Source organism: Streptomyces venezuelae, assembly GCF_008642375.1.
Lineage (GTDB): Bacteria > Actinomycetota > Actinomycetes > Streptomycetales > Streptomycetaceae > Streptomyces > Streptomyces venezuelae_G.
Genome location: NZ_CP029194.1, coordinates 7,034,867 through 7,089,275, shown reverse-complemented (window position 1 = coordinate 7,089,275; position 54,409 = coordinate 7,034,867). Strand labels below are relative to the sequence as shown.

52 protein-coding genes and 8 tRNA genes (2 of these 60 cut by a window edge) are annotated in these 54,409 nt (G+C 72.9%); 24 read left to right on the top strand and 36 right to left on the bottom strand.

The window, feature by feature from the left end; genetic code table 11:
- Window positions 1-4, bottom strand: the start of a protein-coding gene (pgsA, locus tag DEJ46_RS32435) for a phosphatidylinositol phosphate synthase (protein WP_150272062.1). The gene continues 656 nt to the left of window position 1, outside the view; 4 of the gene's 660 nt are visible here — the first part of the coding sequence; its start codon is at window positions 2-4; the stop codon falls past the left edge of the window.
- Between the two features lie 271 nt (window positions 5-275).
- Here pgsA and DEJ46_RS32430 point away from each other — a divergent pair, with 271 nt between their 5' ends.
- Both DEJ46_RS32430 and DEJ46_RS32425 read left to right on the top strand, forming a co-directional pair.
- Window positions 276-2,471, top strand: a complete 2,196-nt coding sequence (locus tag DEJ46_RS32430; RefSeq protein ID WP_150272060.1) for an elongation factor G-like protein EF-G2 — start codon at window positions 276-278, stop codon at window positions 2,469-2,471.
- A gap of 187 nt (window positions 2,472-2,658) precedes the next feature.
- Window positions 2,659-4,314 carry a hypothetical protein gene (locus DEJ46_RS32425; protein ID WP_190623007.1) on the top strand — a complete coding sequence of 552 codons (1,656 nt, stop codon included), beginning with the start codon at window positions 2,659-2,661 and terminating at the stop codon, window positions 4,312-4,314.
- 27 nt (window positions 4,315-4,341) lie between these two features.
- Here the strand turns inward: DEJ46_RS32425 and DEJ46_RS32420 are convergent, their stop codons facing one another.
- Entirely contained in the window at window positions 4,342-4,905 is a 564-nt protein-coding gene (locus DEJ46_RS32420) for an HIT family protein (protein ID WP_055644536.1), read from the bottom strand.
- A 65-nt stretch (window positions 4,906-4,970) separates the two neighbouring features.
- Here DEJ46_RS32420 and DEJ46_RS32415 point away from each other — a divergent pair, with 65 nt between their 5' ends.
- Window positions 4,971-5,684 carry a potassium channel family protein gene (locus tag DEJ46_RS32415; RefSeq protein ID WP_150272058.1) on the top strand — a complete coding sequence of 238 codons (714 nt, stop codon included), beginning with the start codon at window positions 4,971-4,973 and terminating at the stop codon, window positions 5,682-5,684.
- Between the two features lie 16 nt (window positions 5,685-5,700).
- Here the strand turns inward: DEJ46_RS32415 and thrS are convergent, their stop codons facing one another.
- The 3 genes from thrS to DEJ46_RS32400 all read right to left on the bottom strand — a co-directional run bounded on the left by thrS (window position 5,701) and on the right by DEJ46_RS32400 (window position 9,784).
- Window positions 5,701-7,677: a threonine--tRNA ligase gene (thrS, locus tag DEJ46_RS32410; RefSeq protein WP_150272056.1), complete on the bottom strand. Its 1,977-nt coding sequence runs from the start codon at window positions 7,675-7,677 to the stop codon at window positions 5,701-5,703.
- A 206-nt stretch (window positions 7,678-7,883) separates the two neighbouring features.
- Entirely contained in the window at window positions 7,884-9,218 is a 1,335-nt protein-coding gene (locus tag DEJ46_RS32405) for a hypothetical protein (RefSeq protein ID WP_150272054.1), read from the bottom strand.
- Entirely contained in the window at window positions 9,218-9,784 is a 567-nt protein-coding gene (locus DEJ46_RS32400; RefSeq protein WP_150272052.1) for a DUF4365 domain-containing protein, read from the bottom strand. The genes DEJ46_RS32405 and DEJ46_RS32400 overlap by 1 nt, the downstream gene beginning before the upstream one ends.
- A 122-nt stretch (window positions 9,785-9,906) precedes the next feature.
- Here DEJ46_RS32400 and DEJ46_RS32395 point away from each other — a divergent pair, with 122 nt between their 5' ends.
- Window positions 9,907-10,635, top strand: coding sequence for a 3'-5' exonuclease (locus DEJ46_RS32395; RefSeq protein ID WP_150272050.1), 729 nt, complete (start codon window positions 9,907-9,909; stop codon window positions 10,633-10,635).
- Window positions 10,636-10,711: 76 nt separating this feature from the next.
- Here the strand turns inward: DEJ46_RS32395 and DEJ46_RS32390 are convergent.
- Both DEJ46_RS32390 and DEJ46_RS32385 read right to left on the bottom strand, forming a co-directional pair.
- Window positions 10,712-10,783, bottom strand: a tRNA-Val gene (locus DEJ46_RS32390).
- A 39-nt stretch (window positions 10,784-10,822) separates the two neighbouring features.
- The gene (locus DEJ46_RS32385; protein WP_150272048.1) at window positions 10,823-11,269 is read right to left on the bottom strand and encodes an SRPBCC family protein; all 447 of its coding nucleotides are present in this window, start codon (window positions 11,267-11,269) and stop codon (window positions 10,823-10,825) included.
- Between the two features lie 82 nt (window positions 11,270-11,351).
- Here DEJ46_RS32385 and DEJ46_RS32380 point away from each other — a divergent pair, with 82 nt between their 5' ends.
- The gene (locus tag DEJ46_RS32380; RefSeq protein WP_150272046.1) at window positions 11,352-13,874 is read left to right on the top strand and encodes an SCO7613 C-terminal domain-containing membrane protein; all 2,523 of its coding nucleotides are present in this window, start codon (window positions 11,352-11,354) and stop codon (window positions 13,872-13,874) included.
- Window positions 13,875-13,924: 50 nt separating this feature from the next.
- Here DEJ46_RS32380 and DEJ46_RS32375 read toward each other — a convergent pair.
- Window positions 13,925-13,999 (bottom strand) — tRNA-Val (locus DEJ46_RS32375).
- A 54-nt stretch (window positions 14,000-14,053) separates the two neighbouring features.
- Window positions 14,054-14,476: a TIGR02611 family protein gene (locus tag DEJ46_RS32370; RefSeq protein ID WP_055644529.1), complete on the bottom strand. Its 423-nt coding sequence runs from the start codon at window positions 14,474-14,476 to the stop codon at window positions 14,054-14,056.
- Between the two features lie 190 nt (window positions 14,477-14,666).
- On the opposite strand from DEJ46_RS32370, the gene DEJ46_RS32365 reads away from it, so the two are divergent.
- Window positions 14,667-15,080 (top strand): SsgA family sporulation/cell division regulator, encoded by a 414-nt coding sequence (locus DEJ46_RS32365; protein WP_015032345.1) that lies wholly within the window; start codon window positions 14,667-14,669, stop codon window positions 15,078-15,080.
- A 191-nt stretch (window positions 15,081-15,271) separates the two neighbouring features.
- Window positions 15,272-15,829, top strand: a complete 558-nt coding sequence (locus DEJ46_RS32360) for a CGNR zinc finger domain-containing protein (protein WP_150272044.1) — start codon at window positions 15,272-15,274, stop codon at window positions 15,827-15,829.
- 43 nt (window positions 15,830-15,872) lie between these two features.
- On the opposite strand, the gene DEJ46_RS32355 is transcribed toward DEJ46_RS32360, so the two are convergent.
- Together DEJ46_RS32355 and DEJ46_RS32350 are read right to left on the bottom strand one after the other, a co-directional pair.
- Window positions 15,873-16,091: a hypothetical protein gene (locus tag DEJ46_RS32355; protein ID WP_150274966.1), complete on the bottom strand. Its 219-nt coding sequence runs from the start codon at window positions 16,089-16,091 to the stop codon at window positions 15,873-15,875.
- Window positions 16,092-16,202: 111 nt separating this feature from the next.
- Window positions 16,203-16,616: a hypothetical protein gene (locus DEJ46_RS32350; protein WP_150272043.1), complete on the bottom strand. Its 414-nt coding sequence runs from the start codon at window positions 16,614-16,616 to the stop codon at window positions 16,203-16,205.
- 147 nt (window positions 16,617-16,763) lie between these two features.
- On the opposite strand from DEJ46_RS32350, the gene DEJ46_RS32345 reads away from it, so the two are divergent.
- Window positions 16,764-17,279, top strand: coding sequence for a DsbA family protein (locus DEJ46_RS32345; RefSeq protein WP_150272041.1), 516 nt, complete (start codon window positions 16,764-16,766; stop codon window positions 17,277-17,279).
- A 19-nt stretch (window positions 17,280-17,298) separates the two neighbouring features.
- Here the strand turns inward: DEJ46_RS32345 and DEJ46_RS32340 are convergent, their stop codons facing one another.
- The 3 genes from DEJ46_RS32340 to DEJ46_RS32330 are packed head-to-tail and all read right to left on the bottom strand — an operon-like array spanning window position 17,299 to window position 20,089.
- Window positions 17,299-18,138 (bottom strand): GNAT family N-acetyltransferase, encoded by an 840-nt coding sequence (locus DEJ46_RS32340; RefSeq protein ID WP_150274964.1) that lies wholly within the window; start codon window positions 18,136-18,138, stop codon window positions 17,299-17,301.
- Window positions 18,139-18,194: 56 nt separating this feature from the next.
- A complete protein-coding gene (locus DEJ46_RS32335) occupies window positions 18,195-19,025 on the bottom strand; it encodes an aminotransferase class IV (RefSeq protein WP_150272039.1) in 831 nt (276 codons plus the stop codon).
- Entirely contained in the window at window positions 19,022-20,089 is a 1,068-nt protein-coding gene (locus DEJ46_RS32330) for a chorismate-binding protein (RefSeq protein ID WP_150272037.1), read from the bottom strand. Before DEJ46_RS32330 ends, DEJ46_RS32335 begins: the two co-directional genes overlap by 4 nt.
- A 255-nt stretch (window positions 20,090-20,344) precedes the next feature.
- Here DEJ46_RS32330 and DEJ46_RS32325 point away from each other — a divergent pair.
- The 6 genes from DEJ46_RS32325 (at window position 20,345) to DEJ46_RS32300 (ending at window position 20,939) form a co-directional block, all read left to right on the top strand.
- Window positions 20,345-20,417: transfer RNA gene (locus DEJ46_RS32325), tRNA-Gly, on the top strand.
- A gap of 39 nt (window positions 20,418-20,456) precedes the next feature.
- Window positions 20,457-20,530, top strand: a tRNA-Cys gene (locus DEJ46_RS32320).
- Window position 20,531: 1 nt separating this feature from the next.
- Window positions 20,532-20,603: transfer RNA gene (locus DEJ46_RS32315), tRNA-Val, on the top strand.
- Window positions 20,604-20,637: 34 nt separating this feature from the next.
- Window positions 20,638-20,709: transfer RNA gene (locus DEJ46_RS32310), tRNA-Val, on the top strand.
- Window positions 20,710-20,750: 41 nt separating this feature from the next.
- A tRNA-Val gene (locus DEJ46_RS32305) sits at window positions 20,751-20,822 on the top strand.
- Window positions 20,823-20,864: 42 nt separating this feature from the next.
- Window positions 20,865-20,939: transfer RNA gene (locus tag DEJ46_RS32300), tRNA-Val, on the top strand.
- A gap of 55 nt (window positions 20,940-20,994) precedes the next feature.
- On the opposite strand, the gene DEJ46_RS32295 is transcribed toward DEJ46_RS32300, so the two are convergent.
- From DEJ46_RS32295 to DEJ46_RS39355, 3 genes are all read right to left on the bottom strand, one after another.
- Window positions 20,995-21,273, bottom strand: a complete 279-nt coding sequence (locus DEJ46_RS32295; RefSeq protein ID WP_150272035.1) for a zf-TFIIB domain-containing protein — start codon at window positions 21,271-21,273, stop codon at window positions 20,995-20,997.
- Between the two features lie 46 nt (window positions 21,274-21,319).
- The gene (locus tag DEJ46_RS32290) at window positions 21,320-22,273 is read right to left on the bottom strand and encodes an aminoglycoside phosphotransferase family protein (protein WP_150274962.1); all 954 of its coding nucleotides are present in this window, start codon (window positions 22,271-22,273) and stop codon (window positions 21,320-21,322) included.
- 263 nt (window positions 22,274-22,536) lie between these two features.
- Entirely contained in the window at window positions 22,537-22,704 is a 168-nt protein-coding gene (locus tag DEJ46_RS39355) for a hypothetical protein (RefSeq protein WP_024758747.1), read from the bottom strand.
- Between the two features lie 551 nt (window positions 22,705-23,255).
- On the opposite strand from DEJ46_RS39355, the gene DEJ46_RS32285 reads away from it, so the two are divergent.
- A complete protein-coding gene (locus DEJ46_RS32285) occupies window positions 23,256-24,431 on the top strand; it encodes a serine/threonine-protein kinase (RefSeq protein ID WP_150272033.1) in 1,176 nt (391 codons plus the stop codon).
- Window positions 24,432-24,501: 70 nt separating this feature from the next.
- Here the strand turns inward: DEJ46_RS32285 and DEJ46_RS32280 are convergent, their stop codons facing one another.
- From DEJ46_RS32280 to DEJ46_RS32245, 8 genes are all read right to left on the bottom strand, one after another.
- The gene (locus DEJ46_RS32280; RefSeq protein WP_150272031.1) at window positions 24,502-25,320 is read right to left on the bottom strand and encodes a TrmH family RNA methyltransferase; all 819 of its coding nucleotides are present in this window, start codon (window positions 25,318-25,320) and stop codon (window positions 24,502-24,504) included.
- Window positions 25,321-25,395: 75 nt separating this feature from the next.
- Window positions 25,396-26,628 (bottom strand): uroporphyrinogen-III C-methyltransferase, encoded by a 1,233-nt coding sequence (cobA, locus tag DEJ46_RS32275; protein WP_150272029.1) that lies wholly within the window; start codon window positions 26,626-26,628, stop codon window positions 25,396-25,398.
- Window positions 26,629-26,931: 303 nt separating this feature from the next.
- Window positions 26,932-30,459, bottom strand: a complete 3,528-nt coding sequence (gene cobT / locus DEJ46_RS32270; RefSeq protein ID WP_150272028.1) for a nicotinate-nucleotide--dimethylbenzimidazole phosphoribosyltransferase — start codon at window positions 30,457-30,459, stop codon at window positions 26,932-26,934.
- 332 nt (window positions 30,460-30,791) lie between these two features.
- Complete coding sequence (cbiE, locus tag DEJ46_RS32265; protein WP_150272026.1) at window positions 30,792-32,081, bottom strand: precorrin-6y C5,15-methyltransferase (decarboxylating) subunit CbiE; 1,290 nt, start codon at window positions 32,079-32,081, stop codon at window positions 30,792-30,794.
- 72 nt (window positions 32,082-32,153) lie between these two features.
- Window positions 32,154-32,789 carry a GNAT family N-acetyltransferase gene (locus DEJ46_RS32260; protein WP_150272024.1) on the bottom strand — a complete coding sequence of 212 codons (636 nt, stop codon included), beginning with the start codon at window positions 32,787-32,789 and terminating at the stop codon, window positions 32,154-32,156.
- A gap of 270 nt (window positions 32,790-33,059) precedes the next feature.
- A complete protein-coding gene (locus DEJ46_RS32255) occupies window positions 33,060-33,923 on the bottom strand; it encodes a MetQ/NlpA family ABC transporter substrate-binding protein (RefSeq protein ID WP_150272022.1) in 864 nt (287 codons plus the stop codon).
- A gap of 93 nt (window positions 33,924-34,016) precedes the next feature.
- Complete coding sequence (locus DEJ46_RS32250; RefSeq protein ID WP_150272020.1) at window positions 34,017-34,685, bottom strand: methionine ABC transporter permease; 669 nt, start codon at window positions 34,683-34,685, stop codon at window positions 34,017-34,019.
- Complete coding sequence (locus DEJ46_RS32245) at window positions 34,682-35,740, bottom strand: methionine ABC transporter ATP-binding protein (protein ID WP_150272018.1); 1,059 nt, start codon at window positions 35,738-35,740, stop codon at window positions 34,682-34,684. Before DEJ46_RS32245 ends, DEJ46_RS32250 begins: the two co-directional genes overlap by 4 nt.
- A gap of 653 nt (window positions 35,741-36,393) precedes the next feature.
- On the opposite strand from DEJ46_RS32245, the gene DEJ46_RS32240 reads away from it, so the two are divergent.
- Entirely contained in the window at window positions 36,394-36,756 is a 363-nt protein-coding gene (locus DEJ46_RS32240; protein WP_150272016.1) for a hypothetical protein, read from the top strand.
- A 2-nt stretch (window positions 36,757-36,758) separates the two neighbouring features.
- Window positions 36,759-37,196, top strand: a complete 438-nt coding sequence (locus DEJ46_RS32235) for a hypothetical protein (RefSeq protein ID WP_150272014.1) — start codon at window positions 36,759-36,761, stop codon at window positions 37,194-37,196.
- A gap of 31 nt (window positions 37,197-37,227) precedes the next feature.
- On the opposite strand, the gene DEJ46_RS32230 is transcribed toward DEJ46_RS32235, so the two are convergent.
- The 3 genes from DEJ46_RS32230 to DEJ46_RS32220 all read right to left on the bottom strand — a co-directional run bounded on the left by DEJ46_RS32230 (window position 37,228) and on the right by DEJ46_RS32220 (window position 39,660).
- Window positions 37,228-37,722 carry a GNAT family N-acetyltransferase gene (locus DEJ46_RS32230; RefSeq protein ID WP_150272012.1) on the bottom strand — a complete coding sequence of 165 codons (495 nt, stop codon included), beginning with the start codon at window positions 37,720-37,722 and terminating at the stop codon, window positions 37,228-37,230.
- A gap of 37 nt (window positions 37,723-37,759) precedes the next feature.
- Window positions 37,760-38,374, bottom strand: a complete 615-nt coding sequence (locus DEJ46_RS32225; protein WP_223835249.1) for a sigma-70 family RNA polymerase sigma factor — start codon at window positions 38,372-38,374, stop codon at window positions 37,760-37,762.
- Window positions 38,375-38,487: 113 nt separating this feature from the next.
- On the bottom strand, window positions 38,488-39,660 hold the full coding sequence (locus tag DEJ46_RS32220) for a glycerophosphodiester phosphodiesterase (protein WP_150272010.1): 1,173 nt from the start codon (window positions 39,658-39,660) through the stop codon (window positions 38,488-38,490).
- A 223-nt stretch (window positions 39,661-39,883) separates the two neighbouring features.
- On the opposite strand from DEJ46_RS32220, the gene DEJ46_RS32215 reads away from it, so the two are divergent.
- Window positions 39,884-40,555, top strand: a complete 672-nt coding sequence (locus DEJ46_RS32215; protein ID WP_055646436.1) for a lysophospholipid acyltransferase family protein — start codon at window positions 39,884-39,886, stop codon at window positions 40,553-40,555.
- An 81-nt stretch (window positions 40,556-40,636) separates the two neighbouring features.
- On the opposite strand, the gene DEJ46_RS32210 is transcribed toward DEJ46_RS32215, so the two are convergent.
- From DEJ46_RS32210 to argH, 3 genes are all read right to left on the bottom strand, one after another.
- A complete protein-coding gene (locus DEJ46_RS32210) occupies window positions 40,637-42,181 on the bottom strand; it encodes an MFS transporter (protein ID WP_150272008.1) in 1,545 nt (514 codons plus the stop codon).
- On the bottom strand, window positions 42,178-42,729 hold the full coding sequence (locus DEJ46_RS32205) for a TetR/AcrR family transcriptional regulator (RefSeq protein WP_150272006.1): 552 nt from the start codon (window positions 42,727-42,729) through the stop codon (window positions 42,178-42,180). The genes DEJ46_RS32210 and DEJ46_RS32205 overlap by 4 nt, the downstream gene beginning before the upstream one ends.
- A 157-nt stretch (window positions 42,730-42,886) precedes the next feature.
- Entirely contained in the window at window positions 42,887-44,317 is a 1,431-nt protein-coding gene (gene argH / locus DEJ46_RS32200; protein ID WP_150272004.1) for an argininosuccinate lyase, read from the bottom strand.
- A gap of 186 nt (window positions 44,318-44,503) precedes the next feature.
- Here argH and DEJ46_RS32195 point away from each other — a divergent pair, with 186 nt between their 5' ends.
- Both DEJ46_RS32195 and DEJ46_RS32190 read left to right on the top strand, forming a co-directional pair.
- Window positions 44,504-45,739, top strand: coding sequence for a hypothetical protein (locus DEJ46_RS32195; RefSeq protein ID WP_150272002.1), 1,236 nt, complete (start codon window positions 44,504-44,506; stop codon window positions 45,737-45,739).
- Between the two features lie 110 nt (window positions 45,740-45,849).
- Window positions 45,850-46,542, top strand: a complete 693-nt coding sequence (locus DEJ46_RS32190; protein ID WP_150272000.1) for a L,D-transpeptidase — start codon at window positions 45,850-45,852, stop codon at window positions 46,540-46,542.
- 35 nt (window positions 46,543-46,577) lie between these two features.
- Here the strand turns inward: DEJ46_RS32190 and DEJ46_RS32185 are convergent, their stop codons facing one another.
- From DEJ46_RS32185 to argC, 5 genes are read right to left on the bottom strand one after another with little or no spacing between them, the layout of a single operon-like run.
- A complete protein-coding gene (locus tag DEJ46_RS32185) occupies window positions 46,578-47,111 on the bottom strand; it encodes an arginine repressor (protein ID WP_055644505.1) in 534 nt (177 codons plus the stop codon).
- A 7-nt stretch (window positions 47,112-47,118) separates the two neighbouring features.
- Window positions 47,119-48,324: an acetylornithine transaminase gene (locus tag DEJ46_RS32180; RefSeq protein WP_150271999.1), complete on the bottom strand. Its 1,206-nt coding sequence runs from the start codon at window positions 48,322-48,324 to the stop codon at window positions 47,119-47,121.
- Window positions 48,324-49,226 carry an acetylglutamate kinase gene (gene argB, locus DEJ46_RS32175; protein WP_150271998.1) on the bottom strand — a complete coding sequence of 301 codons (903 nt, stop codon included), beginning with the start codon at window positions 49,224-49,226 and terminating at the stop codon, window positions 48,324-48,326. Before argB ends, DEJ46_RS32180 begins: the two co-directional genes overlap by 1 nt.
- Complete coding sequence (gene argJ, locus DEJ46_RS32170; RefSeq protein ID WP_150271996.1) at window positions 49,223-50,389, bottom strand: bifunctional glutamate N-acetyltransferase/amino-acid acetyltransferase ArgJ; 1,167 nt, start codon at window positions 50,387-50,389, stop codon at window positions 49,223-49,225. The genes argB and argJ overlap by 4 nt, the downstream gene beginning before the upstream one ends.
- Window positions 50,386-51,414, bottom strand: a complete 1,029-nt coding sequence (argC, locus tag DEJ46_RS32165) for an N-acetyl-gamma-glutamyl-phosphate reductase (RefSeq protein ID WP_150271994.1) — start codon at window positions 51,412-51,414, stop codon at window positions 50,386-50,388. Before argC ends, argJ begins: the two co-directional genes overlap by 4 nt.
- A 160-nt stretch (window positions 51,415-51,574) precedes the next feature.
- Between argC and DEJ46_RS32160 the strand changes: the two genes are divergently transcribed.
- The 4 genes from DEJ46_RS32160 to DEJ46_RS32145 form a co-directional block, all read left to right on the top strand.
- A complete protein-coding gene (locus tag DEJ46_RS32160) occupies window positions 51,575-52,258 on the top strand; it encodes a helix-turn-helix transcriptional regulator (protein WP_150271992.1) in 684 nt (227 codons plus the stop codon).
- A 32-nt stretch (window positions 52,259-52,290) separates the two neighbouring features.
- Window positions 52,291-52,788 (top strand): DUF3291 domain-containing protein, encoded by a 498-nt coding sequence (locus tag DEJ46_RS32155; RefSeq protein WP_150271990.1) that lies wholly within the window; start codon window positions 52,291-52,293, stop codon window positions 52,786-52,788.
- A 185-nt stretch (window positions 52,789-52,973) separates the two neighbouring features.
- On the top strand, window positions 52,974-53,828 hold the full coding sequence (locus tag DEJ46_RS32150) for a sigma factor-like helix-turn-helix DNA-binding protein (RefSeq protein WP_150271989.1): 855 nt from the start codon (window positions 52,974-52,976) through the stop codon (window positions 53,826-53,828).
- A gap of 141 nt (window positions 53,829-53,969) precedes the next feature.
- Window positions 53,970-54,409, top strand: the 5' end (the start) of a protein-coding gene (locus tag DEJ46_RS32145) for an ABC-F family ATP-binding cassette domain-containing protein (RefSeq protein ID WP_190623001.1). It continues 1,159 nt past the right edge of the window; 440 of the gene's 1,599 nt are visible here — the first part of the coding sequence; it begins with the start codon at window positions 53,970-53,972; its stop codon lies off the right edge, out of view.

The following is a 54,409-nucleotide window of genomic DNA, read 5'->3' as shown; positions in this document are numbered from 1 at the left end:
GCATGGCCTTCCCGAGGTTCGGTGGGCCGCGCGGCCCCTATGACCACCGGCTCACCCATCGTAGCCACGCGCGCGGCGCCGACGTGGCGGGCACCCGTTCCCGTCGCGTCGCCGCCCTCCAGGAGGCCGGTCCGTGTACGACGTATGGACGCGCCCGGAAGCCGGTGCAAAGCTCGAAGGACCACCGCGGGCACCCGCAGGAGCCGCACCGCGACACGCCACTCCCCCGCGCCCGCGTCCCGCCGCACAGTGCGAGCAGTCGGGAGGAACACATCATGGGTGACAAGGCGAACACGGCCACCGGAGCCGCCGGCAGGGCTTTGACGGCCGACCGGCCCGCGTCCGTACGGAACGTGGTGCTGGTCGGCCACAGCGGATCCGGCAAGACGACCCTCGTCGAGGCACTCGCCCAGGCCACCGGGGCGGTCAACCGGGCAGGGCGCGTCGAGGACGGCGGGACGGTCTCCGACTACGACGAGATCGAGCACCGCCAGCAGCGCTCCGTACAGCTCTCCCTCGTCCCGGTCGGCTGGGACGGATTCAAGATCAATCTCCTCGACACCCCCGGGTACGCCGACTTCGTCGGGGAGCTGAGGGCCGGTCTGCGGGCGGCGGACGCGGCCCTCTTCGTCGTCTCGGCCGCGCAGGAGGCCGATGCGGTCGCCGCATCCGCCCGGATGGTCTGGGAGGAGTGCGCCGCCGTCGGCATGCCCCGGGCCATCGTCGTCACCCACCTCGACACCGCCCGCACCGACTTCACCGAGCTCACCGCGGTCTGCGCCGACCTCTTCGGGCACGACGACCCGGACGCCGTCCTCCCCCTCTATCTGCCGGTGCGCGGCACCGAGGGCGCCGACGGGCACGCCCCCGCCACGGGCCTCGTCGGTCTGCTCTCGGAGCGGATCCTCGACTACTCGACGGGCGTGCGGCGCGAGGAGGAGCCCGACGAGGGCCAGCGGGAGCTGATCGCGGAGGCCCGTTCCCGGCTCATCGAGGGGATCATCGCCGAGAGCGAGGACGAGACCCTCATGGACCGCTACCTCGGCGGCGAGGAGATCGACGTGAAGACGCTCGTCGACGACCTGGAGAAGGCCGTCGCCCGGGGCAGCTTCCATCCGGTCCTCGCGGCCGCCCCCGCCGCCGACGGCGGGACGCAGGGCCTCGGCACGATCGAGCTCCTCGAACTGATCACGCGCGGCTTCCCCTCTCCCCTGGAGCACGAGCCGCCCGCCGTCACCACGCCCGACGGGCAGCCCAGGCCGCCGGCCACCTGCGACCCCGACGGCCCCCTGGTCGCGGAGGTCGTGAAGACCGCCGCCGACCCCTATGTCGGCCGGATCTCCCTGGTACGGGTCTTCTCCGGGACCCTGCGCCCCGACGAGACCGTGCACGTCTCCGGCCACGGCCTGGCCGACCGGGGCCACGAGGACCACGACGTCGACGAGCGGATCGGCGGCCTCACCTCGCCCTTCGGCAAGCAGCAGCGGCCCATGGCGCACTGTGTCGCCGGGGACCTCGCCTGTGTGGCCCGGCTCGGCCGCGCCGAGACCGGCGACACGATCTCCGCGAAGGCCGAACCGCTCCTCATGGAGCCGTGGAGCATGCCGGAGCCACTGCTGCCGCTCGCCGTCGAGGCGCACAGCAAGGCCGACGAGGACCGGCTCTCGCAGGGCCTCGCCCGACTGGTCGCCGAGGACCCGACCATGCGCCTCGAACAGAACCAGGACACCCGTCAGGTGGTGCTGTGGTGCCTGGGCGAGGCCCACCAGGACGTCGTCCTCGAACGGCTCCGTGGGCGGTACGGGGTCCAGGTCGACGCCGTGCCGTACAAGGTGTCGCTGCGCGAGACCTTCGGCAGCGCCTCGGCCGGCCGGGGCCGGCACGTCAAGCAGTCCGGCGGCCACGGCCAGTTCGCGATCTGCGAGATCGACGTCGAGCCGCTGCCGGCGGGCAGCGGCGTCGAGTTCGTCGACAAGGTGGTCGGCGGCTCGGTCCCCCGCCAGTTCATCGCCTCCGTCGAGAAGGGGGTGCGGGCGCAGGCCGCCCGGGGCGTCGCCGCCGGCCACCCGCTCGTCGACGTCCGGATCACCCTCAAGGACGGCAAGGCGCACTCGGTCGACTCCTCCGACGCCGCCTTCCAGACGGCCGGGGCACTGGCGCTGCGCGAGGCGGCCGCCGACGTCCCCGTCCATCTCCTGGAGCCGGTGGCCGAGGTCCAGGTCCTCGTCCCCGACGAGTACGTCGGCCCGGTCATGAGCGATCTGTCGGGGCGGCGCGGCCGGGTCGTCGGCACCGAGCAGGCGGGGCCGGGACGGACCCTGGTCAGGGCGGAGGTGCCGGAGATGGAGATCAGCCGGTACGCGATCGACCTGCGCTCCGTCTCGCACGGCACGGGCCGCTTCGACCGCGTCTACGCCCGGCACGAGCCGATGCCTCCGCATCTCGCGGACAAGATCCGCGAACAGGCCTGAAAAGGCGCCTGCTTGACGGAGCGACAGCGACGGACGTCCGCTCGGCGCACGCCGGGCGGACGTCATTCGGCCGTCGATATCCACAGGCCGTGACGCATCAGGCGGTACCCGGTTACGCTGTGGTGCCCAGCTCAGAAGGTGTGCGGGGCGCGGCAGTTGGGAACAGCCCGCACAGGTGATCGCGGCGATGGGGGCGACAGTGGCTTTCGACGGATTCGGACCCGGGGCGCAAGTCCCCCTCATGGGCTCGGACGGGCAGACGGGGGCGACCCAGGCCCTTGCCTCGGCCGCGTACCGGGACAGCCCGCTCTCGACGATCCAGGAGGCGGACAACGACCTCTACAAGACGACGGTCAAGGAAGGGAAATGGGGGCTCTTCCGCCCCGACCTCGGCGAGGCCTTCTCCCGCGCCGTCCAGGTCCGGGTCCTCGGCGGCGCCCGCAAGGCGCTCATCCAGTCCTTCGGCGCCGACCCCCAGCCGGTCGTCGAGCACTGCCTCGCCGCCACGCACATCCGCAGGCAGCGGGACATCAAGCTGACGCTGATCACCTTCGTGTGCGGGGTGCTCTTCCTGCCCGGCCTGCTGCTGTGGCTCGGCGTCATCCAGCTCCGCCGCCTCGCCGCCGGCAAGGAGAACAAGCGCGCGGGCGCCCTCGGCACCGCCCTCCTCTTCGCGGCCGGCATCTTCGCCGCGATCGTCCTGATCAAGCTGCCCTTCGACGGCATCCTGCCCAACTACCTGCGCGCCATGATCGTCGCGCCGGTCGTGGGCTGGTTCCTCGCGCGCCGGATCTGCGAGAGGTACGCGGTCGACCTGCGGGAGCGCTGGACGGGTCTGCTCAGCGGCGGCGGCGTCGGTCCGCACGTCCCCAAGTCCGCTCCGCACGACCCGGGCGAGAAGTCCGCGGAGGAGCTCCGGGTCAATCTGGAGAAGCTCTCCGCCGAGCAGCAGTCCAACATCGTCTTCTATGCGGGCGCCAAGGGTGTCCTCGGTCTCGGCACCCGCTGGGGCAGCTGGACGCTCGCCGAGGAGCTCGTCCCGCAGGCGGGCCGGGAGATCCACGCGTTCCGCGCCTGGGACGTCATACGGAAGATCCACGACGAGCTCACGCTCCTGGAGCGCGGCTCCCTCAAGACGGGCTTCCCCAAGCCGACCGTCAAGCACTGGATCATCTCGCCGGTCGGGGAGGGCGCCGACGAGGTCACCCGTCCCGAGGGCGACAGCATCGTGCACTACCAGGTCAAGCCGCACGAGATACAGCGCATCTGCAACGACCAGCAGTTCGGCGCGGGCAACCGCCACTATCTCGGGGTGCAGTTCACGCTCTGGGACGGGAACCTCGTCCTGACGATGATGGTGACCGTCACGTCGCTGCTCCACACCCTGCGGATCGAGGTCACCGGCCACGCGCTCGGGCCCGTGCACGGCCTTTTCACCACGAAGCCGAAGGCGAAGACCAAGGAGGTCTCCAAGACCGTCCGCTTCTGGGAGACGCGGGAGATCCAGCAGCCGCTCCTGGAGACCGACGACATCGTCCGGCTCGCCGTGCGCGCCCCGCTGACCTGGTATCCGCCGGTCCTGGAGTTCCTCGGCGGCAAGATGGTCCTGCCCGAGCCCTTCGGGCTCCGGCACGTCTGGGCCGGCCCGCTCTGGAAGAACCGCTTCATGGCCGACGACGCCATCCGCATGGCCACGCCGGTACTGCGGGCCGTGCACGCCGCGACCGTGAGGATGCTCGACGACCACGGGGTGGACACGGAGCGCTTCACCAACCGGTCGATGTTCCTCGGCGGCGCCGTCCAGGACCCGGGCCCGAAGAAGGCCGACGTCTACGACGCCTGACCCGGGTCACCCGTACGGACGGACGGATCAGATGGTGGCCGGCCAGGCGTCGGCCAGCATCTTCCGGGTGTCCGCGAGCAACTGCGGAAGCACCTTGGTGTGCCCGACGACCGGCATGAAGTTGGTGTCGCCGCCCCAGCGCGGCACCACGTGCTGGTGCAGGTGCGCGGCGATCCCCGCGCCCGCGACGGCGCCCTGGTTCATGCCGATGTTGAAGCCGTGCGCACCCGAGGCCGTCCGCAGCGCGACCATCGCGCGCTTGGTCAGGTCGGCGAGCTCCGCCGTCTCCGCCGCGTCCAGGTCCGTGTAGTCGGCGACGTGCCGGTAGGGGACGACCATGAGGTGGCCGCCGTTGTACGGGTAGAGGTTGAGGACCGCGTACACGCTCTCGCCGCGGGCGATCACCAGCCCGTCCTCGTCGGACTTCGACGGAATCGAGCAGAACGGACAGCCGTCGTCGGCACCCGGTCCGGTCGGCTTGTTCTCACCCTGGATGTACGCCATCCGGTGAGGCGTCCACAGTCGCTGGAACGCGTCCCGCGTCCCGACTCCGATCTGCTGCTCCGGCTCAGTCGTCATGCTGTGCAGCATATTGCGTCGCCCGTTCGGAACGTGTCGCCGGGGCGGAAGATCCATGCAGCCGCCATGCTGATCCGATGAGCGACAGGTCACCGAACCCGCCCCGGCTGGAGCGCTGGGACCGCCGTATGGAGGTGCCGCTCGCGGTGGCCTCCGTGGTCTACCTGGCCGGCTACGCGGTGCGCATCCTCGCCCATCACCACCTGTCCGAGGGCTGGCTCGACCTCATCCTCGCGGTCACCCTCGCCTCCTGGGCCCTCTTCGTCGCGGACTACGCGGTACGGCTCCGGCTCAGCGGCCTCGGCCCGCTCCGTTTCCTCCGCACCCACCTCCTCGACACGGTGGTCGTGATCCTGCCGCTGCTGCGGCCGGTGCGGATGGTCGACATCTACAACCAGATCCAGCGCCGCCACGACGAGCCGCGCCTCGGCCTCTACGCGCGCGTGATGGTCTACTCCGGCCTCACCGTGGCCCTGCTCGGCTTCGCGGGCGCCCTCACCGTCTACCGGTACGAGGCGGACGCCCCCGGCGCCACGATCCTCACCTTCGGCGACGCCGTGTGGTGGACCTGCGCCACGCTCGCGACGGTGGGGTACGGCGACGTGGTGCCGGTGACGCCCGTGGGCAGGGTGGTGGCGGTGGGCGTGATGGCCTGCGGCCTCGCCCTCCTCGGCGCGGTGACGGGTTCGTTCTCGTCCTGGCTGATCCAGGCGTTCAGACGGGAGGACGAGAAGGACGAGGAGACGGGGAACGGGGGAAGGCCCCCGGGGAACTCCCCGGGGGCCTCCTGAACTCGCTCCGGGCCCGTCAGACCTGGACGCGGTCCTCGACGATCTTGGCGATCTTGGCGATGGCCTCGTCGACGGGGATGCCGTTCTCCTGCGAACCGTCGCGGTAGCGGAAGGAGACGGCGCCGGCGGCCATGTCCTCGTCACCCGCGATGATCATGAACGGGACCTTCTGCTTCTGCGCGTTCCGGATCTTCTTCTGCATCCGGTCCGAGGAGGAGTCGACGTCCACCCGCAGGCCCTGCTTCTTCGCCTTGGCGGCGAACTCGTGCAGGTAGTCGACGTGCGCGTCGCCGATCGGGATACCGGTCGCCTGCACCGGCGCCAGCCACGGCGGCATCGCACCCGCGTAGTGCTCGAGGAGCACCGCGAAGAAGCGCTCGATGGAACCGAAGAGCGCGCGGTGGATCATGACCGGGCGCTGCTTGGTGCCGTCCGGGGAGGTGTACTCGAGGTCGAAGCGCTCCGGCAGGTTGAAGTCGAGCTGCACGGTCGACATCTGCCAGGTACGGCCGATGGCGTCCCGCGCCTGCACCGAGATCTTCGGGCCGTAGAACGCGGCGCCGCCCGGGTCGGGGGTCAGCGGGAGGCCCTGCTTCTCGGCGACCTGCTGGAGGACCGCGGTGGCCTCCTCCCACACCTCGTCGGAGCCGACGAACTTCTCCGGGTCCTTGGTGGACAGCTCCAGGTAGAAGTCGTTCAGACCGTAGTCGCGGAGCAGGTTGAGGACGAAGGTGAGGGTCTTGTCGAGCTCCTCCGCCATCTGCTCGCGGGTGCAGTAGATGTGCGCGTCGTCCTGGGTGAAGCCCCGGGCGCGGGTCAGGCCGTGCACGACGCCGGACTTCTCGTACCGGTACACGGTGCCGAACTCGAACAGGCGCAGCGGCAGCTCACGGTAGGAGCGCCCGCGCGCGTCGAAGATCAGGTTGTGCATCGGGCAGTTCATGGGCTTGAGGTAGTAGTCCACGCCCTCGTCGAGCTGCATGGGCGGGTACATGCCCTCGGCGTACCAGTCCAGGTGGCCCGACTTCTCGAACAGCTTGCCCTTGGTGGCGTGCGGCGAGTAGACGAACTCGTAGCCCTCCTCCTCGTGGCGCTTGCGCGAGTAGTCCTCCATGACCCGGCGGATGATGCCGCCCTTGGGGTGGAAGACCGCGAGGCCGGAGCCGATCTCGTCCGGGACGGAGAAGAGGTCCAGCTCGTTGCCGAGCTTGCGGTGGTCGCGCTTCTCGGCCTCGGCCAGGAAGTCGAGGTGGGCCTTCAGCTCGTCCTTCGACGGCCAGGCGGTGCCGTAGATGCGCTGGAGCATCGGGTTCTTCTCGCTGCCGCGCCAGTAGGCGGCGGCGTTGCGCATGAGCTTGAACGCCGGGATGTTCCGGGTGGTCGGCAGGTGGGGACCGCGGCAGAGGTCCTTCCAGCACAGCTCGCCGGTCTTGGCGTCGAGGTTGTCGTAGATGCTCAGCTCGCCGCCGCCGACCTCGACGTTGGCGCCGTCGTCGGTGGACGCGGAGCCCTTGATGCCGATGAGCTCCAGCTTGTACGGCTCGTCGGCGAGCTCCTCGCGGGCGGCCTCGTCGGTCACCACGCGGCGGGAGAAGCGCTGGCCGCGCTTCTGGATCTCCTGCATCTTCTTCTCGATGACCTTGAGGTCCTCGGGAGTGAAGGGCTTCTCGACGTCGAAGTCGTAGTAGAAGCCGTCCCGGACCGGCGGGCCGATGCCCAGCTTGGCCTCGGGGAAGAGCTCCTGCACGGCCTGGGCCATGACGTGCGCGGTGGAGTGGCGCAGGATGTCGAGACCGTCCGGGGAGGAGATCTCGACGCCCTCGACGACATCGCCCTCGGCGAGCTCGTACGAGAGGTCCTTCAGCTCGCCACCGACGCGGGCGGCGATGACGGTGCGGTCGTCGGCGAAGAGGGCACCGGCGGTGGTGCCCGCGCTCACCGCCCTCTCCTCTGCCTCCGAGGCGGACTGGACGGTCACACGGACTTCAGACACTGGTGTTCTTCTTCCATTGGGGCGCAGGCAGGCACGAGGTGCCGGCGCCGGCGGTGCGCGGCAGAGACGAGGTGCCGCGTCGCCGCCGATCTTACCGATCCGACCCGGTCACCCGCGAAACGGTTTCCGCCGCCCGCGGCCTTGCCCGGCGCCCGGGATCACTCCCCGTGCCCCGGGCCACCGGTCCGCGCCCGGCGCCCCGCCCCTCACTCCTCGTCCGGGCCGCAGGCCTCCTCGAAGAAGTCGAGGTTCTCGTGGAGCGACTTCATCAGCCGGTCCCGCTCCGCCTCGTCGACCTGGACGGGGACGACCTCGGCGGCGTCGGTCAGCCGCCGGAAGCCGCCCCGGCTCTCCAGGCGGCCCACGACCCGGATGGGCAGCCCGACGAGATGGGCGTGGACGGCGGTGCGGTACGCCTCCTCGCCGAGGGTGACGCGGACGTGCGGGACCTCCGCCCCGCCGAGCACGCGCAGCCGGACGGTGCCGTCGCCGCGCGCCCCCGAGCGGCGCATGCGGACGACGGCCCCGGTGATGCGTACCGGCACGGAGGGCTCGTCGGTCAGATAGCGGGCGCTCGCCTCCCGCAGGGCGGGCAGGTCGCCGGGCGAGAACTCGACGGGTTCGGGGCGGGCCGCGCACCCCTCGGGCGCTCCGGCGGCCGGGGCCCATTCGAGGGCGACCCTGGCGCCCTCGGTGCCCCGGACCAGGGCGATGAGGGCCTCGGTGAGTTCGCGGCTGACGCCGGCCTCGACGGCGGCGTCGAAGGCCTCCATGCCGCCGGTGGCCCGCTGGTAGTCGGTGGCCTCCCGGGCCGCGTAGAGCGCGTGGTAGAGCCGGACGGCGATCGGGCGGCCCGGCTGGACGGGCAGGAAGGCGGTCAGGCCGCGCCCGCCGGGGGCGGCGCCCACGACGACCGTCTCCAGGGAGGCCTGGGCCGGCCGGCGGTGGCGGGCGCCGTGGTAGCCGGCCCGGCCGCGCACGGCGAGGGCGCCCGCGAGGAGCAGCTGGCGGGCCGCCGACCTGAGCTGTTCCTGCACCGTCCAGGGGACCGTGCCGGCCGGGCCCGGTGGGACGTCGCGCCACCAGCGGATCTCGTCGCTGGGGACGGAGAGGCCGGTGAGGACCTCGCGCGCGGAGGGCGTGCCGCTGTGGGCGAGGGCGGCGAGCGCCTCGCCGAGCAGGTCCTCGCAGTCCGGGAAGGCCCGGCTCTCCGGGACGAGCAGGCTCGTGCCGCCGCTTCCCGTGCCGCCGCCGGGTCCGCCGGGCGGGGTCCAGCGGCTGTAGCGCCCGGCGGCACCGCCGCGCCGTCGCCAGCCGTGGCGGGCGAGGAGGGCGCCGAGGACGCGCGGGTCGACCCGGCCGGGGTCGGGTGCGCCGTGGGCGTCGGCCCAGGGCCCGGCGGGCGGGGCGGGGATCCCGGTCCAGTGGCCGGGGGTGTCGCCGGGCGCCGGGTGGGGGCGGTAGGGCGGCGGAACGGGGACGGGGCCGCGCCCGGCCCCGTCCCCCTCCCCGAATCCTGGTTCGTCTGCGGACCGGTGCATCAAGGTCTCCCTCCCACGCCGACCCGGGTCATGATCTCGCAGAGCGCCCGGTCGTCGAAGATCCGTGCCGTCGGGATGCGCACGGTGGTCCGGCGGCGTCCCGTGACCGGGTGTCCGGCCAGGTTGGTCCAGTAGCAGCAGTGCCGCAGATCGAGCCGGTCGTGGCTCGCCCTCAGCCAGTCCTCCTGGGCCCTCGGGACGAGCATCACGACCAGGATCTTGTGCACGGACACGGGCGTCCGGGCGAGTTTCACCAGGTGGTCGTTGTCGAGGGTGAAGGAGAACGTGCTTCCCGGCGGGCGGGGAGGGATCTGGTAGGTGCACTTGAGCTGCACCTTGATGGTGACTTCGTCGTCGACGGTGTGTCCGGGCGAACCGTGGCTCACGTGCCAGTCGATGCCGTTGTCCGGAAAGGGCTGGGACAGCGAGCAGCCGGCCGCGGCGGCGACGGCGTGCAGGTATCCCACCTGAAGGGTCTCCATGCATGCGGTGGTGGCGAGTGAGCCGCGCGTCGGTGCCAGCCCCTGGGGCGGCAGCCCTCCCGACTCGGGCTGGGCGAGCGCCATGTCGTTTTTCCTTCCCCGTCCCCTCTGTTGTGACCGGTCCGCGTACGGCGCAAACAGTGCGGGTATCACCGTTTCGGGGCAGGGGGTTGGCCATCTGCCGCACGTGTGCGAGGAGTTCGGGGATGACGACGCACTGGTACGAAGGGCCCCTGGCCGCTTTCGACACAGAGACCACGGGAGTTGACGTCGAGGGGGACCGGATCGTCTCGGCCGCCCTGGTCGTACAGGACACGGCCGGGGCGCGGCCGCGGGTGACGCGCTGGCTGGTGAATCCGGGCATACCCGTGCCCGCCGAGGCCACCGCGGTGCACGGCCTGACGGACGATCACCTCCAGCGGTACGGCCGGTGGCCGGCTCCGGTGATGGAGGAGCTGGCGCGCGCGCTGGCAGAACAGACTGCGGCGGGACGCCCGCTGGTGGTGATGAACGCGCCGTTCGATCTGACGATCCTGGACCGCGAGCTGCGGCGGCACCGGGCGTCCTCGCTCGGCACCTATCTGGCGAACACCTCGCTCTGCGTGCTCGACCCGCGGGTCCTGGACAAGCACTTGGACCGCTACCGCAAGGGCCGCCGCACGCTCACCGACCTCTGCGCGCACTACGAGGTGGAGTTGGCGGGGGCGCACGACGCGGCGGCGGACGCGGCGGCGGCGCTGGAGCTCGTACGGGCGGTGGCCCGGCGCTTCTCGTCCCGGCTGGAGCGGCTGTCCCCGGCGGAGCTGCACACGCTCCAGGCGGTGTGGCACGCGGCCCAGGCGCGCGGCCTCCAGGCGTGGTTCACGCGGCAGGGGACGCCGGAGACGGTGGACCCGGCGTGGCCGCTGCGACCGGAACTGCGCACGGCGGCCTGAGGGATGAGGCCGGCAGGCCGGAGTGCGACCGCATGACAAAAGCCGGTCCGTCTTTCGACGGACCGGCCTTTCCCGGTGGGCGATACTGGGATCGAACCAGTGACCCCTTCGGTGTGAACGAAGTGCTCTCCCGCTGAGCTAATCGCCCGGGAACGGGTTGAACCATACAGGCCCGCGAGGGGTTCCTTCAAACCGCTCGCAGGTGGGCCGCGAGTCCCCGCCGCCCCCCGCGCATCATCAGCGCGTGATTGGCCAGGAAGACGGGCCGGCCGGGGACGGCGAGCGCCCGCAGGAGCCGGGCGCGGACCTCCACCTCCTGCTCGTACACCGCGCGGGTGCCCGTCCCTTCCGGCGTGAGGGTCCAGCGGACCCACCCCTCCAGGTCCCCGCCGAGGCCGACCTCCAGGATCCGGGCGACGGGGTCGCCCCGCAGGGCGCGGGCCGTGACGACGAGTTCGTACGGGAGGAGAGAGCGGAAGCGGACGGTGCCGGTGGTGTCGTCGAGGGGGGCGACCTCGCGGACCTGGGGCCACCAGCGGGGGTACTCCTCGGCGCGTTCGAGCACGGCGTAGACGGCGTCGGGCGGGGCGGCGAGCCGCCAGACACTCCGGAAGCGGTACCGGCACCAGTCCATGCGCCCAGTCTGGGGTACTCAGGCCGGGATCTGAGTACGGCGACGCATTCCCGTCGCGTGTGGCCGGGGCCACACTCCCGGTATGAACACTCCCCTGCCGCCCGCGGACGAGCTCGTGCTCGTCGACCGCGAGCTGGCGCGACTCGACGCGCGCCGGACCGAGTTGCTGGCCCGCCGGGCCTGGCTGATCCGAGCGCTGTACCCGCCGGTCCGGGCGATGACACCGCCGCCGGGGACCAGGGCCGTCGCGGACTCGACCCCCCGCAGCGCGCAGAACGTGCTGCTGACGCTCGGCGGGACGCTCCTGACGATCGCCGCGGTCGCCTTCACGCTGGTGAGCTGGGGCTCGATGGGGATCGGCGGCCGCGCGGCGGTGCTGCTCGTGGTGACCTCGGCCGCCCTGGCGGCGCCGGTCGCGCTGCTGCGGAAGGGCCTGGTCTCGACGGCCGAGTCGGTGGCGGCGCTGGGCCTCGTCCTGATGGTCCTCGACGCGTACGCGCTGCACCGGGTGGCGCTGGCGGGGACGGACGGCCTGGGCTACACGGCAGTGGCGTGCGCGGTCCTCGCGGGCGCGTGGACGGCGTACGGCTCGCTGCTCCCCCGGCTGCGGATCCCGCTGCCGGCGGCCGTGGTCGCGGCCCAGCTGCCGCTGCCGCTCGGCGCGCTCGCGGCCGGGAGCGGCCCGACGGCCTTCGCCTGGGCGGCGCTGGTCACGGCCGCGGCGGACATGGCGGCGGTGCTGTGGACGCGTCCGGCATCGGTCCGGATCACGGCGGCCACCGGGGCGACGGCACTGGGCGGGTGGGCGCTCCTGACGGGCGGCTGGCTCTCCCTGACCGCCCCGTGGAGCGGCGCGCCGCTGCTCCTGGCGGGCGCGGCTCTGACGCTGTACGCGGCCTGGCGGCGGCCCGAGCTCGCGGCGGCGGCCTCGGCGCTCGCAGGCCTGTCGGTGACGGCGGCCCTCGGCGGCCTCCTCCGCGCGGCGCTCCCCTCGGACTGGACGGTCCCGGGCTACGTCCTCTGCGGCCTCGCCCTGGCGTGGCTGTGGCACACGGAGAGCACGCGGGACGCTTCGGTCCCGGCAACCGCCACGAGCCCGGCTGCCGGGACCGCGCGGCTGCCTCGTGGCGTGCGGCAGGGGCTGGCGTTCTCCGGTGCCGGGGTCGTGGCGCTGGGCGGCCTGTGGGCGCTGCCGCCCGCCGCCATGGGCCTCCTGGGGCCGGTGGCCCGGACGACGGAGGTGTGGTCCGGCGAGCACGCCGAGCGGGCCCTGACCTCGTACCCGGCGACCGCCGCCCTGGTTCTCCTGGTGGCCACCGCCGCACTCGCGGCCGTCCCCCGGCTCTGGGCCCGCTGCGGCGCGCTCGCGGCGGTCTGGGCGCTGCTCACGGCCCTGCCGGTCTCCCTGGACCTGCCGTACGCGGCGACGCTCGCCCTCCGGCTCCTGACCACCGCCGGCGCCCTCTGGCTCGCCGTCCGCCCCGGCCCACTGGCGCGCGGGCTGAAGCGAGGCGGCGCGACGGACACGGCGGCCGGGCAGCCCGCCGGCCCCGTCCTGCCGCCGCTCCCCGGCACCGGGAACCCCTGGGCCGGCTGGGCACCCCTGCGGCCCCCGACACGAACGGCCGTCCTGGAGCCCGGCACCGCGCTCGGCTGGTGCGCCTACGCCGGCGGGCTCGCGTCCTCCGTGAGCGCGGTCGCGCTCGCCCTGGACGTCCGCGGGGCGACCTTCGCCTCGCTGGGTGTGCTGCTCGGGCTCTTCACGGGCGTCGCCCTGCTCGGGGAGGGTGCGCGCCGGGTGGTCTCCGCCTGCGTCGCCGTCCTCACGGCGACGGGGCTCGTCCTCGCGGTGGCGGCCGCCGCCGGGTTCGAGGACCACTGGACGGCCGTGGCGCTCCTCCTGGTCCCCGCGGCCACCGCTGCCGTGGGCGCCCGGACGCGTACGGGACCCACGGCCCTGGCCGTCGAGATCACCGGCGCCTCTGTGGGGCTGCTCGCCCTGGGGGTCGCCGCGTCCCGGCCCGCGTTCCTGGCGCTCGTCCTGGCCCTCGGCGGCGTGATCGCCGCGGCGACGGCGGTCCGGCCGGAGCGGCGGCGGTTCGCCTCGTGGACGGCGGCGGTCCTCTTCCTGCTCGCCACCTGGGTCCGGCTCGCGGTCTCGGACGTGACGGCCCCGGAGGCGTACACGCTGCCGGTGACGGTGCCGGCCCTGGTCGTCGGGTTCCTGCGGCGCCGCCGGGACCGGGAGGCCTCGTCCTGGTCGGCGTACGGCCCCGGTCTCGCCGCGACGCTGCTTCCGAGCCTCGTCGCCGCCTGGGTGGACCCGGACTGGATGCGCCCGCTGCTCCTGGGGGTCGCGGCGCTCGTCGTGACGCTGCTGGGCGCGAGGTTCCGTCTGCAGGCGCTGCTCGTGCTCGGCGGCGGGGCTCTGGCCCTGGACGGGCTGCACGAGCTGGCCCCGTACGTCGTGCAGGTCGTGGACGCACTGCCCCGCTGGCTGCCGCCGGCCCTCGCCGGGCTGCTGCTGCTCGCGGTGGGCGCCACCTACGAGCAGCGGCTGCGGGACGCCCGGCGGCTCCGTGAGCGGCTGGGTCGGATGCGGTGAAACGCCGAAGGCCCGGAGACGGTGTTCCGTCTCCGGGCCTTCGTGCCGGGTGGTGGGCGATACTGGGTTCGAACCAGTGACCCCTTCGGTGTGAACGAAGTGCTCTCCCACTGAGCTAATCGCCCGGGCGCACCGCAAACATTACCCCATGTCAGCGGGGGTCCCGAACCATCGGCCGGTCACCGGTCGATCTTCCACGGCATGACGAAGCCGTACTGCCAGAGGTAGACGCCGAGCAGGGCGGCGACGATCACCAGACCGATGGTGGTGAGGATGATGTTCCTGCGGCGGACCTTGGGATCGAGGGCCCGCTGGGCGGCCTCGGTGACCTTGCGCTTGGTCCAGCGGAGCACGAGCTGCGCCCAGACGAACTCGGTCGCCCAGATCGCCATGCCGCCGAAGATGACCAGCCAGCCGGGTCCCGGCAGCGGCAGCATCACGATGCCGGCGCCGACCACGGCCAGTCCGACGACGAAGACGCCGACCTGCCAGCTCAGGTGCAGGGTCCGTCGGGACTTGATGAACTCCGGTGCGCGGGATCCCAATTCGGCTTCCTGGCCGGCTGCGGAATCCCCTGTGCGCTCGTCACTCTCCGCATTCATACCCCCTAACCTACCGGATGCGGGAGGCCTACCGGGATGGCGGTATTACCCGAAGTTACACACCGCCGTTCGAGCTACCTGAACGATCACAAAACCGACAGAGGGGTTTACAACGGCACCGGAGGTGGCATGTCGATTTCGCCGACGTGCGAATCCCCGAGCGCACACTGAGCGAAAGGCCCTGGCGCTTATGAACACCACGGTCAGCTGCGAGCTGCACCTGCGCCTCGTTGTGTCGAGCGAGTCCTCACTGCCTGTACCCGCGGGCCTGCGGTATGACACGGCCGATCCCTATGCCGTGCACGCCACCTTCCACACCGGAGCCGAGGAGACGGTCGAGTGGGTCTTCGCCCGCGACCTTCTCGCCGAGGGGCTGCACCGGCCCACCGGCACGGGCGACGTCCGCGTCTGGCCATCCCGTAGTCACGGCCAGGGAGTCGTCTGCATCGCGTTGAGCTCCCCCGAGGGAGAAGCCCTGCTCGAGGCCCCGGCGAGGGCCCTGGAGTCGTTCCTGAAGCGGACCGACGCCGCCGTGCCACCGGGCACCGAGCACCGGCACTTCGATCTCGATACGGAGCTCTCCCACATCCTGGCGGACAGCTGAGCCAGGCCGAGAGCCGCACGGCGCCGTCCGACTCGGGGCGACGGCGCCGCGCGGGCAGCCACATAGGCACGACGACGGCGTTCACCACCGCGCAGCCGGCGCGGTGGTGGGCGCCGTTGTCCCGTTCCCGGCCGCGCTAGAGTCAGCGCCATTCCGCGGGCGCCCGCCCGCGGCCGGCCAGGGAGCGAATCGTGCTGATCCCCCACGACACCCGGATCGCCCTCGACACCGTCGTCGATCTGATGAACACGGCCCCCCAGGGCGACCGTCCCGACGAGCTCGCGGACCTCGACGGACTGCGGGCCTTCGTGCACGCGCACAAGATCAGCGATGTGGGCGAGCTCGGACCCGACGACCTGCGGGCCGTGCGCGAGGTCCGCGAGAAGTTCACGGCGGTCTTCTCGGCCCCCGAACCCCGGATCGCGGCCCCGCTGATCAACCAGCTGGTGGCGGCGGCGGGCACGACCCCGCAGCTCACCGACCACGACGGCTACGACCTGCACGTCCACTACTTCGCGCCGGGCGCCTCGGTGGCGGACCACCTCGGCGCCGACTGCGGCATGGCCCTCGCGTTCATCGTGGTGGCGGGCGAGCAGGAGCGGCTGCGGCGCTGCGAGGCGCCGGACTGCGGCCGGGCCTTCGTCGACCTGTCCCGCAACCGCTCGCGCCGCTACTGCGACAGCCGCACCTGCGGCAACCGGCTGCACGTGGCCGCGTACCGGGCGCGCCGCAAGGAAGCGGCGGGCTGACGAGCCGGCCCGCAGGCCGCGCGAGGAGTGACCGCGCGCACGGTCACAGCACGAAGAGATCGTGCACGGCGGCCGTCAGCAGCAGACAGCCGATCACCGCGAGGAAGATCATCAACGGCGGCTGGGAGAGCGCGAACAGACAGCCGCGCGCTTCCTCCGCGGGTAGCGCAGGCAGCGCGGGTAGCGCCGGCATCGCGGGCAGATCGACGGGGCCGGCGGCATCGGGGGCGGCGGGGACGGGTTCCCGCGAGGTATCCAGCATCTCGGGGGGATGATGACGCACGATCCGCCCGGGAAATCCCGCAACACGCCTCATGGCAGGGGGTGTTCACCCCTTCCCGTGGATCACGGGAACGGGAACCGCCAGAAGTGATCAGATTCCGTGCTTCTTCAGAATCGCCTCGATGTCGCTGAAGTCCTCACCGGTGGACTGGCCGGCCTTCGGCTTCGGTGCCGCGGCGCGCGAGGGCGAGGACGCGGCCGGGGCCACGGCCCGCGGCTCCGCTCCCCCGGTGGTCTCCTTGCGGCCGCCCCGGCGCCGCTCGACGGCCCGGGTGGACGAGAAGAGCAGCCAGGCGCCGCCGAGCACACCGAACCCGGCCCAGGCCACCGGGCTGAAGGCCGTACCGGCGATCCATTCCACGGCGCCGGTCATGACGAGGCCCAGCGGCACCAGCGAGTAGGCGGCTATCCGGGCGGCGGCCAGGAAGCGCTTCCGGTACGCCGTGATCCCGGCGATGCCCAGGCCCGCCACGGCCGCCGCGGAGCAGATGGTCTCGGCGAGCATGCGATCCTCCAGGTCCGGGTGATACGTCCCTTCCATCCTGCACCGCCGAGGGCGCCCGGGGCCATGTGCCGGCGCCGTTCTCAGGGTGATCTCCGGGTCGTCCCGGCCGGATCTCCTCCTCAGGGCCCGGTGAGGGAGACTGCTGCCATGAACGACTCCACCACCGCACCCGCCTCCCCCGTCGTCCTGGAGGCCTGGTTCGACCTCCAGTGCCCCGACTGCTTCGCGGCCCTCGACGACGTCCGCGCCCTGCGCGAGACCTACGGCGACCGCCTCGACGTACAGCTGCGCCACTTCCCGCTGGCGAAGCACAAGCACGCGTACGCCGCCGCCCAGGCCGCCGAGGAGGCCTTCGAGCAGGGCAAGGGCTGGCCCTACGTGGAGGCGCTGCTGGCCAGGACCGCCGAGCTGGGCGACCGGGGCGAGCCGGTGCTCCTGGAGGTGGCGGCCGAACTGGGCCTGGAAGCCGAGGAGTTCGACACCGCACTGATCGACGGCCGGCACCTGCTGACCGTCGACGCGGACGAGGCCGAGGGCAAGGCGATCAAGGTCACCGGCACCCCGACCTATGTGATCGGCGGCGAGCGCCTCGACGGCGGCCAGAGCCAGGAGGGCCTGCGGCACCGCGTCGAGGAGATCGCCGAACGCCTCCTGAAGGGCTGAGCACCCTGACCGGGCGTCCCTAGAGCAGCTGCTTGGCGCTGTTCACGTACGTCGTGCGGTACCCCAGGGACTCGTAGAGCCGGATGGCCGGGGTGTTGCCCGCGAAGACGTGGAGTCCGAGCAGTTCCTCCCCGGTCTCGCGCGCGACCCGCTCGGCGAGCAGCATGAGGGCCCGGCCGTAGCCGCGCCCGCGCTGCTCCTCCGCGACCTCGATGTCGTACACGAAAGCGGCCCACCGTCCCGGCTCGAGCTCGATGCGGCCGGTCCACAGGAAGCCGGCGGGCCGCCCGTCCCGGACGACCACGTGAATCGCGACGCCGGGGGTGGACAGACCCTGCGGGAGGTACCGGCGATGGCTGTCGTCCGCCTTGGCCCGCGCCTGCTCCTCGGGGACGCCGCGGTCGATCCAGCTCTGCGCGAAGCCCTCCTTGGCCCGCACCTCCCACTCGGCGAACTCGCTCCCGGTCATGGGCCGGACCTCGACGCCCTCCGGCAGGGCCGGCGGCTCGGCGGCCAGTTCCTTGACCATGTTCCGGCTGCGCTCGGAGTAACCGAGCGAGCGGGCCATCCGCAGCGCCGCCTCCGCGTCGGCGGGCACCGATATCTGCACCTCGGCGCAGCCCCAGCTCCGCAGCACCTCCTCGGAGGCGAGCGCGGCGACCGTGCCCCGGCCCCGCCGCCGGTCCGGCTCGTCGACCCGGAGTCCCTCGATCACGCCCGAGGCGGCGCCGAAGGCGGGATCCGTGGAGAGGTGGACCGCGCCGACGCGGCGGCTGTTCACGCACACGTCGTAGGTACGGGAACGGCCGCCGTCGGGCGTCTGCTGAAGCGGCCCGGCCGGCCGCAGGGTGGTGGTCATCATGGGTGTTCTACCCACCCCGGGGCCGTCCGTCATCCGGATTTACGTACGCGGACTCACGCGAGGCGCGGGTCCCGGTCCCTGGCCGCGCGCTCGTCGAAGATCCGCATGGCCTTGGCGGTGACCGGCCCGGAGGTGCCGCCGAGCTCACGCCCGTCGACACGGTGCACGGCCTGGACGTCGCGGAGGGTCGAGGTCAGGAAGATCTCGTCGGCGCTCTCCAGCACGTCCAGCGGCAGGTCGGTCTCCTGGGCGCCGGTCCACTCCACGGCGAGGGCGCGGGTGATGCCCGCGAGGCAGCCGGAGGAGACGGGCGGCGTGTGGATCGTGCCGTCGAGCACGACGAAGACGTTGGAGCCGGTGCCCTCGCAGAGCTGCCCCACGGTGTTGGCGAAGAGTGCCTCGGAGGCCCCCCGCTCGCGCGCCCTGGCGAGGGCGACGACGTTCTCCGCGTACGAGGTGGTCTTCAGGCCGGCGAGGGCGCTGCGCTCGTTCCGGGTCCAGGGCACGGTGATCACCGCGGTGGAGTCGGCGCGGCGGCTGCTCTCGCCGAGTCCGACGACGAGGCTGGTGCCGGCGTCGCCGCGCTCCGAGCCGAGCGGCGAGAGACCGCCGGTGTACGTGATCCGCAGCCGGCCGAGCTCCATCGGGTTGGCGGCGAGGACGGCGGCGCAGGCGTGGCGGACCTCGTCGAGGTCCGGGTCGGGCAGGCCGAGGCCGCGCGCGGAGCGGGTGAGGCGCTCCAGGTGGAGGGTGAGAGCAAACGTTTCGCCACGTACGGCCTTGACCGTCTCGAAGACGCCGTCGCCGACGGTGAGACCGTGGTCCAGCACGGAGACCCGGGCGGTCTCCGCGTCGTGCAGCCCGCCGTTGACCCAGAGTTTCATCGAGAGATGGCCTTTCCGCTCGCCTCGTAGGCGCCTGAATCGTAGGCGCCCGACGCTATCGCGACCAGCCTGGCGGCCTTCAGCTCGGTCTCCTCCCACTCGCGCTCCGGGTCCGAGCCCCAGGTGATCCCGGCGCCGGTGCCGAAGCGGAGCACGCCCTCGGCACGGTCGATCCAGAAGGTGCGTATGCCGACGGCCAGCTGGGCGGTGCCCGCGTCGGCGTCGACCCAGCCGATGCCTCCGCAGTACGGCCCCCGGGGTGCGGTCTCCAGGGCCTCGATGATCCGCAGGGCGCTGGACTTGGGCGCGCCGGTGACGGAACCGGGCGGGAAGGTGGCGTCGAGGAGCTCGGGCCAGCCCGCGTCCTCGCGCAGGACGCCGGTGACGGTGGAGACGAGGTGGACGAGGCCGGGGTGCTCCTCGACCGCGCAGAGGGCGGGGACGGCGACGGTTCCGGTCTCGCTGACGCGTCCCAGGTCGTTGCGGACCAGGTCGACGATCATCACGTTCTCGGCGTGGTCCTTGGGGAGGAGGTCGTCGACGGTGCGGCCGGTGCCCTTGATGGGGCCCGAGGTGATCAGGGTCCCTTCGCGGCCGAGGTAGAGCTCGGGCGAGGCCGTGGCGATCTCCACGCCGTGCGCGGGCAGCCGAATCGTTCCGGCGTAGGGAGCGGGGTTGCCCCGGGCGAGCAGCGCGGTCAGGGCGTCCACGTCGGCGGCGGCCGGGTCCGGCAGCGGCGCGCTCATCACCCGGCAGAGATTCGCCTGGTAGACCTCGCCGCGCGCGATGTGCTCGCGCACGCGCCGGACGCCCGCGATGTACGCGGCGCGGTCGAGCGAGGACGTCCAGTCACCCGCCCCGGGGCCCCGCCAGGCTCCCGGCGCGGGCGTGGGCACCGGGTCGCGCCGCACGTCGCCGAAGCGCGCGCAGGTCAGACGGCCCTCGAAGTCCGCACAGACGGCCCAGAAGCCGGCGGAGTCCAGTGCCTCGGGGTCATGGGTGACATCCCGGAGATCGGTCGCGACGAGGCCGCCGAAGCGGGCCAGAGGAGCAAAGTCGTACACGTGTCGAGTCTAGGTCGGGCGGCCCCGGTCCCCGGGGTCCATGTGCGAGGGGCCACGAGCGGGGGCGTACACGGGGCTCCGCGCCACGTGGGGAACACGGCGAGTGAACGCCACGCGAACCCTCCGGGGTGTCCTGGCGGGCACCCCGGTCGGCGCGCAGGTCAGCACGCTGCGGAAACGCGTTTTTGTACTGGCCCAGGAATCCGCTAGAGTTCAACACGTCGCCGGGACGCGCAAGCGAAACGGAAACGACAAGCGGACGTGGCTCAGTTGGTAGAGCATCACCTTGCCAAGGTGAGGGTCGCGAGTTCGAATCTCGTCGTCCGCTCGATGTGGGGGATCTTCCCGAACCCCCGTTATCACTCCTGGTGGAGTGGCCGAGAGGCGAGGCAACGGCCTGCAAAGCCGTCTACACGGGTTCAAATCCCGTCTCCACCTCCAAGGACGATTAGCTCAGCGGGAGAGCACTTCCCTGACACGGAAGGGGTCACTGGTTCAATCCCAGTATCGTCCACTGGACCTTCGGGTCCTGGATCTTCGGATCCCCCGCGCGATTAGCTCAGCGGGAGAGCGCTTCCCTGACACGGAAGAGGTCACTGGTTCAATCCCAGTATCGCGCACACAGCACCCGGCACCGCCGCTCGCGGCGTGTGCACCACCCGCGCGATTAGCTCAGCGGGAGAGCGCTTCCCTGACACGGAAGAGGTCACTGGTTCAATCCCAGTATCGCGCACGCAGCACGTAGTATCTTCGAGTACGGCGTGTGTACCACCCCGCGCGATTAGCTCAGCGGGAGAGCGCTTCCCTGACACGGAAGAGGTCACTGGTTCAATCCCAGTATCGCGCACCACCTGAAGAAGCCCCCGGCCGCATCTCGCGGCCGGGGGCTTCTTCGTGCTCAGGACTCAGGAGGAGAAGAGCATCCGGCCGAAGCCACGCTGGCGGTAGTGACCGCCGTGGTGGCCGCCCTGGTGCGGGGCACCCCAGGCGGGAGCAGCAGGGGCCGGCTGCGCCGGGTAGGCCTGCGGCGGCGGCGCCTGCTGGGCCCACTGGGACTCCAGGCGGGTCAGGGCCTCCAGCTCACCGAAGTCCAGGAATATGCCGCGGCAGCCGCTGCACTGCTCGATCTGGACACCGTTGCGGTTGTACGTGTGCATGGCCGCATGACACTTGGGACACTGCATGCTCGGCTCAACTCCCTGACATTGCCGTTCGAATGGTGGCTTCACCTTACGTGGACGCCGAAGGAGCCGAATCGGTTCGATGTCCGGCAATCCGCCCACAGGTGTCGATCATCACGTCCTCGACCTCGTCGAGCGTTCGGCGTTCGGCCGTGGACTTGGCGACGGCCAGCGCCGCCGTCTGGACCGTCAGGGCCCGGGCCGGGACGTCGAGTTGGACCCACGGATCGGCTCCGACGGCCGGCCCGTCCGCTTCCTGGTAGGCGCCGAGGAAGCGGGACCACACCTCCGGCGGCAGGATGCCGGCGGCGAACCAGGCGGCGGGGCGGGCCAGATCCCACGCGGGATCGCCGAGGCCGAGGTCGTCGACGTCGATGAGCCGCCAGGGCCCGCCGCCGACCGGCCGGGGCTCGCGCACCAGTTGGCCGAGGTGGAAGTCGCCGTGGCAGAGCAGCCGGGGACCCGAGTCGCCGCCGCCGGGGATCGTCCGCCAGGCGCTCAGCACGGTGGCGGCGGCCGGGTGGTCCGGTGCCGTGCGGAGCATCCGGTCCACGGCGAGCGACACCTTCAGCGGGGCGCGCATCGACGGGAGCCGCGGGGCGAGCTCCGGCGGCGGCGTGCGATGGAGCAGGGCGAGGAGCCGTGCCGCCTCCTCCCAGGGAGCGGCGTCGGGGTCGTCCGGGGCGACGGGCGACCCGTACGGCCAGACGCTGACGGCACGGCCGTCGAGCTCGGCGCCGCCCTGCGACGGGACGGGGAGTGGGAGCGGCGGCAGGAGGACGCCGGCCACATCGGGGTGGGCGGCGAGGGCGAGGCGGGCGCGGTGCGCCTCGGGGTCGGTGTCGGGCGCGTGCGCCTTGGCGACGAGGGGCCCGTGGCGCACGACGGTCCCGTCGTCCCGGTCGGCGAGCACCCGGACCAGGCCGCTCGCGCAGCGGCAGGGCGTGCCGGGGCGGTGAGCGGCCGCGCGCGCGACGGCGGCGAGCCGGTCGAGGCCGTCGATGCGGTCGGGCCGGCCGGTCGGCGCCGAGGCGGGTGAGGGCGGGGCAACGGGGTCCACGCGGGGAGCGTACGCGCCGCTGTGGGCGCGACGGCAGCGGGGACCGGCACCGGAGGGCTGTTCCGGGGAACTGTTCCGGGGAGCGCGAAGGCCGGTCAGCTCCCCAGCTGACCGGCCTCACGCTGCCGTCCGCCACACCCCCGTCCCCACGGGGCTGATGGCCGGATGTCCCCGACCCGGGCCGCTCTCCCAGGTCCGGGCGCTGTTCAGCGCCCCAACATCACGCCCACGGACGACGCCTGTGTGACCACTGCTTCCCAGCCGCCGAAGACGACCACGAGCAGGGCCGCGAGAGGGAGGACCATGGCCGTGGCCACCAAGGGGTGACGGCGGCCCGAAGGGCTGGTGGTCGACCGCGGTGCCGTGTAAGCCATGGTTCCTCTCCTGTCGTGGTCGGCGCGGCGGGTGCGTGACCTCGGGGGACGAGTGCTGCACCCGCCGCTGACAACAACACTAGGGAGCGGGGGGCGCCCGGACGTCATGCCCGCGTACCGACTTGCGGGCCTCCCGGAGGATGACGACCGGCCGGACGGAGTACTCCCCTGGGTGGAGACGGGCACCCGGAACTGGGGGTCTTCCCGGAGGGGTCACCCCCGCTCGGATGGCCGCCGCCCCGGATGCCGAGGGGTGTCGGGCAGGTCACCGGGCGTGACATCGCTCACTTCGCCGGGGCCGGTCGGGATCTCAGGGTCCCGTGAGGCCTCCCCCGAGTCCGGGAGGCGTCCTCCGAGCCGTTCCGGGCTTCCCTCGACCCTCCGTCAAGTGATCTATGGAGAAGGGGGGTTGAGGAAGGGGCCGGGTGCGCATCGCCCCCCTCCGTCCCCCTCAGCACTGACAATCGATCCCGGCGGGAGGGCGCGGCCTATGAGCACGTTCGGGCGCCACTACGTAAGCTGTGCCACGTCGAACGGACGAGGGGACGGACATGGCGATGATGCGGCTCCGGCGCGAGGATCCGCGGATCGTCGGGTCGTTCCGGCTCCACCGCAGGCTGGGGGCCGGCGGGATGGGGGTCGTGTACCTCGGGTCCGACCGGCGCGGTCAGCGCGTGGCGCTCAAGGTCATCCGGCCCGACCTGGCCGAGGACCAGGAGTTCCGGTCCCGTTTCGCCCGCGAGGTGTCCGCGGCCCGGCGGATCCGCGGCGGCTGCACGGCCCGGCTGGTCGCCGCCGATCTGGAGGCCGACCGCCCCTGGTTCGCCACCCAGTACGTGCCCGGCCCCTCCCTCCACGACCGGGTCGCCGAGGAGGGCGGACTGCGCGCCGCCGACGTGGCCTCCATCGGGGCCGCGCTCTCGGAGGGCCTGGTCGCCGTCCACGAGGCAGGGGTCGTCCACCGCGACCTGAAGCCCTCGAACATCCTGCTCTCCCCCAAGGGCCCCCGGATCATCGACTTCGGGATCGCCTGGGCCACCGGGGCCAGCACGCTCACCCACGTCGGGACGGCCGTGGGATCGCCCGGCTTCCTCGCCCCGGAGCAGGTGCGCGGCGCGGCCGTCACCCCGGCCACGGACGTGTTCTCGCTCGGCGCCACCCTCGCGTACGCGGCGATGGCCGACTCCCCCTTCGGGCACGGGAGTTCGGAGGTCATGCTCTACCGGGTCGTGCACGAGGAGCCGCAGCTGCAGGGCGTCCCGGACGCGCTGGCCCCGCTGATCCGGGCCTGTCTGGCGAAGGACCCGGAGGAACGTCCCAGCACGCTCCAGCTGTCGATGCGGCTCAAGGAGATCGCCGCCCGCGAGGCCCAGGGCCTGCCGGTCTCGCGTCCGCCCGTCCAGCGGGAGCGGGCCGAGGAGCGGAACCCCGCCCGGCCGACCGAGCGCTACACGGAGCGGGACACCCGCGGTCACGGTCCCGAGCGGGACGCGGAGCGGGGGCAGGCGCGGGGCGCGGGCCCGGCCTCGCGGCCCTCGACGGGACCGCGGACCGGCGGTTCGCGCTCTCCCCAGTCCCGTCCCGGCACGCGGCCGGGCGCCCGCTCGACGTCCACGGGACGCCGTCCCGCCAACCCCCGGCTGCTGCGGCAGCGGCTCTTCGTCTTCGTCGTCGTGACCCTGGTCGTGGCCCTGGGCATCGCTGCCGCGCAGGCCTTGCAGGGCTAGACGGGGCCGGAAAAGCGACAAGCCGGCCGGAGGGCGTGAGGCCCCTCGGTCGGCTTGTGTGTTTTCGCCGTCAGGAATCCGGGCGGCCCGTCGCCACCGCGTAGAACGCGACCGCCGCCGCCGCGCCCACGTTGAGCGAGTCGACGCCGTGCGCCATCGGGATCCGTACCCACTCGTCGGCCGCCCGCAGCGCCTGCGTGGAGAGGCCGTCGCCCTCCGCGCCGAGCATCAGCGCCACCCGCTCCAGCCGGTGCGGGGCCGCCTCGTCGATCGACGTCGCCTTCTCCGCCGGGGTCAGCGCCAGGATCCTGAAGCCCGCCTCCCGTACCGCTTCCAGGCCGCGGGGCCAGGTGTCCAGGCGGGCGTACGGGACGGAGAAGACCGCTCCCATCGAGACCTTGACCGAACGTCGGTAGAGCGGGTCCGCGCAGTCCGGGGAGAGCAGGACCGCGTCCATGCCCAGGGCGGCGGCGCTGCGGAAGATGGCGCCGATGTTGGTGTGGTCGTTGACCGACTCCATGATCACCACCCGGCGGGCGCCGGCGAGCAGCTCCGTCGCGTCCGGGAGCGGCTTGCGCTGCATCGAGGCGAGGGCCCCGCGGTGCACGTGGTAGCCGGTGACCCGCTCGGCGAGGTCCGGCTGGACCGCGTACACGGGCGCCGGGACCTCGTCGATGACGTCTCGCATGACGTCCACCCACTTGGCGGAGAGCAGCATCGACCGCATCTCGTAACCGGCCTGCCGGGCCCTGCGGATGACCTTCTCGCCCTCGGCGATGAACAGGCCCTCGGCGGGCTCGCGTCTGCGCCGGAGCTCGACATCGGTCAGGCCGGTGTAGTCGCGCAGGCGCGGGTCGTCGGGGTCGTCGATCGTGATGAGTTCGGCCACGGGGTGATACTGCCTTGTCCGGGGTGTGGTGCCAATGGGGTGCGACGGCTGGTGACAGGTTTCAGTTACCTGTGGTTACTTCACCAGCTTGCCGGGACCCTCGGTGACGACGTCGCCGATGACGATGACGGCCGGCGGGCGGACCTCCTCGGCCTTGACCGTCTCCGCGACCGTCGCGAGCGTGGCGTCGACCCGGCGCTGGGTGGCCGTGGTGCCCTCCTGGACGAGCGCCAGGGGCGTGTCCGGAGCCTTGCCGTGGGCGATGAGCGCCTCGGCGATCTTCCCGATCTTGTCGACGCCCATGAGGATCACCAGCGTGCCGGTGAGCTTGGCGAGCGAGGCCCAGTCGACCAGGGAGCGCGGGTCGTCCGGGGCGACGTGCCCGCTGACCACGGTGAACTCGTGGGCCACGCCCCGGTGGGTGACCGGGATGCCGGCCGCGCCCGGGACCGAGATCGAGCTGGAGATGCCGGGGACGACCGTGCAGGCGATGCCCTCGGCGGCGAGCGCCTGGGCCTCCTCCATGCCGCGCCCGAAGACGAAGGGGTCGCCGCCCTTGAGGCGGACGACGGACCTGCCCGCCTTCGCGTGCTCGATCAGCGCGTTGTTGATGGCCTCCTGGGCCATGAAACGGCCGTACGGGATCTTGGCCGCGTCGATCACCTCGACGTGCGGGGGCAGTTCGTCGAGCAGGTCGCGGGGGCCGAGCCGGTCGGCGATGACCACGTCGGCCTCGGTGAGCAGCCGGCGTCCGCGGACGGTGATCAGGTCCGGGTCGCCGGGGCCGCCGCCGACCAGGGCGACGAAGGGGGTACGGGAGCGGTGCGCGGGCGCGGCCAGGGAACCGTCCCGGAGGCCCTCGACGATCGCGTCGCGCACGGCGGCGGAGCGGCGGGGGTCGTGGCCGGTGAGCACCGCGACGGTGACGCCCGCGTCGCGGCCGGTCGCCGGGGTCCAGGCGGTGGCCGCATCGGCGTCGTCGGCGCGCACGCACCAGGTGCGGGTCCGCTCCGCCTCGGCGGAGGCCGCGGCGTTGGCGGTCGCGTCGGTGGTGGCCACGAGCGCGTACCAGGTGTCGGCGAGGTCTCCGTCCTCGTACCGCCGCTTCACCCACGTGATCTCGCCCGCCTCGGCCATCGCCTCCACGGAGGGGGTCGCGGACGGGGAGATCAGTGTGATGTCGGCGCCCGCGGCGATCAGCGCGGGCAGGCGGCGCTGGGCGACCTGGCCGCCACCGAGGACGACGACTCGGCGGCCGGCGAGGCGCAGGCCGACGGGGTAGGCGGGGTGCTCGGCGTTCTCGGCCATGGGTGAGCGGCTCCTCGGAGAGCGTGCGGTGCGGGCGAGGGTGCCGCTGCGGCTGTGGAGCGGCTCGTACACGGTCACGATATCCGTGACCTGGGGTTGGCAGGGTGTGACGGATGTCCCGGTGGCGCGTCCGTGCGTGGGGGACGCTCCGGGAGCACGTTCGGGACTGCATGTTCTACGGCGCCTGCGGGGCCGTCGGAGACTGGGCGTTCCGTGCGCGCCACCCGAACACGCTTGACGTCCCGAACGCGCTCCCTGCGCGTCCCCCACTCCCCTGCGTGGGTGGGGGACGCGTGGCTGCCTCTACTTCTCGGTGACTCCGGCCGAGTCGAACGTGGCCACCTCGTGCATCGCACGGGCCGCGCTCTGGACCAGGGGCAGGGCGAGCAGGGCTCCCGTGCCCTCGCCCAGGCGGAGGTCCAGGTCCACCAGGGGGCGCAGGCCCAGCTTGTTCAGGGCCGCGACGTGGCCCGGCTCGGCACTGCGGTGGCCGGCGATGCAGGCCGCGAGCGACTCCGGCGCGATCGCGCGGGCCACGAGGGCCGCCGCGCCGGTCGACACGCCGTCCAGGATCACCGGGGTGCGCAGCGAGGCCGCGCCCAGGATCAGGCCGACGAGGGCCGCGTGCTCCAGCCCGCCGATCGCCGAGAGGACGCCGATCGGGTCCGCCGGGTCCGGCTTGTGCAGGTCGAGGGCGCGGCGGACGACGTCCACCTTGCGGGCGTGCGTCTCGTCGTTGATGCCCGTGCCGCGGCCGGTGACCTCGGCGGCGTCGACCCCCGTGTAGACCGAGATCAGCGCGGCGGACGCGGTCGTGTTCGCGATGCCCATCTCGCCGGTCAGGATCGCCTTGTTGCCCGCCGCCACGAGGTCGCGGGCCGTCTCGATGCCCACCTCGATCGCGGCCAGTACCTCTTCGCGGGTCATCGCCAGGCCCGTGGTGAAGTCACCCGTGCCGGGGCGGACCTTGCGGGGCAGCAGGCCGGGCGTCGCCGGGAGCTCGGACGCCACGCCCACGTCGATGACGCAGACCTCGGCGCCGACCTGGTTCGCGAAGGCGTTGCAGACCGCTCCCCCGCCGAGGAAGTTGGCCACCATCTGGCCGGTGACCTCCTGCGGCCAGGGCGTGACGCCCTGGGCGTGGACCCCGTGGTCGCCGGCGAAGATCGCCACGGCCGCGGGCTCCGGGATCGGCGGAGGGCAGACCCGGGAGAGGCCGGAGAGCTGCGCGGAGATGATCTCCAGCATGCCCAGGGCGCCCGCGGGCTTCGTCATGCGCTTCTGGCGCTCCCAGGCCTCGCCGAGCGCCTTGGCGTCCAGCGGGCGGATGTTGGCGACGGTCTCCTGGAGCAGGTCGTGCGGCTCCTCGCCGGGCAGGGCGCGGCGGCCGTACGTCTCCTCGTGGACGACCCAGGCCAGCGGGCGGCGCTTGGACCAGCCCGCCTGGGCCAGCTCGGGCTCGTCGGGGAACTCGTCGACGTAACCCACGCAGAGGTACGCGACCACTTCGAGGTGCTCGGGCAGGCCCAGGGCGCGGACCATCTCGCGCTCGTCGAAGAAGCTGACCCAGCCGACGCCGAGGCCCTCGGCGCGGGCGGCGAGCCAGAGGTTCTCGACCGCGAGCGCGGAGGAGTACGGGGCCATCTGCGGCTGCGTGTAGCGGCCCAGGGTGTGGCGGCCGCCCCGGGTGGGGTCGGCGGTCACGACGATGTTGACCGGGGTGTCGAGGATGGCCTCGATCTTCAGTTCCTTGAACTGCTTCGCCCGGGCCTTCGGCAGCGACTTGGCGTACGCCTCGCGCTGCCGCTGGGCCAGCTCGTGCATCGTCTGCCGGGTCTCGGCGGAGCGGATGACGACGAAGTCCCAGGGCTGCGAGTGGCCGACGCTGGGGGCCGTGTGGGCGGCCTCCAGGACGCGGAGCAGCACCTCGTGCGGGATCGGGTCGGAGCGGAAGCCGTTGCGGATGTCGCGGCGCTCGCGCATCACGCGCAGGACGGCCTCGCGCTCGGCGTCGTCGTAGCCGGGCGCCGGGGCGGTGGCGACAGCCGGGTCCTCGTCGGTGACGACGAGTTCCTCGGTGACGACCGGCTCCTCGGTGGCCGGAGGGGCGTCCGTGACGGCGAGGTCTTCGGCGAGGACCGGTTCGACGGCCGGTTCGACGACTGTCGGCTCCGCTTCGGTGACGACGGGCTCGTCCGTGGCGGGGAGTTCGTCGGTGACCGGAAGTTCGGCCGCGACCGGGAGCTCGGCCGGGGCGACGGCCTCGTCGGTGGCCGGGAGTTCGTCGGCCTCCACCAGGTCCGCGGCGTCCACGAAGCCCTCGGGGTCCGTCTCCGCCCCGGTGCCGGCCTCGGGCTGCTCCGCCACCGGGTCGGTGGGCTCGGCGAGGACGGGCTGCGCCGGCTGCTCGGGCTGTTCGGGCGTCACGGGCTCGGCCGCAACCGCCGGCTCAGTCTGGAGTGCCGCCTCTGCCTGGACCTGGACCTCGGCCTCGGGGGCCTGCTCGGGCAGGGGCTCGGGGGCGGCCTCCGTCACGACGGGGGGCTCCACCGGCGCCTGCTCCACCGGCGCCTCGGCCACGATGACGGCCTCGACGGCCGGCTCGGCCGGAATCTCGACGGCGGGCTCCGGCAGGACCTCGGCCTCGGTCTCGGGTACGAGAACGGGTGCCTCGGCGGCGGGCTCGGCCTCGCGCGGCGCGGGCACCGTGGCCTGTGCCTCGGCCTGCTCAGGCTGCGGCTGCGGGGCCTCGGCGGGCTCCTCCGCCTGCGCCTCGGGAGCCACGGCCACGGGGGCGACGGGAGCCGCCTCGGCCTCTACGGCCTCGACAGCCTCCACGGGCTCCTCGGCCGGAGTCGGGGCCAGGTGCGGGGCCGTCGGGACGGAACCCTCGACCTGGACGAACTGTCCGGTCGGCGGGACGACCGTTTCTGCGGGGAGGACCGGCTCGGGCGCCACGGCCTCCTGCGGCTGCGCGGCCCACGGCTCGGCACCCTGCGGCGCGAGCTGCTGGTCCTGCGGGATGTCGAAGTACTCGGGGCCCGTCGTCGGCGGTCCCTGGTTCCGCATGGGCATCGGTGCGGGCGTGGTGGCCACGACCGGCGCGGGCTGCGGGGCCTGGGCGGGCGCGGCGGCCGGGCCGCGGTCGGCGAGCGAGAGGACGACGCCGCCGGCCTCGGGCACGGGCGGGCCCATGTGCAGCGGGCGGCGCGCGGGCGGCGGGACCTGGGCGCCGACGGGCGGCGGGACGCGGACGCCGCCGAGGTCGACGGAGCCGGAGTCACGGCCCGCGGCCTCGTGGGCACCGGTGTCGAGGATGCCGGGCTCGTAGCCGTGGTCGGCGAGGACGGGCTCCTGCGCGGCGACGGGGACGCCGTGCGCCGGGGTGCCCTGGGCGGGCATGCCGTGCGGCGGAGTGCCTGCGGTCTGCGCCTGCGGCGGCGTCTGGCCCTGAGGAGCGGTCAGTACGTCGGCGAGGACGAAGGAGTCCGGGAGCGGGCCCGTGAGCGGGTCGGTGAGCGGGTCGCCCATCGGGGCCGCCGCCTCCGGGGCCGCCGGCGGAGCGGCGGTCACGGGCGGAACGCCCTGGTGCGGGACCACGGGGGGCGCGAGCGGGGCCGGTACGGCCACCGGCGGCGCGGGCGCGACGCCCGGCGGGTGCTCGCTCCAGGCGCCCTGGGCGCCCGGCATGAGAAGGATGTCGTCGTCCTCGGCTGCGTGCTCGGAGGGGTCCAGGAAGGTGTACGCGCCCGGTGCGGGGATGCCCGGCTGCTCGACCATGCCTGCGTTCTCCGGCAGTCCCTCGCCCGGGACCTGGCCGGTGTCCGTCATGCGTACCCCTCGCCCATCGCTTGTGCTTCCTTCAGACCTGCGCCCGTCGAGAACAACGAGCGCACGCGCCGCGCGGCACGAAGGACGCGCGGACACCCACTCATTGTCGCGGCCCTCGGCCGTCGTGGCAGGCAGATCCGCCACGGCGTGCTGTGGACTGCGCCACGTCGCGCGGTCCCCCCTTTGCTGCGTACCACATCGGCGAGCCGGAAGGGCCGCCGATTCGAGACATTCGATGGGGGTCCCCCCAGCCTAGCGAGGGGGACAAATACCGAACGCCCCGGTGCGGTACAACAATCGGCCAGCCTACCTGCCCCCGTGGGGCGGCGGGGTCACGGGGCGCTGTCGCTCCTGCGTCCGGCCAGCAGAAAGACCACCGAACGCTCGCGCTCCGACCAGTCGTCCGGGTCGAGCCCGACGGTCTGGAGGAGGAGGCTCTCCACGGTGTAGCCGCCGTCGGCGAGCGCCGCGCCGACGGCCTCCGCCTCGTCGCGTGTGGAGGCGTGGACGACGATGCGCTCGGGGCGCCGGTCGGTGCAGGCGGTGACGACGGGGACGCCGCCGGCCGCGATGCGTACGACATCCGGTTCGGGCAGGTTCTCCAGGACGTGCGGGGCGCGGCCCGGGACGGTCTGCAGGGGTACGCCGTGGCGGCGGGCGGCCGCCTCGGTGCGGGCGCAGGCGGCCGGGTCGACGTCCACGGCGATGACGGCGGCGCCGAAGCGGGCGGCCTCGACGGCGAAGGCCCCGCCCGCGCAGCCGATGTCCCAGACGAGGTCGCCGACGCGGGGGCCGAGGCGGGCCAGCTGGGCGGCGCGCAGCGCCGGGTCCTCGCCCGCTCCGGGCCGGTTCGGCGGGGCGGCGTCGGCGGGGCGGTGCCCGCGCGGGCCGTACCCCTCGGGGCCGTACCCCTCGGGGGCGTACTCCTCCGCGGGCAGGCCCCAGCCCCGTACGGGCCGGACGGCCGGGTCCTGGCCCATCAGCCAGGGGGCGGCCGGAGCGCCGGCGCCGGCGCCGCCCACTCCCCCGATGACGAGGACGACGTTGGGGTCGCGCCAGGCATGGTCGGCGGCCCTGTCGGAGGTGAGTACGGAGACCCGTTCGCGGTCGGTGCCGAGCTCCTCGCAGATGACGAAGGTGCGGTGGACGCCTTCGAGGAGGAGGGCGAGCTCGGCCGGTCCGGCGCCGGGCGAGGTGAGGACGGCGACCTTGGGGTGGGCACGGCAGACGTTCACGGCGCGGCGCAGGGTGCGCTGGTGGGCGACGACGATCCGGGCGTCCTCCCAGGGCATCCCGGCGCGGGCGAAGGCGGCGGCGACGGAGGAGACGGCGGGGACGACCTCGACCTCCAGGCCGTGGTCGGGGGCGCGCAGGGTGCGGACGACGCCGAAGAAGCCGGGGTCTCCGTCGGCGAGGACGACGGCGGTGCCGCGGTGGCCCGCGATGCGGCGGGCGGCGAGGTCGACGCTGCCGAGGCGGACGCGTTCGGCGGCCGGGGGCACCTCGGGCAGCGCCAGGTGGTGGGCGGCGCCGGCCACGAGGGTGGCGGCGGACAGCGCCGACCTGGCCGCCGAGGTGAGGGGCGAGCCGTCCCAGCCGATCACCGTGACCCGGTCGGCCATCGTCGTCTGTCTCCTGTGGTGTTGTCGCAGGTCGGGGGCGTGCCGAGCGTACCCCGGGTCGACCGCCCGGGCTCAGCTCCAGTCGGTGTACGAGGAGTATCCGGCTTCGGCCATCTGGTCGGCGACGCCGTCGAGGTCCTCGGGGAGGAGGCCCCAGACGATGAAGTCGGTGCGCAGCTCGGTCCAGCTGCCGTCCTCGGTGCGGGCGCGGGCTATGCAGGCGTTGCGCAGGACGCCCTCGCTGATGCAGCCGATCTTCTGGGCGACCTGCTGGGAGGCGGTGTTGTCCGCCGCCGTGCGCAGTTCGAGGCGCTCGAACTTCTGGTCGCCGAAGAGCCACTGGGCGGTGGCGAGCGCGGCTTCGGAGGCGTATCCCTCGCCGCGGGCCCAGGGGGCGACGATGTAGGAGAGCTCGGTGGAGCGAACGCGCCAGTTCGTGTTGCTCAACTGGACGATGCCGACGAGCCGCTGGGTGAGGAACTCGGTGACGGCGAGGTCGAGGCCCCGGCCGGCGGTGCGTTCGGTGGGGGCGTACTCGGCGATCCAGCGGCGGGCGGCTTCCTCGGTGAACGGCTGGGGGACGGCCGTCCACGCGCCGACCATCTCGTCGTTCATCATCTCGGCGAGCGCCGGGGCGTCACCGGCTTCGAGCGCGCGCAGCACCAACCGGTCCGTGTTGATGGAGATGTCCGGAAAGGTGGTAGTCATGCTCAGCTCCATGCCGTGGACCGTCCGAATCGACCGTGAACGCACAGCATGCAGCATGCGGCCGTCGGCGTGCATGGCCGGGTGGGGGTGTGGCGAAGGCCCCGCGCACCGGACGGGGTGCGGGGGCCTTCTGCACAAGAACTGTACGGGGGAACCGGTCTGACGGTTCCTCGGATTCCGGAAGTCTTGCCCGGCGCCCTGGCGGACGCCTGACTCGGCACCTTGCGCGGCGCCTTGCCTGCTGCCCCGCGCGGCGCCTTGCTTGCCGCCCTACTTGGCGACGGCTCCGAAGGCCGGGATGACCGAACCCTTGTACGTGTCCTCGATGTACTTCTTCACCTCGGGCGAGTTGAGGAGCTTGGCGAGCTTCTGCACGCGGGCGTCCTTCTCGTTGCCCTCCTTGACGGCGAGGAAGTTGGCGTACGGGTTGCCGTCGGCCTTCTCCAGGACGAGGGCGTCCTTCGCCGGCTGGAGCTTGGCCTCGATGGCGTAGTTGCCGTTGATGACGGCGGCGTCCACGTCGTTCAGGGCGCGGGGCACGGTGGCGGCCTCCAGCTCCTTGAACTCCAGGCCCTTCTTGTCCGTGATGTCGGAGAGCTTGGCGTTGGTGCCGACACCCGGCTTGATGGTGATCAGGCCGTTCTCGGCGAGCAGCTGGAGCGCGCGGCCGCCGTTGGTGGTGTCGTTGGGGACGGCGATCGTCTGGCCCGCCTTGATGTCCTTCACCGACTTGAGGCTCTTGGAGTAGAGGCCCAGCGGCTCCAGGTGGACGTTGACCACGGGGACGATGGTGGTCTTGTTCTTCTGGTTGAAGTCGTCGAGGTACGGCTTGTGCTGGAAGAAGTTGGCGTCGACCTGGCCGGACTGGGTGGCGGTGTTCGGCAGGACGTAGTCCGTGAACTCCTTCACCTCCAGCTTCAGGCCTTCCTTCTCGGCCAGGTTGTCCTTGACGTAGTTGAGGATGTCGGCGTGCGGCGTCGGGGACGCGGCGACGACGAGCGGCTTGGAGGTGTCGCCGGAGCCGGCCGAGTCCTTGGCGGACGACGGGTCCGAGGAGGTGCCGCAGGCCGTGAGGCCGAGGGCGAGGGCGGCGGTGGCGGCGATACCGGCGGTGAGCTTGATGTTCTTACGCACGAAGAGTGCCTCTTTCCGGTGGTGCGGTGGACGCCTGGACAACAAGTCCGGGCTGTTCTTCGAAAAAACGAAGTCTGGGTGGCCGGGGGGCCGTTACGCGGTACGGCCCCGGCGGGCGAGGAGTCGGACGACTCCGTCGCCGATGAGCTGGACGACGGTCACGATCAGGACGAGGACGACGACCGTGACGAGCATGAACGTCGTGTCGAAGCGCTGGTATCCGTAGGTGACGGCCTTGGAGCCGAGGCCTTCGCCGCCGACCGCGCCGGCCATGGCCGAGTAGCCGATGAGCACGATCACCGTGGTGGTGACGCCCGAGACGAGCGAGGGCAGGGCCTGCGGGAGCAGCACCTTGCGGACGATGGTGGGAATGCCGCCGCCCATGGCCTGCACGGCCTCGACGAGCCCGTGGTCGACTTCGCGGATCGCCGTCTCGACGAGTCGCGCGAAGAAGGGGATGGCGCCGATGGCGAGCGGCACGATCATCGCGGTGGGACCGATGAAGGTGCCGACGACGAAGGTGGTGAACGGGATCAGGGCGATCAGGAGGATGATGAAGGGCAGCGAACGCCCGATGTTCACGATCGCACCGACGATCTTGTTCACCGGCCGGTTCTGCAGCAGTCCGCCCTTGTCCGTGAGGACGAGGAGGATGCCGAGCGGCAGGCCGCCGAGCACGGTGACGACGGTGGCCCAGAGGACCATGTAGAGCGTGTCGACGGTGCCCTGCTCAAGCAGTGGCTGCATCTCGGACCAGGTCACTTGGCACCTTCCTTGGCCAGAACGGGCACGGTGTCCGCCGCGGCGGCGTCCTCGGCTTCGACGAGTTCGACCTGGAGGCCCTGCTCGCGCAGGAAGCCGACCGGGACGACGTTGTCCTCGTACCGTCCGGGGAGCTCGATCCGCATCCGGCCGATCTGCTTCCCGCCCACGGTGTCCATCGCCGCCCCGAGGATCGAGATGTCGATGTTGTAGGTACGGGAGAGCTGGGAGATGACCGGCTGGGTCGCGGACTCGCCCTGGAAGGTGACGTCGACGACCGTGCGGTCGGGGCCGGTGGGTGCGCCGCTGACCGGGAAGAGCTCGGCCGCCAGCTGGGAGCCGGGGGTGGCGAGCAGTTCGGTGACGGTGCCGGACTCGACCACGCGGCCGCGCTGCATCAGGGCGGCGGAGTCGCAGATCGTCTTGACGACGTCCATCTCGTGCGTGATGAGCAGGACGGTGAGGCCGAGCTGCTGGTTGAGGTCGCGCAGGAGCTGGAGGATCGAGCGGGTCGTCTCCGGGTCGAGGGCGCTGGTGGCCTCGTCGGAGAGGAGGACCTTGGGCTCGCCGGCGAGGGCACGGGCGATGCCGACGCGCTGCTTCTGGCCGCCGGAGAGCTGGCCCGGGTAGGACTTGGCCTTGTCGGCGAGGCCGACGAGGTCGAGAAGTTCGAGGGCGCGTCGGGAGCGCTCGGCGCCGGAGACGCCGAGGATCTCCAGGGGGAGCTCGATGTTGTCCTTGACCGTGCGGGAGGACAGCAGGTTGAAGTGCTGGAAGACCATGCCGATGCTGCTGCGCGCCCGGCGCAGGTCCTTCCCGGCGCGGCGGCCCCTTCCGGCGAGGGCGGTGAGGTCGGTTCCGTCGACGGTCACGGTGCCGGAGGTGGGGCGCTCCAGAAGGTTGACGCAGCGGATGAGCGAGGACTTGCCGGCGCCGCTCTGGCCGATCACGCCGAAGACCTCGCCCTCGCGGACGTGCAGGTCGACGCCGTCCAGAGCGGTGACCTGGCGGCCGCGCGACTCGTAGACCTTGGTCAGGCCCGAAGTGGTGATCACAGGGTTTCCGTCACTGTCGAGTGCGCGGCGCGGGGTCCGCCGGGCACGGGGCATTCGTCGTTCGGACAGTCAGGCGCACGGAGGCCGTCCGGCGGGTGGCCGGGGGCAGCGGGTGCGCGGGGCAGGCACGGTCCACCGCCGGATGGCGGGAGGATCGGCTCGGCCGTCGAGTCTCGCTTCGGGGCGCGAGACGCTGGCGGGGGCCCTCAGAAGGCGCACATTCGACACATACAACGAGCACCGGGCGTCGTGATCGCCTCGGTCGCAAGGGTGCGGCTGCTCGTCGTGGTCATGTCTGCAAGTAAAGCATGCGCACTCGCGAACGAAAGGGGGGTGTCCGAATACCGGACGGCTCTGAGACGACATGCGGACACCGACCGGGGCGGGCCCGGGCGCCGATTCCACCCGGTGCGGCCTGCGGGGACGGGGTGGGCCGGGGTGCCGGCGGTGCGGTTCGGCAGCGGTGGCGAGGGGCGGGTGTGGTCAAGACCACCTTCCGCTCGCGCGGCGGCGGGAGCGCGCGCCTCGGGACGGGAGGCGGGGGGCGGGAGCGCACGCTTCGGGCCGGAAGGCGCGGGCGGGAGCGAGCGCATCGGGCCGGGAGGCAGGGGGCGAGCGCATCGGGCCTTTCCGACCGTAATACCCTCGGGCGCATGCTCGACGCCCTGACGGTCACGGTCTCCGTGGCCGCGCTCGCCCTCGCCGCCTGGTGCGGCTTCGCCGCCTTCCGGGACCAGCCGACCAAGGACTGGCACTTCATCGGTATGGCCGTCGTGACCTTCCTGGTCCTGACCCAGCTGGTCGTCGGCATCGTGCAGCTGGTGCGCGGCGAGAAGGCCGAGGAGGGCGCGACGATCTTCGTCGCCTATCTGCTGGGCGCGCTGTGCGCGGTGCCGATCGCCGGCTTCATGTCGCTCGCGGAGCGCAGCCGGTGGGGCTCGGCGACGGTGGCCGCGGGTGCGGTCGTCCTGGCCGTGCTCGAAGTGCGCCTCTACGACATCTGGACGGTGGGCTGACCATGACCGAGACGCAGGAGAAGGCGGCGCAGGGCAAGAGGACCCGTCTCGTCTCGGGCCCGGGCATCCTGCTCGTCTGGCTGTACGGCGTGATGTCGGTCGGCGCGGTCTCCCGCTCGATCTACCAGATCGCGACCGAGTTCGACCGGGCGCCGCTCGCGTACGGCCTCTCGGCGGTGGCCGCGGTCGTCTACGCCTTCATCACCTACACCCTGGTACGGGGTGGGGAGACGGCCCGCAGGGCGGCGCTGGTCTGCTGCGCCGCCGAGCTCGCGGGCGTGCTGGTCGTGGGGACCTGGACGCTGGTCGAGCCGTCCGCCTTCCCGGACGCGACGGTCTGGTCGGACTACGGCTACGGCTACCTCTTCATTCCGGTCCTGCTGCCGCTGACCGGCATCTGGTGGCTGCGGAGGTCGCGCGCGGTGACGGCCGCCGCCTGACGGCGCGGCGGCCCGTCGGGCCGCCGCGCCGTCAGGCGGCGGCCTTCTCCAGGGTCACCAGGGTGAGCTTGGGGCCCAGCTCGCGGGCCGACACCTGTGCGTACCCCTTGCTGCGGTAGAGCCGCAGATTGCCCTCGCTGCGGTGGCCGGTGAAGAGCTGGAAGCGCTTGGCGGAGGGCGCGGCCGGTGCGGTCTCGGCGGCGAAGTGGCGCTCGATGCCGTCGAGGAGGCGGCCTCCGAGGCCGTGGCGACGCATGCGCGGGTGGACGATCAGCTTGGCGATGTGCACCGTGCCGTCCTCGTCGAGACGGGCCCGCACCGAGGCGACGACCTCGTCGCCGAGCCGGGCCACCAGGCCGTACCCCTCGTCCAGTTCGGCGCGCAGGGCGTCGAGCGACTGGGTGAGCGGTTCGATGGACCAGTCTCCGTACAGCTCCGCCTCGCTCTGGTAGCAGAGGTACTGCAGCTTCAGGATGTGCTCCGCGTCCTGCGCGTCCGCTGCTGAGATGGTCACACTCAGGCCCATGTGTGCACGCCTCCCGCTCATGTGGTTCGCCGTCGGTTTATCGCACCCTTCCCCGTCGGCCGGGGGCGGGAACCTCTGCAGCGAGCATTCTGCGCAGGCATCCCAGGCAACGGGAACGCATCGGCCCCAAACTGCCTTGTGAGATACCCAACTCTCCTGCGATTTCTCGGTAGGTGGGGTCCTGCGGATCGAGCATCGCGGTGAGCAGGCGCGGGCACCGGCCAGGCGTTCGAGTGACGGCGGCGCGCAGGGTGCGGTGGCGTTCGGCGACGAGCAGGGAGGTCTCCGGGGAGCCGTGCGGTCCTTCGGAGTCCGGGGGCGGGGCGGGCTCGTCCTGGTAGGGGCGCTCCCGGTCGGTGGTCCGGCGGGCGCGGCGGGCCTCGGCGCGGACGGCGCGGCGCAGCCAGTCGGCGGGGTGCTCGGGTGCGCCCGTCTCCTGGAGGCGCTCCAGGAGACGGAGCCAGACGGCCTGTTCGAGGTCACCGGGGTCGACGCCGGCGGCCGGGGCCTCGGCGTCCGACTCGGCGGCGAGCAGCGGGGCGAGGGCGGCGAGGAGGCCGGGGGTCTCGGTGTCGGCGGGGGGCGCGGGGGTGGTCCCGGCGGTCGGATGTGTCTCGGGGGCCGGCGGGGATGTGGTCTCGGGGGGCGTCATGACCGGCACGATGTCCGGGTGCGCGGGCGCGGTTGCGGTGCGGGGGTTAAACCACCCGGGAGGAGGCCGTTCGGCGCGGCGGCCGGGCCGAACGGCCCCCTCCCCGGGCTCCGTCAGCCTCGGGCGGCGGCGGTGAAGTCCGCCGCGGCGAGCAGTGCCGTGTCGGGGTTGTCGGAGAAGATGCCGTCGATCCCCGTCTCCAGGTACCGCTTCAGGGCGCCGAAGGAGTCGCCGTAGGCCGTCGGGTCCGTGCCCCGGCGGAAGTCGGCGGGCAGGAAGCTGTTCTCGTTGCGGTGCGTGTACGGGTGCAGGATCAGCCCCTCGGCGTGCGCGTCGCGGACGAGGGTGGTCGGGGTGCCGAGGCGCCCGGTCGCGTCCTTCGGGATCACCAGGTCGAGCGTGGGGCCGATGCCCTTCGCGTACGAGGCGATCCAGCTCAGGCCCGCGGGCGTGACCAGGTCGGCGACCGTGCGCGGGTCCCCGGCCTGGACGAAGTCCCAGGGGCGGCTGCTCGCGGCGGAGAGCAGGACCACTCCCGGGGAGTCGACCAGCTTCGCCAGGCGCTGGATGCTGCTGGGCTCGAAGGACTGGAGGAAGACCGGGGAGTTCGCGCGGTGGCGTCCGTACCGGCGCAGGAGCTTGGCGAGCCGCTCCTCCAGGCCGAGGCCGAGGGAGCGGAAGTAGGTGGGGTGCTTGGTCTCGACGTGCAGCCAGACGTCGCGGCCCCGGCGGCGGCCCTCCTCCTCGGCCCAGCGCAGCACCTCCTCGAAGGTGGGGATCGTCCAGCGGCCGTCGTAGAGGGTGTTCTCCTGGCGGGTGCCGGGGATCCGCTCCTTCGCCCGCAGCGTCTTGAGCTCGGCGAGCGTGAAGTCCTCGGTGAACCAGCCGGTGAACGTGGTGCCGTCGACGCTCTTGCTGGTCCTGCGGGAGGCGAACTCGGGGTGGTCGGCGACGTCGGTGGTCCCGGTGATGTCGTTCTCGTGGCGGCAGACGAGGTGCCCGTCGCGGGTGGGGACGAGGTCCTGCTCGATGACGTGGGCGCCGAGGTCGAGGGCGTGCCGGTAGGAGCCGAGGGTGTGCTCGGGGCGGTAGCCGCTGGCGCCGCGGTGGGCGATGACGGTGGGGACCGGGAGGGAGCGGTAGCCGTGGCCGTGGCCCTCGCCCCGGACCTCGGCGGCGTGGGCGGTGCCCGTGGGGAGGGCCGTCGAGGCCCCCAGTACCGCAGCGGCTCCGGCCGCTCCGAGAACGGTCCGCCGTGCCGGGGTCCGGCGCTCGCCCTGGGTCATGAAGGCTCCTCGTGTGTGATGTCCCGCACCTGTCAACGGGGAGCTCCGACGCTAGGCAAGGTGGCCCTACAAAGGGCAGACCTGCGTCGAACATGGCGGAAACACGCGTCAACACCGTGTATCCATTCGGTGAACCCGATGTGCGTACGGCGGTGACCCGCGAGTATCGTCGCCAGCTGCACCGTCAGCTGGTCCGACCCCGCGCGTCACCCCGGAGGAACCGTTGTCCCGTCTCGCGATCATCAAGGCAGTGCTCGGGCCGGTCATGCGCCTGATGTTCCGCCCCCGCGTGGAGGGCGCCGAGAACATCCCCGGTGACGGTCCCGTCATCCTCGCGGGCAACCACCTGACCTTCATCGACTCGATGATCATGCCGATCTGCCTGGACCGTCAGGTCTTCTTCATCGGCAAGGACGAGTACGTGACGGGCAAGGGCATCAAGGGCCGGGCGATGGCCTGGTTCTTCACCAGCGTCGGCATGATCCCGGTGGACCGGGACGGCGGGCGCGGCGGTGTGGCGGCGCTGATGACCGGGCGGCGGGTCCTGGAGGAGGGCAAGATCTTCTCGATCTACCCGGAGGGCACCCGCTCCCCCGACGGCCGGCTGTACCGGGGCCGTACGGGCATCGCGCGCCTCACGCTGATGACCGGAGCGCCGGTGGTGCCGTTCGCGATGATCGGCACCGACAAGATCCAGCCGGGCGGGGCGGGGCTGCCGCGCCCGGGCAAGGTGACGGTCCGCTTCGGCGAGCCGATGGAGTTCTCGCGGTACGACGGGATGGACCGCGACCGGTACGTCCTGCGGGCGGTGACGGACTCGGTGATGGCCGAGGTGATGCGGCTCTCCGGGCAGGAGTACGTGGACATGTACGCCACCAAGGCGAAGGCCGCGTGACCCTCTGACGCACGTGGCGGTGCCCCCGTACAGTCCTGCTGTACGGGGGCACCGTCGCGTTTCCGGCCGTGCGGCGTGGCGTCAGTGCTCGACGCCGTCCGCCAGCTTCTGGCCCCTGAGCAGGAACCAGGCCGCGACCGCCGTCGCGAGGAGGACCGCGGCGCCGACGCCTGCCGCGATCCGCAGGCCGTCGACGAACGCGTCCTGCGCCGCCGTGACCAGGGCCGTCGCGGTGTCCGGCGCGAGGGTGCCGGAGGCCTCGACCGCGCCGCCGAGCGACTCGTGGGCGGCCGACGCGACCTCGGAGGGGACGCCGGCCGGGGTGGCGAAGCCCTGGTAGACGCCGGTCACGATGGAGCCGAGGACGGCGATGCCGAGGGCGGCGCCGAGCTCGTATGCCGTCTCGGAGACGGCGGAGGCGGAACCGGCCTGCTCCTTGGGGACGCTGGAGAGGATCACGTCGGCGGTGACGGTGAACGCGAATCCGGCGCCCACGCCGACGACGAGCAGGGCGGCGCCGAGCAGCGGGTAGCCGGTCTTCTGGTCGAGCGTCGTCAGGACGGCGAGGGAGAGGCCGACCGCCGCGAGGCCGCCGGCCACCACGGCCCGTACGGAGAAGCGACGGGCCACGAGGCCTGCGATCAGTCCGGCCGTGACCGCGCCGACCGCGGCGGGGAGCTCGGCGAGACCGGCCTCCAGGGGCTGGCGGCCCTGGACCAGCTGGAAGAACTGGGACAGGAAGAAGACCAGGCCGGAGAGGCCGAGGATGGTCAGCAGGTCGGCGAGGACGGCGCCGGAGAATCCGCGGTTGCGGAAGAGGCGCATGTCGAGGAGCGGCGCGGGCAGGGTGAGCTGCCGGCGGACGAACCAGGTCAGGGCTCCGGCACCGATGAGGGCAGCGGCACCGGCGTCCAGGGAGGGGCCGTGCGAGGCCAGCTCCTTGACGGCGTACACGATGCCGATCATGCCGACGAGGGACAGGCCGACGCTGGGGAGGTCCCAGGGGCCCGGGTGCGGGTTCTTCGACTCGGGGATCAGCTTGATGCCGACGAGGACGAGGACCGCCATGACGGGCAGGTTGATGAGGAAGACCGAGCCCCACCAGAAGTGCTCCAGGAGGAATCCGCCGACGACCGGTCCGACGGCGGCACCGGCCGAGGCCATGGCGCCCCAGATGCCGATGGCGAGGCTGCGCTCGCGCGGGTCGTGGAAGAGGTTCCGGATGAGCGCCAGGGTGGACGGCATCAGAGTGGCGCCGGCGACGCCGAGGAGCGCGCGGGCCACGATCATCATCTCGGGGCTGGTCGCGTAGGCGTTCAGCACGGAGACGGCGCCGAAGGCGGTGGCGCCGATCAGCAGCAGCTTCTTGCGGCCGATGCGGTCGCCGAGGCTGCCCATCGAGACCAGGAGTCCGGCGATGACGAACGAGTAGACGTCGCCGATCCAGAGCAGCTGGGTGCCGGAGGGTTCGAGGTCCTCGGAGAGGAAGGGGGTGGCGAGGCCCAGCACCGTGGCGTCGACCGCCACGAGGAGGACGGCCAGGACGAGAACGGAAAGGGCGAGCCACCGACCGGGGCGGCGCACGCCCTCGATATGGTCCGGGTGCTTGATGGTGCTGATGCTCACTTCTCCACGCTCCTGCGCGCTCCGCCGAGCAGCAGCTCGACGATCATGTACTGGAAGTCCTTGGCGGCGACCCGGCCGTCCTGCACGGCCCAGGCGCCGGAACCGATGAGCCCGTAGAAGGCCTCGGTGAGCCAGGCGGGGGTCAGGTCGATCCGGAAGGTGCCCTCTTCCTGGCCGCGCCGGAAGAGGTCGGAGACCCGGGCGTCGAGGCGGGCCCAGCCTTCGTTCTGCTGGTCGCCCTCGAAGAGCTGGTTCTCGGTCACGAGGAACGACAGCAGGGGCGCGACGGGTTCCACCTCGGCGACGAGCCTCCGTACGGCCTCGTCCGCGGGACCTTCGCCGGTCCGCGCCCGGTCCTGAGCCGCCTCCAGCTCCTGGATCCCGAGCTCTTCGAGCGCCCGCACGAGCGCGTCCCGCCCGGCGAACTGCCGGTGCAGCGTGGCCCGACCGATCCCGGCGGCCCGCGCGACCTCGTCCATGGTGGCGGTCGCCTTGCGGGAGAGCAGGGCGGCTGCGGCACGGAGCACCTGGGTGCGATCGACTGACATGAGACGACCATACACCGAATGAGACATCAATGTCTCACTCAATTCCTCAGTGTCTCAAAAAGTGCCGGAAGGCCCCGTGGCACGGAGAAACGACGACAGCGCCGCCGCCCGGAGTGGGCGGCGGCGCTGTGATGGGTTGAGGGGCGCTGCTGCGGGGCTACTTCTGCTTGGCGGTGGCCCAGGCGTGCTGGATCACCAGGTCCGCCTTGACCTCGACGAGCTGGGTGGCGACCGCCGAGGGGGCGGTGCCGCCGCGGCCGTCGCGGGAGGCGAGGGCGCCGGGGACGTTGAGGACCGTGCGGACCTCGGGGGTGAGGTGCTCGGAGATCTTGGCGAACTGCTCGTCCGTGAGCTCGTCCAGCTCCTTGCCCTCGGACTCGGCGACCTTCACGCACTCGCCGGCGACCTCGTGCGCCACCCGGAACGGCACGCCCTGCTTGACCAGCCACTCGGCGATGTCGGTGGCGAGCGAGAAGCCGGCCGGGGCCAGTTCCTCCATGCGCTCGCGGTTGACCGTGAGCGTGGCCATCATGCCGGTGAAGGCGGGGAGCAGGACCTCCAGCTGGTCGCAGGAGTCGAAGACCGGCTCCTTGTCCTCCTGGAGGTCGCGGTTGTACGCGAGCGGGAGGGCCTTGAGGGTGGCGAGCAGGCCCGTCAGGTTGCCGATGAGGCGGCCCGACTTGCCCCGCGCCAGCTCGGCGATGTCCGGGTTCTTCTTCTGCGGCATGATCGACGAGCCGGTGGAGAAGGCGTCGTGCAGGGTCACGAAGGAGAACTCCTTCGTGTTCCAGATGATGATCTCCTCCGCGATCCGGGAGAGGTTCACCCCGATCATCGCCGTGATGAAGGCGAACTCCGCCACGAAGTCGCGCGAGGCCGTGCCGTCGATCGAGTTGCCGACCGAACCGCGCTCGAAGCCGAGGTCCTTGGCGACCGCCTCCGGGTCGAGCCCGAGCGAGGAGCCCGCGAGGGCGCCGGAGCCGTACGGGGAGACGGCCGTCCGGGTGTCCCACTGCCGCAGCCGCTCGGCGTCCCGCGAGAGGGACTGGGCGTGGGCCAGGACGTGGTGGGCGAAGAGCACCGGCTGCGCGTGCTGGAGGTGCGTACGGCCGGGCATGGCGACGTCCGCGTGCGTCTCGGCGAGGCCGACCAGGGCGTCCTGGAGCTCGGCGACGAGGCCGCCGATGATCCGGGCGTGATCCCGGAGGTACATCCGGAAGAGGGTGGCGACCTGGTCGTTCCGGGACCGGCCGGCGCGCAGCTTGCCGCCGAGGTCCGGGCCGAGCCGCTCCAGCAGGCCACGCTCCAGCGCGGTGTGGACGTCCTCGTCGGCAATGGTGCCGACGAAGGAGCCGTCGGCGACGTCACCCTCCAGCTGGTCGAGGCCCGCGAGCATGCGGGTCAGCTCGTCCTCGGTGAGCAGGCCCGCCTTGTGCAGCACACGCGCGTGGGCGCGGGAGCCGGCGATGTCGTACGGCGCGAGACGCCAGTCGAAGTGGACCGACGCGGACAGCTTCGCAAGGGCCTCGGCGGGGCCGTCGGCGAACCGGCCGCCCCAGAGCCGGACGTCACCGTTGTTGCTGCTCACTGCTGCTCCTCGGGAGGGTGGGTGTACGTGTGCGGGTCGCGCCGGGCGGCCGTCGCGCGCCCTCTGGTAGGCATAACTATGCGATGCACCGTATGTTTTGTCAATGCGGTGCCTGTCGGGTCGGTGTCGGCACGGCGATCCCGTAGTTCCGGAGCGTCCCCAAGCCCCTGGACCTAGGCTCCCGTCATGTCGAGCAGCGCGCACGCGGACGTCACGGATCTCCTCGCCCGAGCCCTGGAGGGGCCCGACCCCGGCGCGTGGGCCGAGCTGGACGCGCAGGTCCGGGGTCTGGTCCGGTGCGGCAGTCTCCGTCCGGTGCCGGGCGAGCCGCTCTCCGCCACGCCGCCCGGGCAGCCCGCCGTCCTCGAACTGGCCCTCGCCCTGTGCGCCCCCGACGGCCGGACCCGGGAGGCCGCCCTTCCCCATGTCGCCCGCGCCCCGGCGCTCCTCCCCCTTGTCGTCATCCGGTGCGCCGACTGGGCCGAGCCGGTACGGGAGCGGGCCCGGGCCCTGCTGGGCGCGGAGCTGCCCGGTCTCGCACCCGAGGCGCTCACCGCCGTGGCCTCCGTCGCCCTCCGGGAGGGCCGGCGGCTGCGCGGCGAGGCCGCGCGCGAGCTGCTGACCGCGTGGCTCCGCGAGGTTCCGGAGGGGCGGCTGGCCCCGCTGCTCGCCGCCGAGGACCGGGCCCTTCGCCGGCTCGCGCACCGGGTCGCGATCGAGCGCGGCCTCCTGTCCCCCGCCCGGCTCGCCGCGATCGCCGCCACCGACCTCGACGTGGTCGTCCAGGACGTGTGCGCGAGCGCGGCGATCGCCGCCGCGGGCGACGCCGTCGACGAGACGGTTCTCGCCCCTTTGCTGGCCTCCCACGTCGGCCGCGTGCGGGCGGCGGGCGTGACGGCGCTGCGCCGGGGCGGGCGGGCCGCCGGTGCCGAGCCGTTCCTGTACGACCGCTCCGCGCTCGTCCGGGCCTGCGCCCGCTGGGCCCTCCGGGAGGCGGGCACGGATCCGCTGCCGCTCTACCGGGCCGCCTGCGCGTCCGGGGAGCCGACGCCCGACTTCGCTCCGACGGGGCTCGCCGAGTGCGGCGACCGGGTCGCGGACGCGCCGGCGCTCTGGTCGCTGACCGCGCACGAACGGCCCCGGGTGCGGGCCTCCGCCGTGGTGGGACTGCGGCTGCTCGACGCCGTCCGGTTCCCCCGGCTCGCACCGCTGCTCGACGACGAATCGCCCCGGGTCGTACGCGAGACGCGGAAGGCGCTGGCTCCCTGGGACGACCACCTCCCGGCCGTTGACCCGACACCGGTACCGGCGCCACGCCCGGTACCCGTCGGCGTGCCGAAGGACGCACCTGTCCCCGAGCCGTGTTCATGGGTCCGGCGGGTGCTCGGGGTCGCCCGTCGGCGCGGGACCGGCCGGGGCTGACCGGGACCGGCCGGAGCGGAGCGGGGCGGACCGGCCACCGTCACCAACACCGCCACCGAACGGCCGCGTACGAGGGGCGGCGCCGGCGGGTGCGGCCTAGCGTCGCGCCCATGCGCGTCTTCCTCGCCCTCGGTGCCGCCCTGCTCTCCCTGGGCGCCGCCCCCGCCCCCGTACCCCCGCCGCTGCCCGCGCGGATGGCGGACACCGGCGGGGGCTCGCAGCTGATCACGGCCGAGGCCGCCCGTACGGGTGCCACCACGGGGACGCTCACCTGGTGGGACCGGCGCGGCGGGCGGTGGGTGAAGGCCGGTTCCGCGCCCGCGCGCTTCGGCGCCAGCGGGCTCGTCGAGGGGGCCCGGCGCCGGCAGGGCACGAACACCACGCCCACCGGGCTCTACCGGCTGCCGTACGCCTTCGGGGTGCGGGCACGGCCCGCCGGGACCCGCTTCCCGTACGTCCGGGTCACCGAGCGCTCCTGGTGGTGCCAGGACAACGACTCCCGTGCGTACAACCGACGGGTCGAGGGCCTGCCCCGGGACTGCCGGGCCGCCGAGGCCGAGCACCTCGTCTCGTACGGCACGCAGTACGCGCACGCGCTCGTCGTCGGCTTCAACTACGACCGTCCGGTGCGCGGACGCGGCGCCGGGATCTTTCTGCACGTCAACGGCCGTGGTGCGACGGCCGGTTGCGTCTCCGTACCGGCCGACGCCATGCGCGCGGTCCTCGCCTGGGCGGACCCCGCGCGCCGGCCGCACATCGCCGTCGGCACGCGGAGCGGTCCGACGGCGATCACCCGGTACTGACCGGACGGGCCTTAGTGCGTCAGGTCAGCGTCAGGTCAGCCCTTCTGCGCGAGGCGCAGCAGGTGGTCGGCGAGCGCCTGGCCGCCCGTCGGGTCCCGGCTGATCAGCAGGAGCGTGTCGTCGCCCGCGATCGTGCCGAGGATCGCGTGGAGTTCGGCCTGGTCGATGGCCGACGCGAGGAACTGGGCAGCGCCCGGCGGGGTCCGCAGCACCACCAGGTTGGCGGAGGCCTCGGCGGAGATCAGCAGTTCGCCGGAGAGGCGCCGCATGCGCTCCTCCTTGGCGGACTCGCCGAGCGGGGCCTGCGGGGTGCGGAAGCCGCCCTCGCTGGGCACCGCGTAGATCAGCTCTCCACCGGTGTTGCGGATCTTCACCGCGCCGAGCTCGTCGAGGTCGCGGGAGAGCGTCGCCTGAGTGACGCTCAGCCCGTCGTCCGCGAGGAGCTTGGCGAGCTGGCTCTGCGAGCGCACAGGCTGGCGGTTGAGGATGTCGACGATCCTGCGGTGGCGTGCGGTGCGGGTCTGCGGAACGGACGGCCCGCCGTGCTCGTTCTCCTGCGCGTCGGTCATCGTCGTCTCATTCTCCGGTTCGTCCTTGCCCGTTCGCCACGTCGAGGACTCCGGGGAGGGCCTGGAGGAAGGCGTCCGCCTCGGCGTCGGTGAGGACCAGCGGAGGCATGATCCTGATGACATCGGGGGCGGGCGCGTTCACCAGGAGGCCGGCGTCCTGGGCCGCCTGCTGCACCTGGGGTGCGAGGGGCCCGGTGAGCACGATACCCAGCAGGAGGCCCGCACCACGGACGTGGGAGACCAGCGGGTGGCCGAGACCCTCGATTCCCTGGCGCAGCCGCTCCCCCACCGCCTTGACGTGGTCGAGGGCCGCGTCGGCCCCGAGGGTGTCCAGGACGGCGAGTCCGGCGGCGCAGGCGACCGGGTTGCCGCCGAAGGTGGTGCCGTGGTGGCCGGGGCCGAAGAGCTCCGCGGCCGGGCCGAAGGCGACGGTCGCGCCGATCGGGAGGCCGCCGCCGAGGCCCTTGGCGAGGGTCACGACATCCGGCTCGACGCCTTCGTGGGCCTGGTACTCGAACCAGTGGCCGCAGCGGCCGATGCCGGTCTGGACCTCGTCGAGGACGAGGAGGGTGCCGGTGGCGCGGGTGATCTCCCGGGCCGCCTTGAGGTAGCCGGGGGGCGGGACGACGACGCCGTTCTCGCCCTGGATCGGCTCGATGACGACGAGCGCGGTGTCCTCGGTGACCGCGGCGCGCAGCGCCTCGGCGTCGCCGTACGGGACGTGGGTGACGTCACCGGGGAGCGGCAGGAACGGGGTCTGCTTGGCGGGCTGGCCGGTGAGGGCGAGGGAGCCCATGGTCCGGCCGTGGAAGCCGCCCTCGGTGGCGACCATGTGGGAGCGGCCGGTGAGCCGGCCGATCTTGAAGGCTCCTTCGACGGCCTCGGCGCCCGAGTTGCAGAAGAAGACCTTGCCGGGGCGGCCGAAGAGGGCGAGGAGCCGCTCGGCGAGGGCGACGGGCGGCTCGGCGACGAAGAGGTTCGAGACGTGGCCGAGGGTCTGGATCTGCCGGGTGACGGCCTCGACGATCGCCGGGTGGCCGTGGCCGAGGGCGTTGACCGCGATGCCGCCGACGAAGTCCAGGTACTCCTTGCCGTCGGCGTCCCAGACCTTGGCGCCCTCACCGCGGACGAGGGGCAGCCGGGGGGTGCCGTAGTTGTTCATGAGCGAGCCCTGCCACCGCTGGGTCAGCTGCTCGTTGCCGGTGCCGCTCATCAGTCCCCCTGTCCGTCCGGCACGACCATCGTGCCGATGCCCTCGTCGGTGAAGATCTCCAGCAGGATCGAGTGCTGGACCCGGCCGTCGATCACGCGGGCCGTGGTGACCCCGTTCCGTACGGCGTGCAGGCAGCCCTCCATCTTGGGGACCATGCCGCTGGAGAGCTCGGGCAGCAGCTTCTCCAGCTGGCTCGCGGTGAGCCTGCTGATGACCTCGTCGCTGTTCGGCCAGTCCTCGTAGAGGCCCTCGACGTCGGTCAGGACCATCAGCGTCTCGGCACCCAGCGCCGCAGCGAGTGCCGCAGCCGCCGTATCAGCATTGACGTTGTAGACATGTCCGTCGTCCTGGGAGCGGGCGATGGAGGAGATGACCGGGATCCGGCCGTCCTCCAGGAGCGCCTCGATGGCGCCGGTGTCGAGGGCGGTGATCTCGCCGACCCGGCCGATGTCGACCGTCTCGCCGCCGATGACCGGCTGGTGCTTGGTGGCGGTGATGGTGTGGGCGTCCTCGCCGGTCATGCCGACGGCGAACGGTCCGTGCTGGTTGAGCAGCCCCACGAGCTCGCGCTGGACCTGCCCGGCGAGGACCATCCGTACGACGTCCATGGCGTCCTCGGTGGTGACGCGCAGGCCCGCCTTGAACTCGCTGACGATGCCGTGCCGGTCGAGGGCGGCGCTGATCTGGGGGCCGCCGCCGTGGACCACGACCGGCTTGAGGCCGGCGTGGCGCAGGAAGACGACGTCCTGGGCGAAGGCGGCCTTGAGGTCGTCGTCGATCATGGCGTTGCCGCCGAACTTGATGACGACGGTCTTGCCGTGGTGGCGGGTGAGCCAGGGCAGGGCTTCGATGAGGATCTCGGCCTTGGGGAGGGCGGTGTGCTTCCGCGCGGTGTTGCTCATGACGAGTACGCGCTGTTCTCGTGGACGTAGTCGGCGGTGAGGTCGTTCGCCCAGATGACGGCGGACTCGGTGCCGGCGGCGAGGTCGGCGGTGATGGTGACCTCCCGGTAGCGCATGTCGACGAGCTCGCGGTCCTCGCCGACGGAGCCGTTCCGGCAGACCCACACGCCGTTGATGGCGACGTTGAGCCGGTCCGGGTCGAAGGCCGCCCGGGTGGTGCCGATGGCGGAGAGCACCCGGCCCCAGTTGGGGTCCTCGCCGTGGATGGCGCACTTGAGGAGGTTGTTCCGGGCGATGGAGCGGCCCACCTCGACGGCGTCGTCCTCGGTCGCGGCGTTGACCACCTCGATGCGGATGTCCTTGCTGGCGCCTTCGGCGTCGCCGATGAGCTGGCGGGCGAGGTCGTCGCAGACGGCCCGTACGGCCTCGGTGAACTCGTCCTGCGCGGGGGTGATTCCGGAGGCGCCGGAGGCGAGCAGGAGCACGGTGTCGTTGGTGGACATGCAGCCGTCGGAGTCGACCCGGTCGAAGGTGACACGGGTGGCGCCCCGGAGCGCGCTGTCCAGGCCCTTGGCGTCGACGTCGGCGTCGGTGGTGAGGACGACGAGCATGGTGGCGAGGCCGGGGGCGAGCATGCCGGCTCCCTTGGCCATGCCGCCGACCGTCCAGCCCTCCTTGGTGACCACGGAGGTCTTGTGGACGGTGTCGGTGGTCTTGATGGCGATGGCGGCCTTCTCGCCGCCGTGCTCGGAGAGTTCGGCCGCGGCCTTCTCGACGCCGGGGAGGAGCTTGTCCATGGGGAGCAGGACGCCGATGAGGCCGGTGGACGCGACGGCGACGTCGCCGGCGCCGACCTCCGGGCCCTTGGCGCTCAGGACCTCGGCGACCTTCTCGGCGGTGGCGTGGGTGTCCTGGAAGCCCTGGGGGCCGGTGCAGGCGTTGGCGCCGCCGGAGTTGAGGACGACGGCGGTCAGCTCCCCGTCGTCGAGGACCCGCTGGGACCAGAGGACCGGCGCGGCCTTGACGCGGTTGGAGGTGAAGACTCCCGCGGCGGCGCGGCGGGGCCCGGTGTTGACCACGAGGGCCAGGTCCGGGTTGCCGTTCTGCTTGATTCCGGCGGCGATGCCCGCTGCCGTGAATCCCTTCGCTGCGGTCACGCTCACGGCGCAACTCCAATCGTGGAAAGTCCGGTGTCCTCAGGGAGGCCCAGGGCGATGTTCATGCTCTGCACCGCACCGCCGGCGGTGCCCTTGGTGAGGTTGTCGATGGCGCTGATGGCGATGATCCGGTTCGCGGCCGGGTCGTACGCGACCTGCACCTGAACGGCGTTGGAACCGTAGACGGACGCCGTCGCCGGCCACTGCCCCTCGGGGAGCAGGTGGACGAAGGGCTCGTCCGCGAAGGCCTTCTCGTAGGCCTCCCGTACGGCTTCGGCGGTGACGCCCGGCTTGGCGGCGGCCGTGCAGGTGGCGAGGATGCCGCGGGGCATCGGGGCCAGGGTGGGCGTGAAGGAGACGGTGACCCGCTCCCCCGCCGGGCCGCTGAGGTTCTGGATCATCTCGGGGGTGTGGCGGTGGCCGCCGCCGACGCCGTACGGCGACATGCTGCCCATGACCTCGCTGCCGAGGAGGTGCGGCTTGGCGGCCTTGCCCGCGCCGGAGGTCCCGGAGGCCGCGACGATCACGGCCTCGGGCTCGGCGAGGCCGTTGTCGTACGCCGGGAAGAGCGCGAGCGAGACGGCGGTGGGGTAGCAGCCGGGCACCGCGATGCGCTTGGAACCTTCCAGCGCGGCGCGGGCACCGGGGAGTTCGGGGAGGCCGTAGGGCCAGGTCCCGGCGTGCGCGGAGCCGTAGTACGTCTCCCAGTCGGCGGGGTTCCGCAGCCGGAAGTCGGCGCCCATGTCGACGACGAGGACGTCGGGACCGAGCTGCTCGGCGACGGCGGCGGACTGGCCGTGCGGCAGCGCCAGGAAGACCACGTCGTGCCCCGCGAGCTCCTCGGCCGCCGTCGGCGCGAGGACGCGGTCGGCGAGCGGGAGCAGGTGGGGCTGGAGGGCACCGAGCTTCTGGCCCGCGTTGGAGTGGCCCGTCAGGGTGCCGATCTCGACGTGGGGGTGGGCGAGGAGCAGGCGCAGGAGTTCCCCGCCCGCGTATCCGCTCGCACCCGCGACCGCTGCTCGTACCTTCATCGAAAACCCTCCTCATGGATGGCATGACTATACGTGCACCCGCAGTTTTATGCAACGACCGTTCTCGGTCGCCGGGCGGTGGTCGCGACGCGGCGCGAGGACGGCGCGAGGACGGCGTGGGCCTTCTATCTCCAATCTATGTCGTTCCTAGAATGGCCAGATGGAGGACATCAACGCGATTGCGCTGCTGCAGGATCCGGTGCGGCGCCGCCTGTACGAGTACGTGGTGGCACAGGGCCGCGAGGTCGGCCGCAACGAGGCCGCGGAGGCGGCCGGGGTCGCACGCACGCTCGCCGCGCACCATCTCGACAGGCTCACCGAGGGCGGCCTGCTGGAGAGCGGCAGCCGCCGCCTGACGGGCCGCTCGGGGCCGGGGGCGGGCCGCCCCGCCAAGGTCTACACACGGGCGCGGGCCGAGCGGTCGGTGTCACTGCCGGCCCGCGACTACCGCACCGCCGCCGAGCTGCTCGCCGAGGCCGCCGAGCAGGCCGGCCTCGACGCCGGGCTCTGCGCGGCCGCGCGCCGCCGGGGTGAGGCCCTGCGCGGCTCGGCGACACCCTGCGGCGACCTGGACGAGGCCGTCGCGATGCTGGCCACCCGCGGCTACGAACCACACCTGGAAGGCGCCGGAAGCGGCGAAGGGGCGACGACCGAACCCGTCGTCCGTATGCGCAACTGCCCTTTCCATGCCGTCGCCGAGCGCTTCCCGCCGCTCGTCTGCGGCATGAACCTCGCACTCCTGGAAGGACTGCTCGGCACGGACGGCGCCGTCCGCGCCCGCATGGACGCCCGCCCCGGGGAGTGCTGCGTGGTGGTCGAGAACTCTAAAAACAATGATGATTGACATAGAAAAGGGCGCCGTGCTGGGATGAGGCCATGACCGCATCCGCGCACGCCGCCCACCTCGCCCAGCTCAACGTCGCGACGCTCCGCCACCCCCTCGACGACCCGCGCGTGGCGCCGTTCGTCGAGATGCTCGATCCGGTCAACGCCGCCGCCGACGGCGCGCCCGGCTTCGTGTGGCGGCTCGTGGAGGACGGAGAGGCCGACGCCACCGGCCTGCGCCCGGCGGGAGAGGACGTCATCGTCAACCTGTCGGTGTGGGAGACGCAGGAGGCTCTGTGGGACTTCGCCTACCGCAGCGGGCACCTGGAGGTGATGCGGCGGCGGCGCGACTGGTTCGCGCGGCACGTCGAGGCGCACCTGGTGCTCTGGTGGGTTCCCGCGGGGCACGTCCCGACCGTCGGCGAGGCCTTGGAGCGGCTGGCGGACCTGCGGGCGCACGGGCCGTCCCCGCGCGCGTTCACCTTCGCCTCCTCGTACACCGCCGCCCAGGCCGCCCCGGATCTTCAGGCTGTGCCGCCGACGCTCTGAAGCAGGGACGCTTGGCACGGCGGACCGGCTCGCGGTCCTTGCCTCACGGCCCCTGTCTTACGGCCCCTGTCTTACGGTCCGCGTCTCACGGTCCACGTCTCACGGTCCGCGTCTCACGGTCCCTGTCACATCGCGGCGCGCCTTCGCGTCAACGCGGTGACGGAACCGACGAGAAGTGAGGCCCCATGCACGACGACATGTTCCTTACCGCTCTGGCCAGGCGATTCGATGCCGATCAGGAGCTGCTGCGGGGCCTGGCCCTGCACATGACGGGGTCGCGGGCCGAGGCCGACGACGTGCTCGCGGCGGCACGGGCCGAGCTCGGGCGGGACGGCGCGGGTGTGCTGCGCGCCTGGCTGGCGGCCCATGTGGGTCTGGCGTGCGCACGCGGGCTCCGGGAGCGCATGGAGGGCGCCGGGCGGCCGGGGGGTGGCGGCTCGGCCGTCGGCGATGGGGGGCGAGGGCAGGCACCCGGTGTTCCTGACGGGGTGGACTCCGTGTGGCTCGCGCTGCTCGTGGCCCTTGAGGCCCTCGGGGCCGAGGAGCGGCTCGCGTACGTTCTGCACGACCTGTTCGGACTCCCGCCGGAAGAGACCGCGCGGGTCACCGGCGGCTCCCCCGTCGAGGTCGCGCGGCACGCCCGGCACGTCCGGGAGCGGATGCGGGGCGGCGGAGCCGCGCGTGCCGGCGGCGGTCCCGGCCGGCAGCGCGCGGTGGTGGAGCGGTTCCTCGCGGCGGCACGCGCGCGTGACGCCCGCGCGCTCGCCGCCGTCCTCGCCCCGGACGTCGTGGCGTACTCCGAGCGCGGGCCGGTCCACGGCGCCCCGGCCGTCGCGGAGGCGGCCGCCGCCTTCGCCCGCCTCACCCGCGTGGCGCGGCCCGCACTGGTCGACGGGTCCGTCGGGCTCGTCGCCTTCGCGGCCGGCGTCCCGGTCTCCGCGGTGGCGTTCGCGCTCCGGCACGACCGGATCGCCGTCCTCGACATCACCACCGGGGAGGACCGTGTGCGCGCCCTCGACCTGGCCTTCCCCGACGACTGAGAGCACGGCGGGACGAAATTCCCCTGCGCCGAGGCGGCCCGCCCCGTTAGCCTCGACGCATGTCTACGCCCCGAATCTCCTAGCTGCGGACCCACTTCCACGCCACCCGTGTGTCCCTCAGCTGTTTCGGAGCGTTATCCCGTGATCACCGTTCGTGGTGCCGACGTGCGCGTCGGCGCCCGGCTCCTGCTGTCCGGCGTCTCCTTCCACGTCGCCCCCGGCGACCGGATCGGCCTCGTCGGCCGCAACGGCGCCGGCAAGACCACCCTGCTCGACACCCTGGCCGGGCTGCGCGCCCCGGCCGCCGGCACCGTGACCCGTACCGGCTCCGTCGGCCACCTCCCGCAGGACTCGCGGGCCGCCGACCCGACCGTGTCCGTCACCGACCGGATCCTCTCCGCGCGTGGCCTCGACCGGGCCGTCCGGCGGCTCGCGGAGGCGGCCCGCCGGCTCGGCGAGGCACCCGACGCGCGGGCGCTCGCCGCGTACGACCGGGCGGAGGCCGCGTTCGAGGCGGGCGGCGGATACGCGGCGGAGGCGGAGGCGGCCCGGGTCGCCGCCGGCCTCGGACTGCCCGCCGA

Bases quoted from the DNA above. Each gene is read 5' to 3' on its own strand.
- DEJ46_RS32430 (WP_150272060.1), top strand. From the start codon at position 276: ATGGGTGACAAGGCGAACACGGCCACCGGAGCCGCCGGCAGGGCTTTG.
- DEJ46_RS32425 (WP_190623007.1), top strand. From the start codon at position 2,659: ATGGGGGCGACAGTGGCTTTCGACGGATTCGGACCCGGGGCGCAAGTC.
- DEJ46_RS32420 (WP_055644536.1), bottom strand. From the start codon at position 4,905: ATGCTGCACAGCATGACGACTGAGCCGGAGCAGCAGATCGGAGTCGGG.
- DEJ46_RS32415 (WP_150272058.1), top strand. From the start codon at position 4,971: ATGAGCGACAGGTCACCGAACCCGCCCCGGCTGGAGCGCTGGGACCGC.
- DEJ46_RS32405 (WP_150272054.1), bottom strand. From the start codon at position 9,218: ATGCACCGGTCCGCAGACGAACCAGGATTCGGGGAGGGGGACGGGGCC.
- DEJ46_RS32400 (WP_150272052.1), bottom strand. From the start codon at position 9,784: ATGGCGCTCGCCCAGCCCGAGTCGGGAGGGCTGCCGCCCCAGGGGCTG.
- DEJ46_RS32395 (WP_150272050.1), top strand. From the start codon at position 9,907: ATGACGACGCACTGGTACGAAGGGCCCCTGGCCGCTTTCGACACAGAG.
- DEJ46_RS32385 (WP_150272048.1), bottom strand. From the start codon at position 11,269: ATGGACTGGTGCCGGTACCGCTTCCGGAGTGTCTGGCGGCTCGCCGCC.
- DEJ46_RS32380 (WP_150272046.1), top strand. From the start codon at position 11,352: ATGAACACTCCCCTGCCGCCCGCGGACGAGCTCGTGCTCGTCGACCGC.
- DEJ46_RS32370 (WP_055644529.1), bottom strand. From the start codon at position 14,476: ATGAATGCGGAGAGTGACGAGCGCACAGGGGATTCCGCAGCCGGCCAG.
- DEJ46_RS32365 (WP_015032345.1), top strand. From the start codon at position 14,667: ATGAACACCACGGTCAGCTGCGAGCTGCACCTGCGCCTCGTTGTGTCG.
- DEJ46_RS32355 (WP_150274966.1), bottom strand. From the start codon at position 16,091: ATGCTGGATACCTCGCGGGAACCCGTCCCCGCCGCCCCCGATGCCGCC.
- DEJ46_RS32350 (WP_150272043.1), bottom strand. From the start codon at position 16,616: ATGCTCGCCGAGACCATCTGCTCCGCGGCGGCCGTGGCGGGCCTGGGC.
- DEJ46_RS32345 (WP_150272041.1), top strand. From the start codon at position 16,764: ATGAACGACTCCACCACCGCACCCGCCTCCCCCGTCGTCCTGGAGGCC.
- DEJ46_RS32340 (WP_150274964.1), bottom strand. From the start codon at position 18,138: ATGACCACCACCCTGCGGCCGGCCGGGCCGCTTCAGCAGACGCCCGAC.
- DEJ46_RS32335 (WP_150272039.1), bottom strand. From the start codon at position 19,025: ATGAAACTCTGGGTCAACGGCGGGCTGCACGACGCGGAGACCGCCCGG.
- DEJ46_RS32295 (WP_150272035.1), bottom strand. From the start codon at position 21,273: ATGCAGTGTCCCAAGTGTCATGCGGCCATGCACACGTACAACCGCAAC.
- DEJ46_RS39355 (WP_024758747.1), bottom strand. From the start codon at position 22,704: ATGGCTTACACGGCACCGCGGTCGACCACCAGCCCTTCGGGCCGCCGT.
- DEJ46_RS32285 (WP_150272033.1), top strand. From the start codon at position 23,256: ATGGCGATGATGCGGCTCCGGCGCGAGGATCCGCGGATCGTCGGGTCG.
- cobA (WP_150272029.1), bottom strand. From the start codon at position 26,628: ATGGCCGAGAACGCCGAGCACCCCGCCTACCCCGTCGGCCTGCGCCTC.
- cobT (WP_150272028.1), bottom strand. From the start codon at position 30,459: ATGACGGACACCGGCCAGGTCCCGGGCGAGGGACTGCCGGAGAACGCA.
- cbiE (WP_150272026.1), bottom strand. From the start codon at position 32,081: ATGGCCGACCGGGTCACGGTGATCGGCTGGGACGGCTCGCCCCTCACC.
- DEJ46_RS32260 (WP_150272024.1), bottom strand. From the start codon at position 32,789: ATGACTACCACCTTTCCGGACATCTCCATCAACACGGACCGGTTGGTG.
- DEJ46_RS32240 (WP_150272016.1), top strand. From the start codon at position 36,394: ATGCTCGACGCCCTGACGGTCACGGTCTCCGTGGCCGCGCTCGCCCTC.
- DEJ46_RS32235 (WP_150272014.1), top strand. From the start codon at position 36,759: ATGACCGAGACGCAGGAGAAGGCGGCGCAGGGCAAGAGGACCCGTCTC.
- DEJ46_RS32230 (WP_150272012.1), bottom strand. From the start codon at position 37,722: ATGGGCCTGAGTGTGACCATCTCAGCAGCGGACGCGCAGGACGCGGAG.
- DEJ46_RS32225 (WP_223835249.1), bottom strand. From the start codon at position 38,374: ATGACGCCCCCCGAGACCACATCCCCGCCGGCCCCCGAGACACATCCG.
- DEJ46_RS32220 (WP_150272010.1), bottom strand. From the start codon at position 39,660: ATGACCCAGGGCGAGCGCCGGACCCCGGCACGGCGGACCGTTCTCGGA.
- DEJ46_RS32205 (WP_150272006.1), bottom strand. From the start codon at position 42,729: ATGTCAGTCGATCGCACCCAGGTGCTCCGTGCCGCAGCCGCCCTGCTC.
- DEJ46_RS32195 (WP_150272002.1), top strand. From the start codon at position 44,504: ATGTCGAGCAGCGCGCACGCGGACGTCACGGATCTCCTCGCCCGAGCC.
- DEJ46_RS32190 (WP_150272000.1), top strand. From the start codon at position 45,850: ATGCGCGTCTTCCTCGCCCTCGGTGCCGCCCTGCTCTCCCTGGGCGCC.
- DEJ46_RS32185 (WP_055644505.1), bottom strand. From the start codon at position 47,111: ATGACCGACGCGCAGGAGAACGAGCACGGCGGGCCGTCCGTTCCGCAG.
- DEJ46_RS32180 (WP_150271999.1), bottom strand. From the start codon at position 48,324: ATGAGCGGCACCGGCAACGAGCAGCTGACCCAGCGGTGGCAGGGCTCG.
- argB (WP_150271998.1), bottom strand. From the start codon at position 49,226: ATGAGCAACACCGCGCGGAAGCACACCGCCCTCCCCAAGGCCGAGATC.
- argC (WP_150271994.1), bottom strand. From the start codon at position 51,414: ATGAAGGTACGAGCAGCGGTCGCGGGTGCGAGCGGATACGCGGGCGGG.
- DEJ46_RS32160 (WP_150271992.1), top strand. From the start codon at position 51,575: ATGGAGGACATCAACGCGATTGCGCTGCTGCAGGATCCGGTGCGGCGC.
- DEJ46_RS32155 (WP_150271990.1), top strand. From the start codon at position 52,291: ATGACCGCATCCGCGCACGCCGCCCACCTCGCCCAGCTCAACGTCGCG.
- DEJ46_RS32150 (WP_150271989.1), top strand. From the start codon at position 52,974: ATGCACGACGACATGTTCCTTACCGCTCTGGCCAGGCGATTCGATGCC.